Annotated in this window: 37 protein-coding genes; 7 read left to right on the top strand and 30 right to left on the bottom strand. The window is 73.8% G+C overall.

What is annotated here, in order from left to right; genetic code table 11:
• Positions 1-95 precede the first annotated feature (95 nt).
• The 19 genes from M8316_RS08820 to M8316_RS08730 form a co-directional block, all read right to left on the bottom strand.
• Complete coding sequence (locus M8316_RS08820; protein ID WP_250053820.1) at positions 96-860, bottom strand: DeoR/GlpR family DNA-binding transcription regulator; 765 nt, start codon at positions 858-860, stop codon at positions 96-98.
• 358 nt (positions 861-1,218) lie between these two features.
• On the bottom strand, positions 1,219-1,863 hold the full coding sequence (locus M8316_RS08815; RefSeq protein ID WP_250053818.1) for a LutC/YkgG family protein: 645 nt from the start codon (positions 1,861-1,863) through the stop codon (positions 1,219-1,221).
• A complete protein-coding gene (locus M8316_RS08810; protein ID WP_250053816.1) occupies positions 1,860-3,419 on the bottom strand; it encodes a lactate utilization protein B in 1,560 nt (519 codons plus the stop codon). The genes M8316_RS08815 and M8316_RS08810 overlap by 4 nt, the downstream gene beginning before the upstream one ends.
• Complete coding sequence (locus M8316_RS08805; RefSeq protein WP_372490572.1) at positions 3,416-4,186, bottom strand: (Fe-S)-binding protein; 771 nt, start codon at positions 4,184-4,186, stop codon at positions 3,416-3,418. Before M8316_RS08805 ends, M8316_RS08810 begins: the two co-directional genes overlap by 4 nt.
• A 108-nt stretch (positions 4,187-4,294) precedes the next feature.
• Positions 4,295-5,179: an amidohydrolase family protein gene (locus M8316_RS08800; protein ID WP_250053814.1), complete on the bottom strand. Its 885-nt coding sequence runs from the start codon at positions 5,177-5,179 to the stop codon at positions 4,295-4,297.
• A 28-nt stretch (positions 5,180-5,207) separates the two neighbouring features.
• A complete protein-coding gene (locus M8316_RS08795) occupies positions 5,208-6,527 on the bottom strand; it encodes an L-fuconate dehydratase (protein ID WP_250053812.1) in 1,320 nt (439 codons plus the stop codon).
• Positions 6,524-7,606, bottom strand: a complete 1,083-nt coding sequence (locus M8316_RS08790) for an aldo/keto reductase (RefSeq protein ID WP_250053810.1) — start codon at positions 7,604-7,606, stop codon at positions 6,524-6,526. Before M8316_RS08790 ends, M8316_RS08795 begins: the two co-directional genes overlap by 4 nt.
• The gene (locus M8316_RS08785) at positions 7,603-8,775 is read right to left on the bottom strand and encodes an ABC transporter substrate-binding protein (protein WP_250053808.1); all 1,173 of its coding nucleotides are present in this window, start codon (positions 8,773-8,775) and stop codon (positions 7,603-7,605) included. Before M8316_RS08785 ends, M8316_RS08790 begins: the two co-directional genes overlap by 4 nt.
• Complete coding sequence (locus M8316_RS08780; RefSeq protein ID WP_250053806.1) at positions 8,772-9,227, bottom strand: MaoC family dehydratase; 456 nt, start codon at positions 9,225-9,227, stop codon at positions 8,772-8,774. Before M8316_RS08780 ends, M8316_RS08785 begins: the two co-directional genes overlap by 4 nt.
• A complete protein-coding gene (locus M8316_RS08775; RefSeq protein ID WP_250053804.1) occupies positions 9,224-10,462 on the bottom strand; it encodes an extracellular solute-binding protein in 1,239 nt (412 codons plus the stop codon). The genes M8316_RS08780 and M8316_RS08775 overlap by 4 nt, the downstream gene beginning before the upstream one ends.
• Positions 10,459-11,670 carry a CaiB/BaiF CoA transferase family protein gene (locus M8316_RS08770; RefSeq protein ID WP_250053802.1) on the bottom strand — a complete coding sequence of 404 codons (1,212 nt, stop codon included), beginning with the start codon at positions 11,668-11,670 and terminating at the stop codon, positions 10,459-10,461. Before M8316_RS08770 ends, M8316_RS08775 begins: the two co-directional genes overlap by 4 nt.
• Positions 11,667-12,473, bottom strand: a complete 807-nt coding sequence (locus M8316_RS08765; RefSeq protein WP_250053800.1) for an SDR family NAD(P)-dependent oxidoreductase — start codon at positions 12,471-12,473, stop codon at positions 11,667-11,669. Before M8316_RS08765 ends, M8316_RS08770 begins: the two co-directional genes overlap by 4 nt.
• Positions 12,473-13,339 carry a fumarylacetoacetate hydrolase family protein gene (locus M8316_RS08760; RefSeq protein WP_250053798.1) on the bottom strand — a complete coding sequence of 289 codons (867 nt, stop codon included), beginning with the start codon at positions 13,337-13,339 and terminating at the stop codon, positions 12,473-12,475. Before M8316_RS08760 ends, M8316_RS08765 begins: the two co-directional genes overlap by 1 nt.
• Before the next feature lie 70 nt (positions 13,340-13,409).
• Positions 13,410-14,537, bottom strand: coding sequence for a Gfo/Idh/MocA family protein (locus tag M8316_RS08755; protein ID WP_250053797.1), 1,128 nt, complete (start codon positions 14,535-14,537; stop codon positions 13,410-13,412).
• Positions 14,534-15,502, bottom strand: a complete 969-nt coding sequence (locus M8316_RS08750) for a carbohydrate ABC transporter permease (RefSeq protein ID WP_250053795.1) — start codon at positions 15,500-15,502, stop codon at positions 14,534-14,536. The genes M8316_RS08755 and M8316_RS08750 overlap by 4 nt, the downstream gene beginning before the upstream one ends.
• The gene (locus tag M8316_RS08745; RefSeq protein ID WP_250053794.1) at positions 15,499-16,476 is read right to left on the bottom strand and encodes a carbohydrate ABC transporter permease; all 978 of its coding nucleotides are present in this window, start codon (positions 16,474-16,476) and stop codon (positions 15,499-15,501) included. The genes M8316_RS08750 and M8316_RS08745 overlap by 4 nt, the downstream gene beginning before the upstream one ends.
• Before the next feature lie 94 nt (positions 16,477-16,570).
• Positions 16,571-17,902, bottom strand: coding sequence for an ABC transporter substrate-binding protein (locus M8316_RS08740; protein WP_250053792.1), 1,332 nt, complete (start codon positions 17,900-17,902; stop codon positions 16,571-16,573).
• 215 nt (positions 17,903-18,117) lie between these two features.
• Positions 18,118-19,131 carry a LacI family DNA-binding transcriptional regulator gene (locus tag M8316_RS08735; protein WP_250053790.1) on the bottom strand — a complete coding sequence of 338 codons (1,014 nt, stop codon included), beginning with the start codon at positions 19,129-19,131 and terminating at the stop codon, positions 18,118-18,120.
• A gap of 65 nt (positions 19,132-19,196) precedes the next feature.
• Positions 19,197-20,456, bottom strand: a complete 1,260-nt coding sequence (locus M8316_RS08730; RefSeq protein WP_250053789.1) for a CaiB/BaiF CoA transferase family protein — start codon at positions 20,454-20,456, stop codon at positions 19,197-19,199.
• A gap of 172 nt (positions 20,457-20,628) precedes the next feature.
• On the opposite strand from M8316_RS08730, the gene M8316_RS08725 reads away from it, so the two are divergent.
• From M8316_RS08725 to M8316_RS08715, 3 genes are read left to right on the top strand one after another with little or no spacing between them, the layout of a single operon-like run.
• Positions 20,629-21,705 (top strand): zinc-dependent alcohol dehydrogenase, encoded by a 1,077-nt coding sequence (locus M8316_RS08725; RefSeq protein ID WP_250053788.1) that lies wholly within the window; start codon positions 20,629-20,631, stop codon positions 21,703-21,705.
• The gene (locus M8316_RS08720; protein WP_250053786.1) at positions 21,702-22,457 is read left to right on the top strand and encodes an SDR family oxidoreductase; all 756 of its coding nucleotides are present in this window, start codon (positions 21,702-21,704) and stop codon (positions 22,455-22,457) included. Before M8316_RS08725 ends, M8316_RS08720 begins: the two co-directional genes overlap by 4 nt.
• Positions 22,454-23,419, top strand: coding sequence for a sugar kinase (locus M8316_RS08715; RefSeq protein WP_250053783.1), 966 nt, complete (start codon positions 22,454-22,456; stop codon positions 23,417-23,419). Before M8316_RS08720 ends, M8316_RS08715 begins: the two co-directional genes overlap by 4 nt.
• A gap of 7 nt (positions 23,420-23,426) precedes the next feature.
• On the opposite strand, the gene M8316_RS21060 is transcribed toward M8316_RS08715, so the two are convergent.
• The 11 genes from M8316_RS21060 to M8316_RS08660 all read right to left on the bottom strand — a co-directional run bounded on the left by M8316_RS21060 (position 23,427) and on the right by M8316_RS08660 (position 38,680).
• On the bottom strand, positions 23,427-24,716 hold the full coding sequence (locus tag M8316_RS21060; RefSeq protein WP_250053781.1) for an FAD-binding protein: 1,290 nt from the start codon (positions 24,714-24,716) through the stop codon (positions 23,427-23,429).
• A gap of 64 nt (positions 24,717-24,780) precedes the next feature.
• Positions 24,781-27,825 carry a glycosyl hydrolase gene (locus tag M8316_RS08705; RefSeq protein WP_250053780.1) on the bottom strand — a complete coding sequence of 1,015 codons (3,045 nt, stop codon included), beginning with the start codon at positions 27,823-27,825 and terminating at the stop codon, positions 24,781-24,783.
• A 158-nt stretch (positions 27,826-27,983) separates the two neighbouring features.
• Entirely contained in the window at positions 27,984-28,241 is a 258-nt protein-coding gene (locus M8316_RS08700) for a helix-turn-helix domain-containing protein (protein ID WP_250053778.1), read from the bottom strand.
• A gap of 22 nt (positions 28,242-28,263) precedes the next feature.
• Positions 28,264-29,757 (bottom strand): rhamnulokinase, encoded by a 1,494-nt coding sequence (locus M8316_RS08695; RefSeq protein ID WP_250053776.1) that lies wholly within the window; start codon positions 29,755-29,757, stop codon positions 28,264-28,266.
• A 132-nt stretch (positions 29,758-29,889) separates the two neighbouring features.
• On the bottom strand, positions 29,890-31,926 hold the full coding sequence (locus tag M8316_RS08690; protein WP_250053774.1) for a bifunctional aldolase/short-chain dehydrogenase: 2,037 nt from the start codon (positions 31,924-31,926) through the stop codon (positions 29,890-29,892).
• Positions 31,927-31,983: 57 nt separating this feature from the next.
• Complete coding sequence (rhaI, locus tag M8316_RS08685; protein ID WP_250053772.1) at positions 31,984-33,162, bottom strand: L-rhamnose isomerase; 1,179 nt, start codon at positions 33,160-33,162, stop codon at positions 31,984-31,986.
• Positions 33,163-33,325: 163 nt separating this feature from the next.
• The gene (locus tag M8316_RS08680) at positions 33,326-33,661 is read right to left on the bottom strand and encodes an L-rhamnose mutarotase (RefSeq protein ID WP_250053771.1); all 336 of its coding nucleotides are present in this window, start codon (positions 33,659-33,661) and stop codon (positions 33,326-33,328) included.
• Between the two features lie 219 nt (positions 33,662-33,880).
• Entirely contained in the window at positions 33,881-34,924 is a 1,044-nt protein-coding gene (rhaS, locus tag M8316_RS08675; protein ID WP_250053770.1) for a rhamnose ABC transporter substrate-binding protein, read from the bottom strand.
• Positions 34,925-34,947: 23 nt separating this feature from the next.
• Positions 34,948-36,033 carry an ABC transporter permease gene (locus M8316_RS08670; protein ID WP_250053769.1) on the bottom strand — a complete coding sequence of 362 codons (1,086 nt, stop codon included), beginning with the start codon at positions 36,031-36,033 and terminating at the stop codon, positions 34,948-34,950.
• A complete protein-coding gene (locus tag M8316_RS08665) occupies positions 36,030-37,130 on the bottom strand; it encodes an ABC transporter permease (RefSeq protein WP_250053768.1) in 1,101 nt (366 codons plus the stop codon). The genes M8316_RS08670 and M8316_RS08665 overlap by 4 nt, the downstream gene beginning before the upstream one ends.
• Positions 37,127-38,680, bottom strand: a complete 1,554-nt coding sequence (locus M8316_RS08660; protein ID WP_250053767.1) for a sugar ABC transporter ATP-binding protein — start codon at positions 38,678-38,680, stop codon at positions 37,127-37,129. Before M8316_RS08660 ends, M8316_RS08665 begins: the two co-directional genes overlap by 4 nt.
• Positions 38,681-38,904: 224 nt before the next feature.
• On the opposite strand from M8316_RS08660, the gene M8316_RS08655 reads away from it, so the two are divergent.
• The 4 genes from M8316_RS08655 to M8316_RS08640 all read left to right on the top strand — a co-directional run bounded on the left by M8316_RS08655 (position 38,905) and on the right by M8316_RS08640 (position 43,485).
• Complete coding sequence (locus M8316_RS08655; RefSeq protein ID WP_250053766.1) at positions 38,905-39,930, top strand: LacI family DNA-binding transcriptional regulator; 1,026 nt, start codon at positions 38,905-38,907, stop codon at positions 39,928-39,930.
• Positions 39,931-40,176: 246 nt separating this feature from the next.
• Entirely contained in the window at positions 40,177-40,791 is a 615-nt protein-coding gene (locus M8316_RS08650) for a DUF4956 domain-containing protein (protein ID WP_250053765.1), read from the top strand.
• Positions 40,788-41,651, top strand: a complete 864-nt coding sequence (locus tag M8316_RS08645; protein WP_250053763.1) for a polyphosphate polymerase domain-containing protein — start codon at positions 40,788-40,790, stop codon at positions 41,649-41,651. Before M8316_RS08650 ends, M8316_RS08645 begins: the two co-directional genes overlap by 4 nt.
• A gap of 76 nt (positions 41,652-41,727) precedes the next feature.
• Positions 41,728-43,485: a carbohydrate-binding domain-containing protein gene (locus M8316_RS08640; protein ID WP_250053761.1), complete on the top strand. Its 1,758-nt coding sequence runs from the start codon at positions 41,728-41,730 to the stop codon at positions 43,483-43,485.
• Positions 43,486-43,569 lie beyond the last annotated feature (84 nt).

The following is a 43,569-nucleotide window of genomic DNA, read 5'->3' as shown; positions in this document are numbered from 1 at the left end:
CCCCCCCCCGCCCGGCCGGCCGTCGTGCCACGGCCGGACCAGGTGTTGCGATGGCTCCCCGTCGTGCCGGCGGGGAGGTGTGCGGTGCAGGGGCGCTAGACGCGCACCACCTGCGGCCCGAGCGCGGCGTACCTCTGCGTCTCGCTCGAGCTGAGGCCGGTGTCGGTCACCAGGGCCTCGAAATCCGTGATGCGGGCGAACCGGCAGAAGCTCGAGACGCCGAACTTCTTGCTGGTGCCGATGAAGACCCGGCGGCGCGAGCGCTGGACCACCAGGCTCTTGACGGCCGCGACGGCCGGGTCGGGCGTGGTCAGCCCGTGCTCGCGGCTGACCCCGTTGGCCCCCAGGAAGGCCAGGTCGATGACCAGGCCGTCGAGCATCTGGGTGGCCCAGTGGTCGACGGTCGCCATGGTGCGCGAGCGCACCCGACCGCCGAGAAGCAGCACGGTGACCTCGGCCTGCTTGGCGAGGGCGTGCGCGGTGAGCAGGGACGAGGTGACCACCGTGATCGGGGAGTCGGGCACGAGCGCCTCGGCGACGAACTGGGGCGTGACGCCCTCGTCGACGTAGACGGTCTCGGCGCCCTGGAGCCGCTCCGCCGCGGCCGCGGCGATCCGGCGCTTCTCGATCACCTGGGAGGTGGCCCGCTGGACGACGTCGGTCTCGTAGCCGGCGCTCTCCACGGGGTAGGCCCCACCGTGCACTCGCTGCACCACGCCGCGGTCGGCGAGGTGGCGCAGGTCGCGGCGGATGGTCTCCGGCGCGACGTCGAGCTCGGTGGCGAGGACGGCGACGTCGACGCGGCCCTCGGCACGGGCGCGGGCCAGGATCTCCCGCTGTCGTGTCACTGCCTCGTGCATGGTCACCTCCCCGGCTCGTCCGGTCCCCCCGGACCGCTCTGCGACCGATCACGCCCGGACGGTCATCCGGGCCTCGTGATCGGCGTCACTGCCCGAGAAGTATGCGCCGTGACCTGGGCCACAGACCAGTCCGAGAGCGGGGATGGGCGTGCCCGAGTGGTGCCTGGTTGAAACACACGCTGCCGCTGCTGAGCGTGAAGAGCCGGTACAGACCTCACCCGATTCTCAGGCTCGCGGGCCCGACGACGCCCGTTCGGTCATCTGCGCCGTGGCCGGGATCGGGCGCGACCGGGGGCCGGCACGCCCGGTCGGACCCCGATCGGGCACACCTGTCGGTCAACGTGACCGACGCCCAGGCTCAGGCCTCGCCGTCGACCAGCAGGACGTGCAGGGTGCGGGGGCCGTGGACGCCCTCGACGCGGTCGAGCTCGATGTCGCTGGTGGCGGACGGGCCGCTGATCCAGGTGAGCGGCTGCCCGGCGCCTACCGCCCCCGCGAGCCGGGCAACGGCCTCGGGGACGTCGGGCACGACCTGGTCGGTGCGCACGACGCACACGTGCCGGTCGGGCACGAGGCTGAGCGCCCGACGGCCCTGGCCGGCGGTGTGGTCGAGCACGATCGTGCCCGTCTCGGCGATGCCCACGGCCGAGAGCGTCACGACCGCGTCGCAGCCGTCCAGCTCGGCCGCGCCGAGCAGTCCCTCGTCCTCCGTGACCGGCACGGGCAGGGCGGCGGCCAGCTCGACCGGCAGCCCGGCGGGCACGAGCACCTTCTGGCCGGGTGCGAAGAGCCCCTCCAGGTGCGCGGGCAGGTCGGCAGCGGAGACCCGCTCGACGACGGCCTTGTAGTCCACGACCCGCTCGACGAACACGTCGAGCACGTGGGCCTCCTCGGCGCCGGTGAGCGCGGAGGTCACCGGCGGCACGACCGGCTCGGGCGTCGGGGTGACGTCGGCGAGCGCACTGCGCACGCGCCCCAGGATGGCCTCGCGGGCGGCGCTCATCGCCCCTCCCCCTTCGTCTCGGTGCCGGTCGAGGTGCCGGTCGAGGTGCCGGTCGTGGTGCCGCCGTCCGTGCGTGCCCACCACTCGCGGAAGGACTCGGCGGGCGGGGCGGGCAGGTCGCGGGCACCCGTCCAGGCGACAGCCGGGCCCGCGAGGCGGCCGGCGGTCGGGCGGCCGCCGGGGTAGGACGACTTCGAGAGCCGCGCGAGCACCCTGCCGGAAAGGCCGGAGGCCTTCTCCACCAGGCCCAGCCGCGAGGCGTCGCTGAACGCCCAGGCCGCACCCTTCATGGCGATGGCCTCGGCCTTGGGCGGGAAGTCCCCGCGGTGGCCGTCCACCACCTTGGTGCGCAGGTGGACGAGCACCTCGGGGATGTCGATGCGCACGGGGCATGCCTCGAAGCAGGCCCCGCACAGCGAGGACGCGTAGGGCAGCGAGTCGTTCTGCTCGTCTCCTTGCCCCTTGAGCAGCGGGTTGAGGATCGCGCCGATCGGGCCGGGGTAGACCGAGCCGTAGGCGTGGCCGCCGGCGCGCTCGTAGACCGGGCAGACGTTGAGGCACGCCGAGCAGCGGATGCAGCGCAGCGCCTGGCGGCCGACCTGGTCGGCCAGCGCGTTGGTGCGGCCGTTGTCGAGGAGCACGACGTGCACCTCCTGCGGGCCGTCACCAGGAGTGATGCCGGACCAGGTGGAGGTGTAGGGGTTCATCCGCTCGCCGGTCGAGGAGCGCGGCAGCAGCCGCAGCAGCGGGTCGAGCTCGGCGAAGGTGGGCACGACCTTCTCGATGCCGACGACGCTGACGAGGACGTCGGGCAGCGTGAGGCACATGCGACCGTTGCCCTCGGACTCGACGACGACCAGCGTGCCGGTGTCGGCGACGGCGAAGTTGGCGCCGGAGACGCCGACCTTGGCGCGCAGGAACTTCTCGCGCAGGTGCTCGCGGGCGGCACCGGCCAGCACGGCGGGCTCGTCGGTGAGGTCGGCCGGCGCGGGGCGTCCGACGTCCTTCATCCGGCGCAGGAAGATCTCGCGGACCTCCGCGCGGTTGCGGTGGATGGCGGGGACGAGGATGTGGCTGGGCAGGTCGTCGGCGAGCTGGACGATGAGCTCGGCGAGGTCGGTCTCCCAGGCGGCGATGCCCTCGGCCTCGAGCGCCTCGTTGAGGCCGATCTCCTGGGTGACCATCGACTTGACCTTCACGACCTCGTCGGCCGCGTGCTGCTTGGCCACGGCCGCCACGATCGCGTTCGCCTCGGCGGCGTCGCGGGCCCAGTGGACGGTCGCGCCCGCCCTCGTCAGCGACTCCTCGAGCTGCACCAGGTGGGTGCCCAGGTCGTCGAGCGCGCGCTGCTTGACGGCGGCGCCGGCCAGGCGCAGGTCCTCCCAGCCGCCGGGGGCGCCGGCGGCGTGACTGGCCTCGACCTCCTCGACGAGCCGGGCGCGCTTGCCGCGGATGACGCCGGTGGCGTGCGCCAGGTTGTGCCGCAGCTGGGTGTCGCCGAGCGCGGCGCGGGCCGCGGTCGGGAAGGCCGGCATGCCGACGAAGGTGCCGCTCATGCGCTCACCCCGTCCTCGCTCGGAACGCCTGCGGGGGCGTCCTCCGTGCTGGCCAGGATCTCCGCCAGGTGCATGACGCGGACGCCGGCCTGCTGGCGCGAGAGCGTGCCGCCGATGTGCATGAGGCAGGAGTTGTCGCCCGCGACCAGCACCTCGGCGCCGGTCTCGCGGACGTGACGTGCCTTGTCGGAGCCCATGGCCACCGAGGTGTCGCTGTTCTTCACCGCGAAGGTGCCGCCGAAGCCGCAGCACTCCTCGGCACCGGGCAGCTCGCGCAGGCGCAGCCCGCGCACGTTCTCCAGCAGCTGCTTCGGGCGGTCACCGACGCCCAGCATCCGCAGCGAGTGGCAGGTCGGGTGGTAGGTCACGGTGTGCGGGAAGTAGGCGCCCACGTCGGTGACGCCCAGGACGTCGACGAGGAACTCGGAGAGCTCGTACGTCTTGGGGGACGTCTCGGCTACCGCCGCCTGGAGCGCCGGGTCGCCCGAGCGCTCGGCGACCATCCCGTGCTGGTGCCGGGCGCAGCCGGCGCACGAGCCCGACGGCGTGATGATCGCGTCGTAGCCGGCGAAGGCCTCGGTGAACGTGCGGACCACCGGCACCGCCTCGTCCAGGTAGCCGGTGTTGACCATCGGCTGCGAGCAGCAGGTCTGCGAGGCCGGGAACTCCACGTCCACCCCCAGCCGGCGCAGGAGCCGGACGACGGCCTTCCCGGTGTCCGGGAACATCGCGTCGTTGATGCACGTGACCATGAGGGCGACCCGCACGGCACTCCTCTCCTCGGGGCCGCACCCGGGAGCCCCGGGGCGGCCGACGCGTCCACCGTACGCGCGTTGAAACGTTACAAGCCTGGCTGCGACCCTAGGTGAGCGCGGTCACACGGTCAAGTGGTCGTCCGCACCGCGCGCGGCCAGCAGGTCGGCGTCGAGCCGGTAGAAGTCGGCGGCCGTGCCGGCCAGCACCCGGGTCACCTCCGCGGGGTCGAGCAGCCGACCCAGCACCTCGACCAGCCCCTCCACCACGCGGTCGTAGCCGCCGGCGGCCACCGAGATGGGCCAGTCGCCCCCGTACATCAGCCGGGTGGGGCCGAAGACCTCCACCGCCCGCTCGACGAAGGGCAGCACCGAGTCCGGCGTCCACGAGGCCATGTCGGCGCCCGGGTACAGCCCGGAGACCTTCGCGTGCACCGTCGGGTGCGAGGCCACCTCGCCGATCAGCGACCACCACGGCTCGACCTCGCCCTGGCCGATCGGCGGCTTGGCCAGGTGGTCCACGACGATCCGCAGGTCCGGGTGGCGCTCGAGGACGCCGGCCACGTGCTCCAGGTGCTGGGGCAGCACGGCGACGAGGTCGAACGGCACCCCGGCCGCGGCCAGCACCCCCAGCCCCTCGTCGACGTCCGGGCGCAGCAGCCAGTCCGGGTCCGGCTGGTCGTGGATCAGGTTGCGCACCCCCACCACCCGGCGGTCGCGGCGCAGGCTCGCCAGCCTGGCCTCGGCCTCGGCGGGCCGCTCCAGCGGCACGTAGGCGACGATCCCCACGACCTCCGGGTGCCGGTCTGCCACCTCGAGCATGAGGTCGGTGTCGGCGTCGCTGTCGTCGGACTGCACCATCACCGTCGCGCCCACCCCGTGCCGGGCCAGCGCCGGCGCCAGCTCCTCGAAGGTGAAGGTGCGGTTCCACTGGGGCACGTGCGGGCCCAGCCAGGGGTAGGGCGCGCGGGTCAGGTCCCAGACGTGCTGGTGGGCGTCGATGATCACCGGGTGCTCCCTGCTGTCGGTGCGGGCCTCAGACGGCGGCGGGCCGCGGGTGCTGCGTGGCCCAGTAGCTGCCGTCGGGGTAGGAGTAGGCGGCCACGGACGCGGCGTGCATCTGTGCGCTGTAGCCCGGCTGCGAGGGCAGCACGTAGGCACCGTCGCGCACGACGCACGGGTCCGTGAAGTGCTCGTGCAGGTGGTCCACGAACTCGGTCACCCTGTCCTCCAGCGTGCCGGAGACCGCCACGTAGTCGAAGACCGAGAGGTGCTGCACCAGCTCGCACAGGCCCACGCCGCCGGCGTGCGGGCACACCGGCACGTCGAACTTCTTGGCCATCAGGTACACCGCGAGGATCTCGTTGATGCTGGCCAGGCGGGCCGAGTCGAGCTGGCAGAAGTCGAGCGCCCCGGCCTGGAACATCTGCTTGAACAGCACCCGGTTCATGCCGTGCTCGCCGGTGGCGACGCCGATCGGGGCGACCGCCCGGCGGATGGCGGCGTGCCCCAGCACGTCGTCGGGGCTGGTCGGCTCCTCGATCCACAGCGGGTCGAACTGCGCGAGCTCCTTGACCCAGTCGATCGCCTGCGGCACGTCCCAGACCTGGTTGGCGTCGATCATCAGGTGCACGTCGGGGCCGATCACCTCGCGGGCGATCGAGCAGCGGCGCACGTCGTCGGCGAGGTCGGCGCCGACCTTGAGCTTCACGTGGCTGTAGCCGGCGTCCACGGCCTCGCGGCACAGGCGGGCGAGCTTCTCGTCGGAGTAGCCGAGCCAGCCGGCGGAGGTGGTGTAGCAGGGGTAGCCGGAGGCCTCGAGGTCGGCGATCCGCTGCGCCCGGGTCGGCTCCATCTCGGCGAGCAGCGCGACCGCCTCGTCCTTGGTGAGGGCGTCGGAGAGGTAGCTCATGTCGGCGACCTCGACCAGCGCCTCGGGGCTCATGTCGGCCAGCAGCCGCCACAGCGGCTTGCCGGCGCGGCGGGCCGCGAGGTCCCACACGGCGTTCATCACCGCGGCCAGCGCGAGGTGCTCCACCCCCTTGTCGGGGCCGAGCCAGCGCATCTGACTGTCGGACTTCAGGTCGCGGTAGGTGCCGCCGAGGTCGTCGCAGACGGCGGCGACGTCGCGGCCCACCAGCGGCTCGGAGCGGCGGGCCGCGGCCAGCGTGCACACGTCGTTGCCGCGGCCGATGGTGAACGTGAAGCCGTAGCCCGCCAGGTCGGGGTCGTCGGTGCGGACGACGACGTAGGTGGCCGAGTAGTCGCCGTCCTTGTTCATCGCGTCCGAGCCGTCCAGGGACAGCGAGGTCGGGAACCGGACGTCGTGGGTCTCGACGGCGGTGATGCGGGTCATGGCTGCTCCTCGGGGGTCCCGGCGGTGGCCGGGGCGTGGGTGGGACGGTGCATGAGGTGGGGCAGGGGGTGGGTCGTGGGGTGGTTCGTGGAGTCGGGCGTGCGGTCCAGCAGGCCGGCGGCGACGAGGGCGTCCCACAGCGCGGCCGGCACGGGGGCGGTGGCGCGGCGGGCGGCCTCGCGCACCTGGTCGGGGCCGCCCGCGCCGAGCACCACGGACGCGACGGCCGGGTGGGCCGCGGCGAAGGCGATCGCGGCCTCGGGCAGCGTGGTGCCGTGGGCCTCGCAGACGTCGGCGAGGGTGTGCACCCGGGCCAGCAGCGCGGCGGGGGCGGGCAGGTAGTCGTAGGTCGCGTCCGGGGCGGGGCGGGGACGGGCCAGCAGGCCGGAGTTCCAGACGCCGGCGAGCACGACGCCGACCCCGCGGTCGGCCGCCGCGTCCAGGAGGTCCCAGGACTGCTCGAGCAGCGTGTGCCGGCCCGCGCACATGACGAGGTCGACGTCGTGGTCGGTGACCAGCGTGGTGAGCGGCTCGGCCAGGTTCATCCCGGCTCCCACGGCGCCGACGAGGCCGGCGTCCCGCAGCTCCAGCAGGGCGGGCAGGCCCTCGTCGCGGGCCTGCTCCCAGTGGTCCTCGGGGTCGTGCAGGTAGACGACGTCGACCCGGTCGAGGCCGAGCCGCTCGAGGCTCTGCTCCAGGCTCGCGCGGACGCCGGCGGCGCTGTAGTCGCGCACGCGCCGGTGGTCGGCGGGCACGTCGAAGCCCTCGTCGTCGCGGCGTGCGGCGCCGGCCGGGTCCGGCACGAGCAGCCGGCCGACCTTGGTCGAGACCACGACCTCGGAGCGCGGGTGCTGCGCCAGGAAGGCGCCGAGCCGGCGCTCGGAGAGGCCCAGGCCGTAGTGCGGGGCGGTGTCGAAGTAGCGGACGCCGGCGGCCCAGGCGGCCTCCAGCCCGGCCCGGGCCGTGTCGTCGTCGGTGGCCCGGTAGAGGTTGCCCAGCTGCGCCCCGCCCAGGCCCCACGGGCTCGTGACGAGCGGGGTCAGGCCACGCCAGCGGGGCGCGGTGCCGGCGGTCGTCACCGGGCACCGCCCGCGACCGTGGTGGCCGGCGCGTCCGCGGGGCGGTGGCCGGCCACGAGTGCCGCGACGGCCGTGTGCGCGGCCGCGAGGGCCGGCTCGACCGGCTCTCCGCGCCACACGACCGCGTCGACCAGGTCGCTGAGCACGTCGACGACCTGCGGCAGTGCCGCCAGCCGCGGCAGCGGCCGGGAGGTGGCGTGGGCGGCCTCGAAGAGCGCGTGCTCGGGGCGGGTCGCCAGCACGTCGGGGTGCGACCAGGTGCTGCGTCGGGCGCCGGAGGCCCCGGCCCGGGTGGTGGCCAGGTCCATCTCCGCGCTCGCGGCGTGCCGCACGTGGGCCCAGGCGCGGTCGGGGTCGGTGCAGGTGGTGGTGACGGCGGTGGCCCAGAACGCGTTGACGGTGGTGGTCGGGGTGCCGTCGTCCGCGGTGGGCGCGAGCCCCACCGAGAACGGCACGTCGCCGGCCAGGGCGGCGTAGCCGGCCCAGTTCACCGCCACGCCCACGCGGCCCTCGCCGAAGGCGGTGCCGCTGCCGTTGGAGTCCAGGTCGTGGGCGTCGGCGGGCACGAGCGTGGTCGCGACCTCGCGCAGGAAGCGGAGGGTGGCGCGGGTGGCCGCGGAGTCCAGCAGCACGCCGCCGTCCTCGTCGACGAGGTCGCCGCCGTGGCGCCACAGGTGGAGCACGAGGTCGTAGACGTTGTTGTGGCCGTCGGGCGCGCCGGCCAGCACCGTGCCGGCGGTGCCGGCCCCGTGCAGCCGGGCGGCGGTGGCGAGCAGCTCGCCCCAGGTGGCGGGCGGCTGCGCGAGGTCGGTGCGGGTGAAGGTCAGCTGCGGGCCGTCGTGGAACGGCACGCCCACCACGTCCGTGCCCCAGGTGACGCCGGCGTGGAAGGACGGCGACCAGGCCGTGGGCCAGCCCTCGGGCGGGGCCGTCTCGAGCCACGGCGTCAGCGGGCGCACGCGGCCGGCGGCGGCGAGCGCCGGCAGCCAGTCGGCGGGCACGACGAGCAGGTCGGCCTCCGGCGCCGCGGGCCCCAGGACGGCGGCCTGCAGCTCGGGCAGCCCGAGCCAGCGGGCCGTCACCGCACCGGCGGGGCTGTCGGCGGCGTGCGCGTCGACGGCGCGGCGGAAGCCGTCGAAGTCGCGGCCGAGCAGCCGCAGCGCGCTCACGCGGCCCCCCGCTTGTTCACCAGGTAGAGGTGGGTCAGCACCAGCACGGTCTCGCCGCGCTGGTTGGTGACGGTGACCTTCTCGTGCAGGTAGCCGTGGGTCTCGGGGCGCTTGCGGTGGTCGGCCTTGTCGACGATCTCGGCGCGCACGGTGATGGTGTCGCCGATGAAGACGGGTCCGATGAACCGGATGCCGTCGTAGCCGTAGGACATCGACTGCGGGTTGATGTCGCCGGCGGTCATCCCCACGGCGACCGAGAGGATCAGCGTGCCGTGGGCGATCCGCTGCCCGGCGGGCTGCGTGGCCATCCACGCGGCGTCCATGTGGTGCGGGAAGAAGTCGCCGGTCTGGCCGGCGTGCAGCACGATGTCGGCCTCGGTGATGGTGCGGCCCACCGAGGTGCGGCTCTCGCCGATCTCGTGGTCCTCGAACCAGCGGTCGCGGGTGATCACGTGGTCCCTCCCTCGGGGGTCTCGTCCGGCACCAGCAGCCGCGCCGCGGCCTCGCCGGCCCGGCGCAGCAGGGTGGCGTCGTCCAGCTCGCCGCGCAGGGTCGCGGTGACCCACGGCGAGACGGTGTCCTGGAGCTCGATGAAGCCCGCGGTGCGCGGGCGCACCCACGCCTGCTCGAGCGTGCGGCGGGTGCCGCGGAAGAAGTCCCAGGAGTCGGCGTTGAGCCGGTCGTCGTCCCAGGCCGGGGCGTAGCCGGGCTGCCCGCCGGCGTCGTAGTAGACGCCCGCCTGCACCTGCGGGGAGGCGACCCACAGGGCGTAGGCGCGGGCCGCGTCGGGGTCGCTCGCGCGGGCGGAGACGGCCACGCCGGCGCCGCCCAGCTGCGACCCGGCGACGCCGCGGGGGCCGGCCGGGATGTCCTCGTAGCGCAGCCGGTGCGGGCGGAAGCCGGGGCGGCCGTAGTTGGTGTAGCCGTAGGCCAGCGGCGCGTAGGCCCAGCGGGGGTCGGCGTCGGGGCGGCCGCCGGAGAGCGCCTCGGCGACCTCGATCGGGTTGGCCTCCAGGCACCACCCCGGCACCCGCTCGGCCAGCCGGTGCAGCAGGTCGAGCACGGGGGCCGCGTCCTCGTCGTCGAGGAAGGTGCCCGGGGTGGCCCCCACGGGCGTCCCCCGGTTGGCGGCCAGGGTGCACAGGCTCGACCAGGCGTCGATCGGCTTGGCCGGCCAGAGCACGCGGCCCTCGGCGGCGAGGTCGAGCACCTCGTCCCAGCCCTCGGGTCGGTCCGCGAGCAGGTCGGGGCGCCGCACCGCGACCTGCGCCGCGGAGTCGGTGGCCAGGCCGTACTGGTGCCCGCCGTGGGCGTAGGAGGCGTGCCCGGCGCCGACGGAGGTGCCGGCCAGCGCTGCCAGCGCCTCGTCGTGCCCGTGGCCGTCCAGCGGGGCGAGCAGCCCGTGCGCGGCCGCCAGCGGCACGTGCGGGTGGTCGATCACCAGCAGGTCGTAGCGGGCGGTGAGGTCGTCGAGCGGGGCGTCGGCGAACGCCTGGAGGGAGCGCTGCTCCCAGACCACGCGGACGCCGGTGAGCCGCTCGTACGCGGCGGCGGCCGCGACCTGGCAGTCGAAGCCGCGGGGGTGCTCCCAGGTGATGCCGCGCAGGGTGGTGGTGGCCGGGCGGGCGGAGGTGGCCTCGGCCCCGGCGGTGGTGCTGGTGGTGGTGCCGGTGGTGGACGTGGTCATCGCGCCACCGCCCCGTCCCCCGCGGTCCGCGCCACCGGGTCGAGGCCGGTGAGGAGCGCGTCGTGCTCACCCAGCCGCGGGGCGGGCCGGGGGTCGCGCAGCACGCGACCGTCGACCCGGATGGGGCTGCGCGTGGTGGTCAGCTCCAGGCCCTCCCGGGCGACCTGCTGGGTCATGGCGATGGCGGCGAAGCCGGGGTGCTCGACCAGCTCGTCGAGGGTGAGCACCGGGGCGCACCACACGTCCTCGGCGTCCAGGACGGCGAGCCAGTGGTCCCGGGTGCTCGTGCGCAGCCGCTCGGTGATGAGCTGCTCGATCTCCTCCTGGCGCTCCCACCAGGCGCTGGGGTCGCTCATCGAGACCAGCGCCGGGAGGTCGAGCAGGCGGCCGATCGTCGGCACCGGGTTCATCGCCAGCGCCAGCCAGCCGTCGCTGGTCGGGTAGATGCCGTAGGGCGCGGGCAGGAACGCGTGCGCGGAGCGCGGTCCCTTGCGCTCGACCGCGATGCTCGGGTCGTTGAGCCGGGTGGTGAGCAGCTCGAACTGGAGGTCGACCAGCGCCTCGAGCAGGCTCGTCTGCACCAGGCCGCCGCGGCCGGTGCGGAACCGACGCACCAGCAGCGCGGTGATGCCCTGGGCCAGGTGGCAGGAGGCCAGGTGGTCGGCGACCGCGAGGCCCACCGGCACCGGCGGGTCGCCGGCGGAGCCGTTGAGCCAGGGCAGGCCGGCGATGGACTGCGCCAGCAGGTCCTGCCCCGGCCGGGAGGCGAACGGGCCGGTGTCGCCGTAGCCCGAGACCGAGCCGTAGACGAGGCTCGGGTTGAGCGCGGCGACCGACGCCGGGTCCAGGCCGAGCCGCTCGACGACGCCGGGGCGGAAGTTCTGGATCAGCACGTCGGCCTCGGCCACCAGGGCGCGGACGCGGGCCAGGTCGGCCGGGTCCTTGAGGTCGGCGGTCACCGACTCCTTGCCGCGGTTCATCGCGTGGAACGACATCGAGTCGCCCTCGATCGTGCGGCCGGCGAAGGCCAGCGCGCGGCCGGCGTCCCCGACCCCGGGTCGCTCGACCTTGATCACCCGGGCCCCGAGGTCGGCCAGGCGCAGGGCGGCCACCGGCCCGGCGAGGAACTGGGACAGGTCGAGCACGGTGACGCCCTCGAGCGGGAGCGGCAGGGGCTCGCCGTGCGCGTCCACGTCCTGCGCGCTCACGAGCCCGCTCCCGTCCCCGAGGCCTGCACGGCCCGGGCCCGCAGGTGGGTGACGCCGCCGTCGACCTCGAGCGCGGTGCCGGTGGTGGAGCCCGCGCGCGGGCTGGCCAGGTAGACCACCGCGTGCGCGACCTCGGCCGGGGTGACCATGCGGCCGGTCGCCTGGCGGGCGTCGAGCGCGGCCTTCTCCTTCTCCGGGTCGGGGAAGCGGGAGAGCATCCGGTCCACGAAGCCGGTGTGCACCGTGCCCGGGGAGACGGCGTTGACGCGGACGCCCTCGTGGACGTGGTCGGTGGCCATCGCGTAGGTCAGGGAGAGCACCGCGCCCTTGGAGGCGTTGTAGAGCACCCGCTGCGGCAGGCCGTTCAGCGCGCCGATCGAGCAGAGGTTCACGATCGCCGGGCTGGCCGAGCGGCGCAGGTGGGGCAGGGCGGCGGCGCTGGCCCGGGCCATGCCCACGACGTTGACGTCGAGGACGCGGTGCCAGTCCTCGTCCTTCAGGTCCTCGACGGTGCCGACCGCCGAGATGCCCGCGTTGTTGACCAGCAGGTCGAGGCCGCCCATCTCCTCCGCGGCGGCGTCGACGGCGTCGGTGACCGAGGCGCGGTCGCGCACGTCGCAGGCCAGGGCACGGACGCCGTCCGGCGCGGCGCTGGGGTCGAGGTCGAGCGCGAGCACCGTGGCGCCCGCGGCCGCGAAGGCCTCGACGATCGCCAGGCCGATGCCGTTGCTGCCGCCGGTGACGACGGCGCGCAGGCCGGCCAGCTCGCCGGCGGTCCCGGGGGTGCTGTCGGGGGCGCTCATCACGCCTGCCCGAAGGTCTGGCGGGCCTGGCCGAGGCCGGTGATCTCCAGCTCGACGACGTCCCCGGCACGCAGGTACGGGTTGCCCTCGATGCCGAGCGCGACACCGGCCGGGGTGCCGGTGTTGATCACGTCCCCCGGCTCCAGGACCATGAACTGCGAGAGGTACCAGAGCACGTGGTCGACCGAGAAGATCATGTCCGCCGTCGTCCCGTCCTGCCGCTTCGCGCCGTTCACCGACAGGCTCAGCCGCAGGTCCTGCGGGTCCACCACCTCCTCCGCCGTCACCAGCCACGGCCCCAGCGGGTTGAACGTCTCGCACGACTTGCCCTTGTCCCACTGCCCACCACGCTCGAGCTGGAACTCCCGCTCGGAGACGTCGTGGGACAGCACGTAGCCGGCCACGCACGCGCGGGCGTCCGCGGGCGAGTCCAGGTAGCGGGCCGTGGCGCCGATGACGACGCCGAGCTCGACCTCCCAGTCGGTCTTCGTCGACCCCCGGGGCACCAGCACCTCGTCGAACGGGCCGACCACCGTCGAGGGGTCCTTCATGAACACCACCGGCTCCGCCGGGATCGCCATGCCGCCCTCGGCCGCGTGGTCGGCGTAGTTCAGGCCGATGCACACCACCTTGCCCGGACGGGCCAGCGGCGCCCCGACCCGCAGGTCCTCCGCGCCCTCCAGCGGGGTCAGTGTCCCGGCCGCCAGCGCGGCCGCGACACGCTCGACCCCGCCCGCGGCCAGGAAGGCCGGGCCGGTGTCGGCCACGCCGAGCTCCGCGAGCACGGGACGCAGGTCCAGGTGGGTGCCGTCGACGAGCACGGTCGGGATCTCGGCACCTCGGGTACCGAGGCGGGCGAGCTTCATGGTGGTTCCTTTCCGCGGTGCGGGATGGGTGGATCAGGGGGGTGCGGGTGCGGGCTTGTCGGAGGTGGTCTCAGGCGTCGTAGGACGGCGGGGTGCCGCCCGCGTCGATGCAGCGGTGGGCCGCGTCCACCACGGCCGAGGTGTGCCACACGTCCTCGACGGAGGTGGGGAGGGTCTCCAGGGAGCCCTCGAGGTGGCGCAGCAGCACGCCCATGGAGCCGGCGAAGGCGTCGGGGAACCACGAGCCGCTGAAGGGCACCGGGTGCCAGCCCTCGCGCTCGGTGCCGCGGTCGGCGTCGAGGGTGACCTCGAGCAGGTCGGGCCCGCCGCGCGGGTAGTCCAGGAGCAGGCCCATCTGGGCACGGACGGCACCGCCGGTGCCCTCCCACTTGATCCACGACTCCTCGTGGGCGGGGCCGAAGTCGTGGTCGTGGTTGGTGCCCACGACGGCCCGCACGGCCCGGTCGGCGTAGTGCAGGTTGATCGCCGAGCGGCAGTTGGCGTGCGACTTCTCCGGGTGGCGCACCGAGGTGGCGGTGACCCCGGTCGGGTCGCCCAGGAACGAGCGGACCAGGTCGAGGTAGTGGATCGAGTGCATGTTGATCTCGAGCCGCGGCAGGTCCAGGACGTAGGGGAACATCTCCCACGGCGTGCGGACGCCGACCCGGACCTCGAGGTCGTAGAGCTCGCCGATGGCGCCGGAGGCGATCAGCGCCCGGGCGGCCGCCACGTAGGGGGCGAACCGCAGCTGGGTGTTGACCGCCGCGACGAGGTGCTTGCGTCGGCAGACCTCGAGGATCTCCCGGCCCTGGGCCAGGTCGTTGCCCAGCGGCTTCTGGAGCAGCACGGCCGCGCCGTCGGGCAGCTGCTCGAGCACCCCGACGTGCGCCTCGGGCGGCAGCGCGACGTCGAAGACCGCGCCCGCGGGGGCCGCGGCCACCGCCTCGGCGGCGCTGCCGTGCACGTCGCGGATCCCGTGCTCGGCCGCCAGGGCACGGGCCCGGTCCAGGTCGAGGTCGGTGAGCGAGGCGACGGGGTAGCCGGCGGCGGTGTAGGCGGGCAGGTGGGCGTCGCGCACGATGCCGCCGGCGCCGATCACCACGATCGGGCGCGGGTCCTTGGGCGGCTCCAGCGTGTAGCCCGGGTGCGGGTGCAGCTCGGGCAGGTCGGGCCGGGTCGCCGGGTCGAGGGACGTCATCCCTTCACCGCGCCCACGGTCTCGCCGCGGATGAGGTACTTCTGCGCGCCCAGGAAGACGGCCAGCAGCGGCAGCATCGAGAGGAACGTGGCCAGCGCCAGCTGCGGCATGTAGAGCTTCACGTCGAGGCCCGCCGCCACGGTCGGGTTGAACAGCGGGCTGGCGCCGATGAGCTCCTGGAGGCCGATGGAGACGGTCTTGTTCTGCTGGTTGGAGGAGAGCAGCGCCAGCGGCAGGAAGAAGTTGGTCCAGTTGGCGACGAAGGCGAAGAAGCCCACGAGGACGACGGCCTGCTTGCTGATCGGCACCGCGATCCGGGTGAAGATCGCGATCTCGTGCAGCCCGTCGATGCGTGCGGCCTCGACCAGCTCGGGCGGCATCGTCGTCATGTAGTGGATGTAGGAGAGGTAGACGCCGAAGGGGAAGAAGCCCATCAGCACCAGCACCGGCCACAGCTGGCCGACGGCGCCGATGGCGCTGACCTCGAGGAAGATCGGGATGACCAGCACCGTGTTGGGCATGACCATCGCGACGAGGGTGATCAGCAGCAGCACCCGGCGGAACCGGAACCGCAGCCGGGCCATGGCGTAGCCCGCCGGCAGCGCCGCGAAGGCGGCCAGCAGGGCGCCGCCGCCGGCGACGATGAGGGAGTTGAGCATCCACCGGGTGAAGAGCCCGCCGTCGCCGGGGCCGAAGCCGTTGACCTGGCTCCAGCTGTAGACCGCGTTGTCCCACGAGACCCCGGCCAGGCCGAGGAAGCCGCCGGTGCCGGCCTCGACGCCCTCGGTGGAGCGGAAGGCCATCGCGACGAAGCCGACGATGGGGAAGACGAAGGCGCTGGCGACCAGCAGCATCGTGACGACGCGGGCGAGCCGACCCACCGACCAGCCGCTCGGGCGGGACGCGGCGGGCACGTCGGACCGGGACCCCTGCCCCGACGGGCGCTGGGCCTGCGTGGTGCTCATGCGTGCTCCTTCTCGCCGAACAGGCCGCTGCGGAACACGATGACCAGGCCGATCGCCATGGTGATGACCACCAGGATCAGGCTCATCGCGGCCGCGGCCGGGAAGTTGTAGTTGCTGAACGCGAACGCGTAGCCGAGCTGGGTCGGCGTCCACTGGTCGTCGATGGCGTTCGAGCTCACCTGGTCGAGCAGCTGGGGCTCGAGGAAGAGCTGGAAGCCGTAGGCGAGGTTCATCAGCGCGGCGTAGCCGATCCAGGGCCGGATGATCGGCAGCTTCACGTGCCAGGCCAGCTGCCAGGCGTTCGCGCCGTCGAGGGAGGCGGCCTCGAGGGTCTCCTCGGAGATGCCGTTGAGGCCGCCGTTGACCACGACGATCCAGGAGCCGACGCCCTGGAAGAACATCATCGCCGTGAGGATGAACGGCAGGTGCCCGGGCGAGGCGACGGCCTGCTTGATGGTCTCGATGCCGAGCGCGTGCCAGAAGCCCTCCACCGGCGACTGGCTGGGGTTGAGCAGGTAGACCCACAGCACGAAGTTCGCGACGCCGGCCAGGGCGCCGGGGATGAAGTAGAGGAACCGCATCGAGGCGCCGAACCGGCCCGGGCTGGCGTGGATCAGCAGCGCCAGGCCGACGATGCCGATCATCATGATCGGCAGCCACACGATCAGCACCGCGAAGATGTTGAGGAAGGTGTCGAGGAACCGGTAGTCGCTCACGACGGTCCGGAAGGAGTCCAGGCCACCGAAGCCGGTGTCCGGCTCCAGGGGCGTCGGCGCCTTCTGCAGCGAGGTCACCAGGGCGTAGCCGATGGGGACGAGGCCGGCCACCAGGAGCAGGACGAGGTAGGGAGCCAGCAGCGCCCAGGCACCGCGCGTCTCGGCGCCGTTGTATCGCCGGGCCCTCCCCCGGGTCGGGGGCGACGGGCTGTCGGCCACCTCGGCGGCGGGCCGTTCGGTGGTGAGGCCGGTGGTCATCACGTGCTCCTCTGCTGGCGGGCTGGTCCGGTGCGTCGGGGTCGGGCACCAGGGTGCTGCGGCCGGGGGCGGGAGCGCGGGGCGCCCCCGTGGGTCACTCGACCGTGTAGCCCATGGCGCCGGCCTGGTTCAGCAGCTCCTCGCCGAAGGAGGACCAGGCGGCGTCCACGCTCTGCCCGTCGACGAGGGCGGGGGTCATGGTCTCCGTCCACACGCCACCGGTGTTGTAGAGCATGTAGGCGTGGTCGGGCTGGACGTAGGAGATCGCGGCCTTCATGGCGTCGAAGGTGGTCTCGTTGTCGGCGAAGTAGCCGCTCTGGGACTGCTTGTCGGCCCAGGCGTCCTGCACGGGCCCGTAGGCGGGCAGGCCGGTGGAGAGCTCCACCTGCCAGGCCGGGTCGGTGGCCACGAACTCCGCGAACAGGAGCGTGTTCTCCAGCTGGGTGCCGGTGATGTGGCTGCTCACGCCCCACAGGCCGCCGCCCTCGTTGCCGGTGGCGGGGGTGGACTCGCCCTCCCAGGGCAGCGGCTCGACCGCGGTCATCTGGCCGGCCGGGATCTCCCAGGTCTGGTTGAACAGGTAGTCGCCCCACCAGGCCGCACCGGGGCTCATCACCAGGTCCTTGCCGACGCTGGCGGCGTCGGCGTCGAAGATGCCCAGGCTGGAGACGGCGTCGCCGTCGACCAGGGTGGTGAGGAGGTCCTTGGCCCGCTGGCAGGTCGGGTCGTCGAGGTCGATGTGAACGGTCGTCTCGTCCTGGCGATCGTTCGTGGGGCAGCCCGAGGCCCAGAGGTAGCGGTCGGGGGCGTAGGCGTCACCGAGGAAGCCGGAGATCTTGCCGGGGTGCTCCTCGGCGATCTGCACGGCGAGGTCGCCGTACTCCTCCCACGTGGTGGGCACCTCGTAGCCGTTGTTCTCGAAGAACGTGGCGTTGTACCAGAAGACGTCGGGGGCGGCGTCGTTGCGCAGGCAGCGGATCGCGTCGTCGATGTTGCAGGGCGCGATCACCGCCGGGTCGTAGCCGTCGATCACGTCGGGCAGCAGGTCGGTGAGGTCCGCGGCGTAGTCGATCTGGGCGCCGGTGGCCCAGGCGATGTCGTCGTTGGACGGGAAGAAGATCGCGTCCGGCCAGCCCTTGCCGGCCTGGTTGAACTGGGCGAACTGCTGCTGGAGCGTCTTGCCGCCGACGGTGCCGTCGATCTGGTTGATCGTCACGTCGATCTCGGGGTGGGCCTCCACGAAGGCCTCGGCTGCGGGGACCCGGGGCGGGTCGACCCAGACCGTGATGGGGCCGCCGGAGTCCGTCTGCTCGGAGTCGGCGCTGTCGGCGTCGGAGCCGCAGGCGGCGAGGGCCGTGGCCGCTGCCACGGCGAGCGCGGCGGCCGCGGCACGCCGCGTGGCACGGCGGGCGCTGGGTGAGTTCATTCCAGGTGCTCCTTCGATGGCCTTGTGGCGGCACACGTCTTCGGGTGGGCCGGCGTGATCAAACGTTAGACCCGTCACAGGGGTTGGTCAATCGTTTGACGTGACGGTTGCCACGCTGGACAAGACCGGCTGCCGCGGCGCCGACGACCGCCTCGCGCGAGCCCCCGCGGGCGCGCGAGGACACCCGCGCCGACGGCACGGGAGGGCGTGCCCGCTCAGGCGCGCGGCGGCGCCGTGGACTCACGGACGACCAGCTCGGGGGGCGGGTCGGTGATGGTCACGTCGGCCACCTCGCCGGTCTCGATCCGCCTGATCACCGAGCGCACGGCGGCGCGACCCATCGCGTAGAACTGCATCCGCACCGCGGTCAGCGGGGGCCAGGTGTTCTCCGCCGTCCAGGAGTCGTGCACGGTGACGACCGAGAGGTCGTCGGGCACCGCGACCCCGAGGGCGCGGGCCTCGGCCAGCAGCCCGACGGCCGCGTTCACGTTGGCCACGACGATGCCGGTGGGCGGCTCCTCGCGGGCCATGAGCCGCCGCAGGGCCTCGCGGCCGTTGTCGACGGTGTAGCCCAGCCGCGTCTCCATGCCGGGCTCGATCCGCAGGCCGGCGTCCTCGAGCGCGGCCTTGACCCCGAGCCGGCGGCGCTTGGCCGTGAACGAGCGGGGCAGGCCGTTGGCCAGGCCGATCCGGGTGTGGCCGAGGTCGAGCAGGTGCTGGGCGGCCAGGCGCGCGCCCGCCTCGTCGTTGAGCGCGACGGAGCCGACCGGCCCCGGCACCTGGGAGTTGATCAGCACGATGGCCGAGCCCGACTCGGCGAGGGCGGCGAGGTCCTGCGCGGGCACGCCGTCGCCGACCTGCACGACCATGCCGTCGACGCGACCCTCGCCCAGCAGCCGGCCGATCACGTCGCCGGTGGGCCGCACGTCGTGGGCGCGGCCCAGCAGCACGGTGTAGGAGTGGGCGGCGGCCTCGTCCTCGGCGCCGTGCATGAGCTCGGTGAACAGGGCGTTGGTGAGGTCGGGGATGACGAGGCCGATGACGTGCGTGCGCGCCGACTTCAACGCCCGGCCGGCGAAGTTCGGCCGGTAGTGCAGCTCGGTGGCGGCCTGCTGGATGCGCTCGCGCGTGGCCTCGCTGACCCGCGCGGCGGGGTGGTTGCTGAGCACCCGGGAGACCGCGGAGATGGACACGCCGGCGCGTGCCGCGACGTCTCCCAGGGTGGCCATGGGGCGCAGTCTAGGGTCGCCCGGCCGCGAGGCCGTCGTGGCCGGCGCGCCGTCGTCCGCGCCCCTCACGGCGACCCCGCGGCACGGTCGGGGCGGCCGGCCAGCAGCGCCGCCGCGTCCCGCACGTGGCCCTGCTCGCCCAGGCGCGGCGCCGCCCACGGGTCGCCGGGGCGCACCCCGTCGACGCGCAGCGGGCTGCGCACGGTGGCGACGGCGACGTCGGGCTCACCCGGCTCGCGGCCGGGGCGACGCACCTCCTGGGTCATCCCCAGCGCGGCGAAGGCGTCGTGGGCGAGCAGCTGCTCGAGGTCCAGCAGCGGGGCGCACCACACGTCGGCGGCGTCGAGCACGGTGAGCCAGTGGTCGGTGCCGGCGGTGGCGAGCACGTCGGCGATGCGCTTCTCCACCTCGGCGCGCCGCGACCACCACTCGTCGGGGTCGGTGAGGCCGGCCAGCACGGGCTCGTCGAGCAACCGGCCCAGGAGGTCGACCGGCGCCATGGCGATCGAGAGGTGCCCGTCGGCGGTCGGGTAGGTGCCGTACGGGGCGGGCAGCCAGCCGTGGGCCGAGTGCGGCCCGACCGACGGTGGCACCGGGCCGCCGTTGAGTCGCGCGGTGAGCAGCTCGGAGCCGAGGTCGAGCACGCCCTCGAGCAGGCTGCTCTCGACCAGGCCGCCGACACCGGTGCGCGCCGCGCGCACGAGCATGGCGCACACGCCCTGCGCGAGGTGGCAGCTGAGGAGGTGGTCGGCCAGGGCCAGCCCGACCGGCACCGGCCGCTCGCCGCTGCCACTGACGCCGCCGACGTTCACCCAGGGCAGGGCCGAGACCGACTGGGCCAGCAGGTCCTGCCCGGGCCTCGACGCCCACGGACCCTCGGCGCCGTAGCCACTGGCACTGGCGTAGACCAGCCGGGGGTTGAGCTCGCGCAGGGTCGCGAAGTCGAGGCCGAGCCGCTCCATGACCCCGGGACGGAAGTTCTGCACCACCACGTCGGCCCGCTCCACGAGCGCCCGCACGGCGGCCAGGTCCTCGGGGTCCTTGAGGTCGGCGACCACCGACTCCTTGCCGCGGTTCATGGCGTGGAAGGAGAGCGTGTCGCCGTCGCGCCAGCGGCCGGCGAAGGCGAGGGTGCGGCCGATCTCGCCGGTGCGCGGTCGCTCGACCTTGATCACCCGCGCACCCATGTCGGCCAGCCGCAGCGCCGCGACGGGGCCGGCCAGGAACTGGGACAGGTCGAGCACGAGGACGCCGGCCAGCGGCAGGTCGTCGGGGGCGCCCACGGCGGCTCCGTCGGAGGTCGTGCCGGGCTGCTCTGCGGCCACGGGGCTCGCCTCCTTCGCCACGCCGGGCGCGCCGGGGCGCCGGTTCGGACCGGCGCGGGGGTTCCCGGAGACGTCCTTGACGTTGGTCAATCGTTTGACCGACAGTAGGGCCCACCGCAGGCCCCGGGCAAGCCGGACGAGCCGCGGCCCGTACCAGCGAAGGAGCTGTGTGGTGTCCACTCCCGTCATGGCGGCGTCCTACCTCGGCGCCGGGACCATCGAGGTCTCACCCGTGTCCGTCCCCGACCCCGCGCCCGGGCAGGTGCAGGTGGAGGTCGCGTTCGTCGGGATCTGCGGCACCGACCTGCACCTGCTGCACGGCGCGATGGACAGCCGCGTCACCGTGCCCGCCGTCATCGGCCACGAGATGTCCGGGCGCGTCGCCGCCGTCGGCGCGGGCGTCACCGACCACCGCGTCGGCGATCCCGTCACCGTGATGCCGCTGGTCTGGGACGGCACCTGCCCGGCCTGCGCCGCCGGCCACCAGCACGTGTGCCAGCACCTCGACTTCGTCGGGATCGACTCCCCCGGCGCCCTCCAGGGCCGGTGGAACGTCCCCGCCTCCATCGTCGTGGGGCTGCCCGCGGGCACCGACCTGCGGCACGCCGCCCTCGTCGAGCCCGTCGCCGTGGCCGTCCACGACGTGCGCCGCGGCGAGGTCGCCCCGGGCGACCGCGTCGTGGTGCTGGGTGGCGGCCCGATCGGGCTGCTCGTCGCGGTCGTCGCCCGGCACGCCGGGGGCGAGGTGCTGCTGCTCGAGCCGGACGCCGGGCGCCGCGCGGTCGTCGAGGGCCTGGGCCTGCGCACCGCCGACCCGGTCGGGCAGGACGCGGACCTCCTCGTCCAGGAGTGGACCGGCGGCGCCGGCGCCGACGTGGTCTTCGAGGTCTCGGGGGCTGCCCCCGCGGTGCTCCAGGCGACCGCGCTGGCCAAGGTGCGCGGCACCCTGGTGGTCGTGGCCATCCACCCGCAGCCCGTGCCGGTGGACCTCAAGCAGGTCTTCTGGCGCGAGCTGCGGCTGCTCGGCGCCCGGGTCTACGAGCGCGCCGACTTCGAGGAGGCCGGCCGGCTGCTCGCCGACGGGGTCGTGCCCACCGACGTGATGATCACCGACGTCCTGCCGCTGGAGCGGGTCGCCGACGCCTTCACCACGCTCGAGGCCGGGGGTGCCATGAAGCTCCTGGTGGACGTCGGCGGGGCCCGGGTGCCCGCCGACGCCGCGAGCGGCTCCACCGGGGCGACCGCGTGAGCGCCCCGTTCGACCTCACCGGCCGCACCGCCGTCGTGACCGGTGCCCGGCGCGGGATCGGGATGGCCATGGCCGTCGGGCTGGCCGAGGCCGGCGCCGACGTCATCGGCGTCTCGGCCACGCTCGAGGACGACCCCGAGGTGGGCCGGCTCGTGCGTGCCGCGGGGCGCTCGTTCGAGGGGCGCCGCTGCGACTTCTCCGACCTCGCGGCCGTCGAGGACCTCGGTGCCGAGCTGGCCGAGCGGGCCCCCGACGTCCTGGTGAACAACGCCGGCACCATCCGCCGTGCGCCCGCCGTGGAGCACCCGCGCGCCTGGTGGGACGAGGTGCTGGCGGTCAACCTCGACGCCCAGTTCGTGCTCACCCAGGCGCTCGCCGCGCCGATGCTGGAGCGCGGCTCGGGCAAGGTCGTGTTCACGGCCTCCCTGCTCTCCTTCCAGGGCGGCATCACCGTGCCCGGCTACACCGCCTCCAAGCACGGCGTGCTCGGCCTGACCAAGGCGCTGGCCAACGAGTGGGCGCCGCGCGGGGTCAACGTCAACGCGATCGCCCCCGGCTACATCGCCACCGACAACACCCAGGCCCTCCAGGACGACCCCGACCGGTCGCGCTCGATCCTCGAGCGCATCCCTGCGGGCCGCTGGGGCGCCGCCTCCGACCTGGCCGGGGCCTGCGTCTTCCTGTGCTCCTCGGCCGCCGACTACGTCCACGGCGCCGTGCTGCCCGTCGACGGTGGTTGGCTGGGGCGGTGACCCCCACCCCCGGCCTCCTCACCCTCGGCGAGACCCTCGGCCTCGTCGCCACCGGCCCGCTGGCCCACGCGGGCACGGCGCGCGTCGGCATCGGCGGTGCCGAGTCGAACGTCGCCATCGGGGCCGCCCGGCTCGGCGTGCCGGCCACCTGGGTCGGCCGCGTCGGGGACGACGGCTGGGGCGAGCGGGTCGCCCGCGAGCTGCGTGCCGAGGGGGTCGCCGCGCACGTCGTGGTCGACCCGGCGGCCTCCACCGCGGTGATGACCAAGGAGCAGCGCGGCACCCGCACGCGGGTCACCTACCACCGCACCGGGTCGGCCGGCTCCCGTCTCGCCCCCGGCGACCTGCCCGAGCAGCTGCTCGCGGGGGCCGGCGTGCTGCACCTCACCGGCATCACGCCGGGGCTCTCCGCCACGGCGCTGGCCGCCACCCGGGAGGCCCTGGCGACGGCGCGGCGTGCCGGCGTGCCGGTCTCCTTCGACGTGAACCACCGGCACGGGGTCTGGCGCGAGCGGGACGCCGGCGCGGTCTACCGCGAGCTCGCCGCCGGCGCGGCCGTCGTGCTGGCCGGGCCCGAGGAGGCCGCCCTGCTGGTCGGCGCGGGCGCGCCGGCCGACGAGGCGGGGCTGCTGGCCGCCGTCCGCGACCTCACCGACGGCGACGTGGTGCTCAAGCTCGGCGAGCGGGGCTGCCTGGCGCACGTGGACGGCGGCACCCACGCCGTGCCCGCGCACCCGCTGGCACCTGGCGAGCTGGTGGACACCGTGGGTGCGGGCGACGCGTTCGTGGCGGGCTACCTCGCCGAGCTGCTGGCGGGCCGGCCGGCGGCCGAGCGGCTGCGCACCGGCACGCTGTGCGGCGCCCTCGCGTGCACCAGCCCCGGCGACTGGGAGGGGCTGCCCACCCGGGCCGAGGTCTCGGCCATCGCGGCCGGGGGCGACGCGGACCCCGTCCGCCGCTGACGCAGCCTCAGACGAGGCCGAGCCGCTCCAGGTAGGGGTTGGTGAAGCAGCCGTCGGGGTCGAGGGCGCGGCGCTGGGCGACCCAGGCGTCGGCGTGCTCCCACAGGCCGAGGTCGACGGGGCGGGTGAACGTCTTGCCCCAGTGCGGGCGCGGCGCGAACGGGGCGAGGGCCTCCTCGACGGCGGCGACCGCCGCCCAGCGCTCGGGCACGTCGCGCCAGGTGAAGTGCACCGCCAGCGAGGCCCGGCCGGCCGAGCCGCTCAACCACAGGTCGTCGGCGTCCACCGTGCGCAGCTCGGAGGTGGCGAGCACCGGGGCCAGGAGCGGCTCGAGCGCGCGGACGGCCGCGATCGCCCCGGCGGCGTCCTCGAGGGGGACGAACCACTCCGACTGGTCCTCGTGGCCGAAGCTCGGGTCGCCGTCGGGCGGGAAGTGCGGCAGCCGGGTGTACCAGGGGCCGACGCTGCCGCGCGGGGTCAGGTGCTCGTCGGCGCCCAGCAGCGCGGACGGCGCGCGGTCGGGCTGGGCGGGGCCGAGCAGCGCCTCGACCTCCTCGGGTGGCCGGCGGTCGTCCGTGCGGTGCTTGACGATGACGTCGCCCACGGCTCCCTCGCGCCCACCCGGCACGGGCTCGTCGCGCCACCGGGTGAAGACGCTGACGCTGTAGCCGGCGCCGAGCACCGCGAGCGGGTCGGCCAGCAGCGTCTCCCACGTGACGCCCGGGTGGATGTCCTGCACGACGTCGTAGGTCGGCTGGAGCGCGAGCTCGACCTCGGCGATGACGCCGGTCGCCCCGAGCCCCACGACCATGCCCCCGAACCCGGGCTCGCCCCGGCGCACGGTGTGCAGGTCGCCGTCCGGCAGCACCACGGTCAGCGCCGTGACGGACGAGGCCACCACCCGGTTGCCCACGCCCGAGCCGTGGGTGCCGGTGGAGACCGCGCCCGCCACGCTGATGTGCGGCAGCGAGCCCGTGTTCGGCAGCGCCCAGCCGGCCTCGTGCATCGCGGGCAGCGCGGTGACGTAGGCCGTGCCGCCCCCGACCGTGCACGTGCCGGCCTCGGCGTCGACCCGCACCTGGTCGAGCCGGGCGAGGGAGACCTGGGTGCCCGGGGTGTCCGGCCCCTCGTTGAAGGAGTGCGCCGTGCCGAGCACCCGCACGCGGGCCGAGCCCGCCACCACGCGGCGCAGCTCGTCGAGGTCGGCGGGCTCGACGAACGCGCCGCGGGTGTAGCGGTGGTTGCCCGACCAGTTGCGCTCGCGGCCACCGTCGGCCGCCGTCGTCCACCCGCTCACGGCTGCTCCTCTCGCGCCGCCCCCGTGGCGGCGGTCACAGGGTAGGGCGCGCGAGGGGCGGGGATCACCGCAGGGCCACCTCCGCGTAGGGGACGACGGAGACGGGGCCGAGCAGGCCGTAGTCCTGCCGCGTGCCCACGCCGTAGACCTCGGGCGTGACGGTCCGCAGCCGGTTGAACAGCGTGGTGGTCACCTCGACGACGACCTCGTTGTCGCCGGCCCGGAGTCGGCCCCCGAGGTCGACCACGGTGTCGAGCCGGTCGCAGGCGGGCAGCTGCTCGCCGTTGACCCACACCCGGAAGGTGTCGGTGACGGCCCCCAGGTCGAGACGGGCGCGGTCGGTGCCGCCCCAGTCCTCGGGCGTGGTCACGGTCGTCGTGTAGCGGCCGATGCCGCTGACGTCCTCGAGCCCGGCGATCCCGGTCCAGGGGGCCAGGGCGTCGAGCGAGACCTCGTGGGTGGTCACGGTCGTCTCGCTGGCGGTGGCGCCGGGCTGCCAGTCCTCGACCTCGAGCCGCCAGGACGCGGGGGTGAGCGGGGCGACGACGCGGTCGACGACGCCGCGGACGGTGCGGCCCGAGGCCAGGACGGCGGTGACCGGGCCGGCCTCCTCGACGACCGCCGACAGCCCTGCCGGGCGGGAACGCACGTCGCTGCCGGTGGTGGAGACGGCGTGCGCGCCCTGCGCGCGGGCGGGCACGAGGGCCACGACCGCGGACTGCCCCGGCTGGAGCGTCACGTGCACGCGGACCCGGCCGCCGTCGCGCTCCCACAGCGAGATCGGCGAGGTGGCGCCGCTCCAGGGGTCCAGCAGCACCGGCACGGCCGCCGCGTCGTCGGAGGTCAGCCAGACGTCCGCGTCCACGACCTGCAGGCGGCGGTTCTCCGCGTGCTTGGCGTTGGCCAGGTAGTACAGGTCCGCGCCGTCGACGTGCCGACGCAGGTGCATGAGCGTGGATGACTCGTGCACCACGTCGCGCTCGACCCCGAGGTCGGCCAGCGCACCCGGGATGTCGGCGGCGGCCGCCACGACCCGGGTCGTGGCCAACCCGGCAAGGCCCGTCATCGCCGTGCGGACGCGGGCGGTCTCGCCGGCCTGCGGGACGCCCTCGGGCTGCGCCTGGGTCCAGTCGCCGAGCATGACGACGCGCAGCCCGGCCCGGCCCAGGGCGAGCAGCCGCTCCGCGGCGTCGGGCTCGACGAGGAGGCCACCGCCCCGGAAGAAGTCGGGGGTCATGATCATCGCCTTCCACGCGGGCCCGTCGGGCGCGAGGCGGCCGTCCTCCACCCGGACCTCGGGCCGGTCGAGCACGTTGTCGGTGATGAAGGAGTGGCTCCAGCCGATCGGCACGCCGTCGTTGGTCGCCCAGGTGGCGCCGATGCCGGTGGAGGCGTAGCCCTTCTGCCGGAAGAACACCACGTCGTGGCGCGAGACCCCGGACTGGAGCACGAGCTGGGTGCGGGAGAGGTAGCCCGCCACGTCCGGCATGTGCTGCCACTGGGGCGTGCGCGGGCCCCAGGCCTCGCCGTAGCCGATCGCGCCGTTGTAGTAGGGCGAGAACGCGGCGAAGCCGGGCCACGTCGCGCCCGGGGCACTGGCGTAGGCGAAGCCGTGCAGCACCGACTGGTTCACGCCGGCGACCATGATGGAGTTGATGGTGGTGAGCGCCCGGTCCCACGTGGTGCTGTAGGCGGCGCCGTTGTAGCAGGCCGCCTCGCAGGACAGGATCGTGCCGCCCGCCAGGTCGCGGCCCGAGGCCTGCATCCGGTAGTCGTCGAGGTTCTTGAAGCCCAGCGACTCGGTCTCCGGCACGTCGAGCAGCGCCGAGTGCTCCAGGGCGTCGGTCTCCAGGCCGTACGGCTGGACCCGCAGGCCCATGCCCAGCGTGCGGGCGAAGGCCTGGAGCGGGAGCAGGTGGTGGTCGCGGTAGAGGTCGGAGATGACGCTGTTGAAGTCGTCGCGCACCGCACCCGTGACGTCGGTGTCGAAGGAGAAGGGGTACTTCTCGTCCAGCTCGACGACGGCGGGCAGCCAGGGCAGCAGGTCGTAGCCGATCCGGTCGGCGAACTCCGTGAGCATCCGCGGTGTCCACACGGTCGCGTCGGTCTCGATCTCGAGGGAGTCCTCGAACAGGTAGCCACCCGCCTTGCGCAGCAGGCGCGTGGTCTCGGCGTCGAGGACGCGGTCGCGCCACAGCGCCTTCACCGCGTCCGAGCCGGCGGTGCTGAAGTGGTCGACCACGTGGAAGACGGGACTGCCGTGCGGCCCGGCCTCCGGCTCCTGGCCGGAGCCGCGGCGCCAGTAGGAGAGGACGACCGCCTCGGCGTCGGCGGGTGCGGTGAAGGTGATCTCGTCGTTCTCCTCCGACGGCGTCAGGTCGACGAGGCTGCCGTCGAGCAGGATCGTGTCGCGGCGGCCGTAGCCGGCGATCGTGAACGCCTGCACGGCGACGAGCTCACGGGCCTGCGCGCCGGAGGCGGGCTCGACCTCGGGGTCGGGCGCGGTGCCCGTGAAGGTCTCGCCGGGCGCGAGCAGCACCTGGCCGTGCGCGAGCTCGGTGCAGGCGGCCTCGTCGTCGGGGGTGATCGGCGCGGAGGCCGGCCAGGACGGGCCGACGGTGACGTCGATCCGCACCCCGTGCCGGGCACCGGCGGTGAGCGCGGCGACCAGGCCCGCCTTCCACGTGGGCCCGCCCCAGCCGTGCTGGTCGAGGTCGACGTCGACGTCACGGGCGTTGAGGCTGTGGGTCACGTCCGCGATCTCGAGCACGCCGAAGCCGGCGGCCGCCACGCGCGAGACCTCCCGGCTGATCTCGTCGGCGTCGACGAGGCCGTGCGGCCACCACCAGCGGAAGCCGGCGGCGGTGGCGAGCCCCGGGGCGCGGAACTGCCGGGCGAGGCTGCCCGGCAGGCCGAGCGACGCACCCGCGGGGGCGGCACCGGCCGAGGCGTCGGTGGCGGCGGCCGGGCCGGAGACGGCGCCGACGGCACCCACGGCACCGGCCGTGACGGCGGCGGCGCCGAGCAGCGAGCGGCGGGTGAGGCCGGGGCGGCCGGCGGCGGGCCGGTCGGACGGCTGGGCGGGGGTGGGGTGGGACGGGGTGCTCATGAGGACTCCTGCCACGCTGGGGAGCGGTGAAACGATTCAGGCTGGGACGAGCGTCAACGTAACGACCGTCACACCGCAGGTCACCCCTCGACGTCAGGGTTGGCCGATGTCGGCCAGGTCACACCGCGGCGTCACACCCGCGACCGCCGGTGCGACGCTCAGATGAGCCCGGCGCGCACGGCCCACACGACCGACTCCATGGTCGTCTCGACCCCGAGGTGCTCCCCCACGGCACGGACGCGGCGGCGCACGGTGCGCACCGACATGCCCACCTCGCGGGCCACCGCCTCGATCGTCAGCCCCTGCGCCATCAGCGAGAGCAGCCGCAGGTCCTCGCGGTCCGGTCGCCACGGCTCGCGGCGCGCAGCGGCGCCCGAGCCGCAGTCGCTGCGCGGTGCGCAGGTGCCGACGCCCACCTCGTCCTCCGGCCGCCGCCCGTCAGCGGGCGAGCCGGGCCTCCGCGGCGTCCCAGTCCAGGCCGGGTGCCGGCTCGTAGCGACCCAGCTCGTGGGTGCGGCGCACCAGCGCGCGCATCGCGGCCAGGTCCGGCAGGTCCACGCCGAGCGCCCGGGCCTGCACGAGGACGTTGCCCAGCGCCGCGGCCTCACCGGGCCCGGCGAGCACCGGCACCCCACAGGCGTCCGCGGTGAGCTGGCACAGCAGCTGGTTGTGCGAGCCGCCACCGACGACGTGCACGACGGAGAAGCCGCGGCCGGCGATGCGGGCGGCGGTGCGCAGCTGCACCCGGTAGGCCAGGGCAAGGCTGTCCAGGATCGTCCGCGCGACCTCCACCGGCGTCTCGGGCACCGGCTCGCCGGCCTCGCGGGCCAGGTCCTGGATGCGGGTGGGCATGTCGCCGGGCGGCAGCAGGCGGGCGTCGTTGATGTCGACCACGGTCCGCAGGGGCTCGGCGTCCTCGACGGCGGCCAGCAGGCTGGGCAGGTCGGTGCCCGGCACGCCGCGCTCGGCCCACCGCTTCATCGACTCCGAGAGCACCCACAGGCCCATGACGTTCTTGAGGAACCGGATCGTGCCGTCCACGCCGCCCTCGTTGGTGAAGTCGGCCAGCCGCGCCTCCTCGGTGAGCACCGGCTCGTCCAGCTCCAGGCCGACCAGCGACCAGGTGCCCGAGGAGACGTAGGCGAAGTCCTCGGCGGCGGCCGGCACTCCCACCACGGCGGAGGCGGTGTCGTGGCTGCCCACGGCCACGACCGGCACCTGCGCGCCCTCGGGCAGGCCGATCGCGTCGGCGATGCCGGGGAGCAGGTGGCCGACGACCGAGCCCGGGTCCCGCAGCGGGGGCAGGACGCCGGGGCGCAGCCCGACCTTCTCGACCAGGTCGGCCGCCCACGAGCCGGTGGTGGCGTCGTAGAGCTGGGTGGTCGAGGCGTTGGTGCGCTCGGCGCCCTGTGCGCCGGTCAGCCAGTAGCCGAGCAGGTCGGGCAGCATCAGCAGGGTCTCGGCCTGCTCGAGCGCCGCGGTGCCGCGGGCGGCGGCAACCTGCCACAGCGTGTTGAACGGCAGCTGCTGCAGGCCCGTCGTGGCGTAGAGCTCGGCCGCGTCGAAGCCGGAGCCCGGGTCGGCGAGCAGCTGCTCGGCCAGCCCGTCGGTGCGGCTGTCGCGGTAGGTGTAGGGGTTGCCCAGCAGGCGACCGTCGCGGTCCAGGAGGCCGTAGTCGACGGCCCAGGAGTCGATGCCGATCGCGTCGAGGCGTCCGGTGGCGACGATCCTGGAGAGGCCCACGAGGATCTCGCGGTGGATGCCCAGCACGTCCCAGAACAGGCCGTCGTGGGCGCGCACGCCCCCGTTGGGGAAGCGGTGGACCTCCTCCAGGTGCAGCGACGTCGGCGAGACCGTCGCGACCATGATCCGGCCGCTCGTGGCGCCGAGGTCGACGGCCGCGACACGCATCGCGGTGCTGGGGCTGCTCATGGTGCTCGGTCCTCGCAGTTCTTCGGTGGGCGGTGCGCCGCACCCGCCGGCCGGCCCGGGTGAGGGGGCCGGCTCGGCGGGTGCGGGTCGTGCGGTCCTCCCCCGGCCGTCGCCGGGCGGGAGCGGGGTGGGTCAGCGCAGGAACGCGGCCGCCACGCCGGCGTCCACGGGGATGTGGAGGCCGGTGGTGTGGGACATCTCCGCGGAGCACAGGACGAACACGGCGTTGGCGATGTTCTCGGGCAGGACCTCGCGCTTGAGGATGGTGCGCTGGGCGTAGAACTTGCCCAGGTCCTGCTCCTCGACGCCGTAGACCGCGGCGCGATTGGCGCCCCAGCCGCCGGCGAAGATGCCGGAGCCCTGGACGACGCCGTCGGGGTTCACGCCGTTGACCTTGATCTGGTGGGCGCCGAGCTCGGCGGCCAGCAGGCGCACCTGGTGGGCCTGGTCGGCCTTCGCGGCGCCGTAGGCGACGTTGTTCGGGCCGGCGAAGATCGAGTTCTTCGAGGAGATGTAGACGATGTCGCCGCCCATCTCCTGCTCGATCATGACCTTGGCGGTGGCCTGGGCGACGAGGAAGGAGCCCTTGGCCATGACGTCGTGCTGGAGGTCCCAGTCCTTCTCGGTGGTCTCCAGCAGCGAGCGCGAGAGGGAGAGGCCGGCGTTGTTGACGACGAGGTCGACACCGCCGAACGCCAGCACCGCCGCGTCCACCATGGCCTTGACGGCCTCGGCGGAGGAGACGTCGACCTGGACGCCGACGGCGACGTCGGTGCTGCCGATCTCGGCGGCGGACTCGATGGCCTTGTCGAGGTTCAGGTCGGCGATGACGACGCAGGCGCCCTCGGCGGCGAGCTTCTTGGCGGTGGCCAGGCCGATGCCGGAGGCGGCGCCGGTGACGAGCGCGACGCGGGTGGCCAGCGGCTTCGGCTTCGGCATCCGCTGGAGCTTGGCCTCCTCCAGCGCCCAGTACTCGATGCGGAACTTCTCCGACTCGTCGATGGGCGCGTAGGTCGAGAGGCCCTCGGCGCCGCGCATCACGTTGATGGCGTTGACGTAGAACTCGCCGGCCACGCGGGCGGTCTGCTTGTTCTTGCCGAAGGAGAACATGCCGACGCCGGGCACGAGGACGATGAGCGGGTCCTTGCCGCGGATCGCCGGGGAGTCCGGCGTCGCGTTGCGCTCGTAGTAGCCGGCGTAGTCCTCGCGGTAGGCCACCGCGAGCTCCTTGAGGCGGGCGATGGAGTCCTCGACGCTCGCGTCGGCGGGCAGGTCGAGCACCATCGGCTTGACCTTGGTCCGCAGGAAGTGGTCGGGGCACGAGGTGCCCAGCTCGGCCAGGCGGGGGTGGTTCTCGGCCTCGAGGAAGTCGAGCACGACCTGCGCGTCGGTGAAGTGGCCGACCATCGGGGCGTCCGCGGAGGCGATGCCACGGATGGTGGGGGCCAGCGCGGCCGCCTTGGCCCGGCGCTCGGCCTCCGGCAGGGCGCCGTACCCGGCGATCGCGGGGCCGAAGGGCTCGGCCTTCGAGTGCTCGGCGATGTAGGCGGCAGCGGTGTCGATGATCCAGAGGCTGTTGGTCTCGGCCTCCTGCGAGGTCTCGCCCCAGGCCGTGATGCCGTGGCCGCCGAGGATGCAGCCGATCGCCTGCGGGTTCTTCTCCTTGATCTCGGCGATGTCGAGACCGAGCTGGAAGCCGGGGCGGCGCCACGGCACCCAGACGACCTTGTCGCCGAAGATCGTGGTGGTCAGCTCCTGGCCGTCGGCCGAGGTGGCGATCGCGATGCCGGAGTCGGGGTGCAGGTGGTCCACGTGGGCCGCGTCGACCAGGCCGTGCATGGCGGTGTCGATGGACGGGGCGGCGCCACCCTTGCCGTGCAGGCAGAAGTCGAACGCCGCGACCATCTCGTCCTCGCGGTCGATGCCCGGGTAGACGTCGACCAGCGAGCGCATCCGGTCGAGGCGGAGGACGGCCAGGCCGGACTCCTTCAGCGTGCCCAGGTCACCGCCCGAGCCCTTCACCCAGACCAGCTCGATCTGCTCACCGGTGACCGGGTCGGTCTCGGTGCCCTTGGCGGAGGTGTTGCCCCCGGCGTAGTTGGTGTTCTTCGGGTCCGCGCCCAGGCGGTTCGAGCGCGCGATCAGGTCGGCGGCTGCGGGGTTCGTCATGTCTCGTTTCCCTCGTCGGAGTGGACGTGTCGGTGGTGACGGTGTGGACGGACCGGCTCAGGTCCAGGACATCTGCGTGCCGCCGACGCGGGCGGCCTCGATCTCGGCCTGGTAGCCCGACGCGGCGTAGGCCTTCATCGGGTCGGCCGGCAGGCCGCGCTCCTCGCGCCAGGCGGCGAGGTCGGCGCGGACGTCGGTGTAGAAGGCGTCCATGAACACCTGGTGGGCGCCCAGGACGTCGCCGGCCGCCTGCGCGGCGCTCAGCGCGTCGCGGTCGACGAGCAGCGCGCGCGCCGTCATCTCCTGGACGTTGAGCACCGAGCGCATCTGGCCGGGGATCTTGTCCTCGACGTTGTGGCACTGGTCGAGCATGAACGCGACCGGGCTGGTGCCGTCGGGGTTGGCCGGGCCGTACCCGCCGCCGCGGACCACCTCGAAGATGATGCGGAACAGCTGGAACGGGTCGGCCGAGCCGACGATCAGGTCGTCGTCGGCGTAGAAGCGGCTGTTGAAGTCGAAGGAGCCGAGCTTCCCCAGGCGCAGCAGCTGCATCACGATGAACTCGATGTTGGTGCCCGGCGCGTGGTGGCCGGTGTCCAGGCAGACCATCGCCTTGTCGCCCAGGGCGCTGACCTGGGCGTACGAGGTGCCCCAGTCCGGCACGTCGGTGTGGTAGAACGCCGGTTCGAAGAACTTGTACTCGAGCACGAGGCGCTGGTCGTCGCCGATCCGGTCGTAGATCTTGGCCAGCGAGTCGGCGAGGCGGTCCTGACGGCCGCGGATGTCGGCCTGGCCCGGGTAGTTCGAGCCGTCCGCGAGCCAGATCTTGAGGTCCTGGCTGCCGGTGGCGTCCATGACGTCGATGCACTCGAAGTGGTGGTCGATCGCCTTCTGGCGGATCTTCTCGTCGACGTGGGTCAGGGCACCGAACTTGTAGTCGTCGTCCTGGAAGGTGTTGGAGTTGACCGTGCCCAGCGAGACGCCCTTCTCGGCGGCGTACTCGCGCAGCTTCGCGTAGTCGTCCACGAGGTCCCACGGGATGTGCAGGGCGACCGACGGTGCCAGCCCGGTGTACTGGTGCACCTGGGCGGCGTCCGCGATCTTCTCCTCCACGCTGCGCGGGGTGCCCGGGGTGCCGAACACCTTGAAGCGGGTGCCCGAGTTGCCGAACGCCCACGAGGGCAGCTCGATGGCCTGCCCCTCCAGGAGCGGAGCGATGGCGGCGAAGTCAGTCATGGTCTCTCCATTCTGAAACGTTTCACTACGAAGGATGACCCGTCCCGGCTCGGTTGTCGAGCCGGGCCGCACGTGGTGCGGACGGGGCGCGCTCCCGCGTCCTGCGCGGGCTCGCCCCCGTCCGCACCGTGGCGGGTCACGCGGGGGATGGTGTGGCTGCTGCTCAGCCGCGGGGCAGCTGGTCGGCGAGGTGGAAGACCTCCCGGACGAACCGGAACCCCTCGTCGGGCGGGGTGTCGCCGTCGGAGAAGAGCCGGCTCATCTCGGCCTGCCAGCGGGCGTTGACCTCGGTCTCGCCCATCGCGGCCAGGGAGGCCTCGATGTCGTCGGACTCGACGTAGCCGATCAGGAGCCCGTCCTCGCGCAGGAAGAGCGAGTAGTTGCGCCAGCCGGTCGCGTCCAGCGCCTCGCACATCTCGGGCCACACGTGGGCGTGCGCCTCGGCGTACGCCTCGAGGTGGGCCGGGTCCACCTGGGAGGTGAAGCAGTAGCGGGGCACGGTGGGCGTCCTTCTCGGGTGTCGGTGTCCGGCGGGTAGTGCGTGACGTTCTGCAGGCGTTCGTCGGCGTGTCGCCTGCAGGGCGTCACGCACTATCGGGAGGGCGCCGGCGGGGGGGCCCCCCCCCCCCCCGGGGCCCCCCCCCCCCCGGGGGCGGGCGGGGGGGGGGGCCCCCGCCGGCGCCCGGGGGGGGGGGCCCCCCGGGACGAGGAGTCCGACTCAGAAGTCGAAGTCGTCGATGTTGTCGGCGTTGAAGCGGAACGGCTGGCCCAGCAGGACGGTGCCGTCGGCGCCGACCTCGTAGTCGCCCAGGTCGCCGGCCGAGAAGGAGTCGCCCTCGGCACCGGTGATCTCGCCGTCGACGAGCGCCTTGGCGGCGTAGGCGGCCAGGTAGCCGAGGTCCTCGGGGTTCCAGAGGGCGAACTCGGTGACGGTGCCGTCCTTGACGTACTCGCGCATCTGGTTCGGGGTGCCGAGACCGGTGATCGCGACCTTGCCCTTGTAGTTGGAGGTCGAGACGTAGCGGGCGGCCGCGGCGATGCCGACCGTGGTCGGGCTGATGATGCCCTTGAGGTTCGGGTAGGTCTGCAGCAGCGCGGCGGTCTTGTCGAACGAGGTCTGGTCGTCGTCGTCGCCGTAGACGACGTCGACGAGCTCGATGTTCGGGTGGTTGTCCGCCAGGTCCTGCTTCATGATGTCGATCCAGGCGTTCTGGTTGGTCGCGTTCGCGGACGCGGAGAGGATCGCGATCTGGCCCTCGTCACCGATCTGCTCGGCGATCATGTCGACCTCGACGGTCGCGATGCCCTCGGAGTCGGCCTGGGAGACGTAGAGGTCGCGGCAGTCGGCGTTGACGTCGGAGTCGAAGGTGACGACCTTGACGTCGGCGGTGTCGCGGGCCTGGTTGAGGCTGTCGCACAGGGCGGCGGGGTCGTTGGCCGAGAGCACCAGCGCGGAGACGCCCTGCTGGGCGGCGGTCTGGATGAAGGAGACCTGCCCGTCGGGGGTGGCCGTGTCGGGGCCGACCTCGGTGAACTCGCCGCCGAACTCCTCGACGGCCTTCTGGCCGCCGGCATCCGAGGTCTCGAAGTAGGGGTTGCCCAGGTTCTTGGGCAGGAAGGTGACGGAGACGTCGCCGCCGTCGGAGGACGAGGAGCCCGAGCCCGAGCTGGCGTCGGTGGTGCTGCCGCAAGCGGTCAGACCCAGGGTGGCGCTGAGCACGACGGCCGCGACGGCCGACGTACGCCGGTTGAGGAACTTCATCGTTCTTCCCTTTCAGTGGGGTGTCAGTTCGACAGTGACCGCTTGCCGGCAGCTGTCGTCGGGCCGCTGCGCGACCCGCTGGCTCGCCTCGCCCGCACCGTGGCGAACCAGGCGAGGAGGCTGGTGGAGATGACCGACGCCACGAGCAGCGCGCCGATCACGATGTTGGTGACGTTGACCGTCAGGCCCTCGAGCGTCATCGCGGAGCGGATGACGCCGATGAGCAGGACGCCGGCCAGGACGCCGTGCAGCGCGCCCCGACCGCCGAAGATGGAGACGCCGCCCAGGAGCACGGCCGCGATGACCTGGAGCTCCATGCCGGTGGCGTTGTCGCCGCGGGCACTGCCGTAGCGCAGCGTGTAGTACACGCCGGCCAGGGCGCTCACGACGCCGGAGAGGACGAACAGGGTCAGCTTGGTGCGGGCCACGTTCACGCCGGTGAAGTGGGCCGCCTCGTCGTTCAGGCCGATCTCGAAGATGCCGCGGCCGAACGAGGAGAAGTGGAGCATCCAGGCGAACAGCACCGCGAGCACCGCGACGAGCAGCAGCACGACGGGGTAGGGCGAGGCGTTGCCGAGCTGGGCGGTCGCCAGGTCCTTCCACTCCTGCGGGAAGTCGGTCTTGGCCTGGGTGCCGAGCAGGCCCTCCGCGATGCCGCGGTAGAGGGCCAGCGTGCCGATGGTGACCGCCAGCGACGGCAGCCCGACGTAGGCGACGAGGAAGCCGTTGAAGGCGCCCGCCACGACACCGGCCAGCAGGGCCAGCCCGATCGCGGCGCCCATCGAGAGGCCGGCGTCCACGTGCAGGAGGCCGACCAGGCACGAGGAGAGCCCCACGATGCTGGCCACCGAGAGGTCGATCTCGCCGGTGACGATCACGGCCGCCATCGGCAGCGCGATCAGCAGGATCGGGATGTTGTCGAGGAAGAGGTAGTACAGCGTCAGCGGGCTGGAGAAGTTGTCGATGGTCGCGGTCGAGAAGACGTAGACCAGGACGAACAGGCCGATGACGGCGAACTCGCGGGTGGCCAGCACGCGGCGGGCCAGGGACCGGGAGTAGGACGGGTAGGTGCGGCCCTCGGTCGTCGGGGCCTGCGTCAGCGTGCTCATGCGGTCACCTGCGGGCTGGTCGGGGCGGACGGAGCGGAGGAGCCGGGGTCGCCGGGCGACCCGCCGCCGCCGGACGGCGGGGCCTGGTCGCGGGCGGCCACCAGGGCGGCGTCCTGCCGCAGCGAGAGGAAGCGGTCCAGGGCGATGGCGCCGAGGATCAGCGCGCCGACCACGGCCTGCTGCCAGAAGTCGGAGATGCCCAGGATCGGCAGCACCGAGTTGATCGTCACCAGCAGGTAGGCGCCGACGGCCGCGCCGAGCGCCGAGCCGCTGCCGCCGAAGATCGCGACGCCGCCGATGACGGCCGCGCCGACGGCCTGGAGCTCGATGCCCTGGCCGGCCTGCGAGGAGACCGTGCCGTAGCGGGCCAGGAACATGACGCCCGCCAGGCCGGCCAGCGCGCCGGAGGCCACGAAGGCCAGCAGGACGCGGCGCAGCACCGGGAGCCCGTAGAGGTCGGCCGCGTCCGGGTCGGAGCCGATGGCGTACAGCTCGCGGCCCGGGCGGGTGGAGGAGAGGAAGTAGGCGGCCACGCCCAGCACGGCCAGCGCCACGATCGTGAGCACCGGGATGGTGACGATCTGCTGGGTGCCGAGCTGGGAGAACGACCGCGGGATCTGGTCGGCGGTGATCCGGCTGGAGCCCGCCCACGTGAGGAAGATGCCGCGGTAGATGTACATCGTGCCGAGGGTGATCACGAGCGCCGGCACCTTGGCGAAGGAGACCAGCACGCCGTTGACCAGGCCCAGCAGCGCACCGAGCAGCACGGCGAGCAGGACGACCACGACGATCGGCAGGCTCGGGAAGTCGATGAACAGCCGGCCGGCGAAGTAGGCGGTCAGGCCCAGGGTCGAGCCCACGGAGAGGTCGACCGAGCGGGTGATGATCACGCAGGCCTGGCCGATGGCCAGCACCACGAGCATCGCCGGGTTCAGCAGGACGTTGCGCCAGCCGTCCGCGCTGAACAGGAACGACTCCGTCTTGGCGGTCGCCACCAGCACGAGGGCGACGAGCACGACGGCGATCGCCAGCTCGCGCGAGCGCAGGATCGTGGAGAGCAGCCCGGCCTTGCTGGGCTGGACGAGGGTGGCGCTCACGCCGTGACCTCCTGGGAGTCGGCGCTGCCGGCGGCGGCGCTGTGGGTCGCGCCGGCCACGTGGCCGTCGCGGTGGGTGGCGGCGTGCATGACGTTCTCGGGCGTCGCCTCGTCGCGGGCGATGTCGGCGGTGATCCGGCCCTCGCAGACGACGAGGACGCGGTCGGCCATGCCGAGCACCTCGGGCAGCTCGGAGCTGATCATCAGGATCGCCATGCCCTGGCCGGCGAGGTCGGAGAGCAGGCGGTGCACCTCGGACTTGGTGCCGACGTCGATGCCGCGGGTGGGCTCGTCGATGATCAGCAGCTTCGGCTGGGTGGCCAGCCACTTGGCGATGACGACCTTCTGCTGGTTGCCGCCGGACATCGTGGCCGCGCGCATGTCGAGCGCGGAGGTCTTCACCTCGAGCTTGGCGGCCCAGGGGCCGGCGGCGCGGTTCTCGGCGCGAGAGGTGAGCACGCCGAGGCGCGAGAGGCCGGTGCGGATGACGCCGGCGACGTTGCGGGCCACCGAGCCCTCCGTGACCAGGCCCTGCTTGCGGCGGTCCTCGGGGATGAAGGCGATGCCGGCGCTGATCGCGGAGCGCGGGTTCTGCTTGGCCACCGCGGCGCCGTTCAGCGAGACGCGACCGGCGGAGTAGCCGTCGACGCCGAAGACGGCGCGGGCGATCTCGGAGCGTCCGGCGCCCACGAGGCCGGCCAGGCCGACGATCTCGCCGGCGCGGACCTGGAAGGTGACGTCGCGGAACTGGCCGGGCGAGGTGAGGCCCTGCACGTCGAGGACGACGTCGCCGATCTCGGCGGGGGTCTTGGGGAACAGCTCGGCGACCTCGCGGCCGACCATCTTGGCCACGATCGCCTCGACGCTGGTCTCGGCGATCGTCTCGGTGGAGACGTACTCGCCGTCGCGCATCACCGAGACGGTGTCGCAGAGGTCGAAGACCTCCTCGAAGCGGTGGGAGATGAACACGATGCCGCGGCCCTCGTCGCGCAGCTGGCGGGCCACGGTGAACAGCCGCTCGACCTCGACGCCCGAGAGGGCGGCGGTCGGCTCGTCCATGATCAGCAGCGAGGCGTCCAGCGAGATCGCCTTGGCGATCTCCAGGATCTGCTGGTCGGCGATGGAGAGGCCCTTGGCCGGACGCCGGGGGTCGATCGCGACGCCGAGGCGCTCGAACAGCGCGGCGGCCTCGGCGTACATCCGCTGCTTGTCGATGCGCAGCGTGCTGCCGGGCTGGCGGCCCATGAAGATGTTCTCGGAGACGTCGAGGTCCGGGAACAGCGTCGGCTCCTGGTAGATCACCGCGACGCCGGCCGCCTTGGACTCCGCCGTGGAGGAGAAGTCGGCAGCCTCGCCGTTGAGCTCGAAGACGCCGCCGTCGCGGCGGTGGACGCCGGCGACGATCTTGATCAGCGTCGACTTGCCCGCGCCGTTCTCACCGACCAGCGCGTGGATGGAACCGGGCTGGACGGTGAGGCTGGCGGAGCGCAGCGCGCGGACGGCACCGAAGGACTTGCTGACGTCCTCGAGCACCAGGGTGGCGGCAGCCATCGGGCTCCTCCGTTCAAGAGTTGAAACGTTTTAACGGCGAACGCAGGGAACCGTAGGTGAGGGCGGTCACACACGTCAAGCAGTGATCGAAGTCTCGATGTGAAGAGACCGGGTCGCGAAGGCGGTGACTCGGGCCACACTCTCGTAAGATGCCGCTTGATCGTTTCAAGACCAGGCCCGCGCATCGGTCTGGACCACCCGTCCCGCTCGTCCAGGAGGCGCACGTGCCATCCACTCCGGGTCGTTCCGTGTCCGTCAAGGACGTGGCCGCCGCGGCCGGGGTCTCGCTCGGCACCGTCTCCAACGTGCTCAACCGCCCCGACCGGGTCAGCGAGGCCACGCGCGCCCGGGTGCAGCGAGCGATGGCCGACCTCGGCTTCGTGCGCAACGAGTCCGCCCGGCAGCTGCGCTCCGGGGTCAGCCGCACCCTCGCCTACGTCATGCTCGACGCCGGCAACCCGTTCTTCACCGACGTCGCGGCCGGCATCGAGACCGCCGCCGAGGCCCACGGCCTCACCGTCGTGCTGGGCAACTCCGGCAGCCGCCGCGAGCGCGAGCAGGCACACCTGGACCAGTTCGAGCAGCAGCGCGTGCAGGGCCTGCTCGTCACGCCCGTCGACCCCGACTCCCCGCTGCTGGACCAGATCGCCCGCCGCGGCACCCCCGTCGTGATCGTCGACCGCACCCGCGAGGGGGACGACTTCTGCTCCGTGGCCGTCGACGACGTCCTCGGCGGCCGGGTCGCGATGGAGCACCTCCTGGACCGCGGCCACCGCCGGGTCGCCTTCATCGGCGGCCCCGCCGACCTCGGCCAGGTGCGCGACCGTCTCGCCGGCGCCCGCACCGCCTGGGCCGAGGCCGGGCTGAATCCCGAGGACCTCGTGCTGCTCAGCACGGCCGACCTCACCGTCGCCGACGGTCGCGAGGCCGGTCAGCGACTGGCGGGGATGTCCTCCTCGCGCCGCCCCACCGCCGCGTTCTGCGTCAACGACCTCATCGCCCTCGGCCTGCTCCAGCAGGTCATCGCCTCGGGGCTGCGCTGCCCCGCCGACCTGGCGATCCTCGGCTACGACGACGTCGAGTACGCGGCGGCCGCCGCCGTCCCGCTGTCGTCGGTCCGTCAGCCGCGCCAGCAGCTGGGCCGCACCGCCGCGGAGCTCGTGCTCGAGGAGGCCGCCGGCGGCGAGCACACCCACCAGCGGGTGCTGTTCACCCCCGAGCTGGTGGCGCGGGCGTCCACGCTCGGCTGACGGCTCCCCGGTGACGAGACCGGGGTGACGACACCGGGGTGACGACGGGGTGACGGCACCGGGGTGACTGCACTGGGCCGGCACTACTCCCCTGACCTGGGACGAACGTCCCGACTTCCCTGAGGGAACACCCCTCACAGGAACCGCACAGCGCCCCATCACGGCCGTCGCAGCCCCGCCCGGCTTCCTGGTGGACGTCCGGGTGACGCCTCCGCGTCACCGCACGTTCATCCACCGGAGTCCGTCATGACCCAGCTGCCGATGCTCGCCATCGACCTCGTCGCCGTCCTCGCCCTCGTGGGCCTGTTCCTGCTGCGCCACCGGCGCCCGGAGCTGGCGGGCGCCTACCTGGCGGTCAACGTCGGCGTCCTGGCCGTCACCGCCGTGCTGGCCGACAGCACCGTCGGCGCCGGCCTCGGCCTCGGTCTGTTCGGCGTGCTCTCGATCATCCGCCTGCGCTCCACCGAGCTGGCCCACCACGAGATCGCCTACTACTTCGCGGCCCTCACGCTCGGCCTCGTCGCCGGGGTCGCGGGGACGCCGTCGGCGCTGGTGGTCGGGCTGATGGCCGCCGTCCTCGTGGCCCTGTGGGTCGGCGACCACCCGCGGCTCGCGCCCGAGGCCCGCACCCAGGAGATGGTGCTCGACCGGGCCTGGACCGACATCGCCGGCCTCACCGCCCACCTCGAGGGCCTGCTCGGCGCCGAGGTGCTCGACGCCCGCGTGACCAGCACGAACCTCGTCAACGACACCACCACCGTCACCGTGCGGCACCGCCCCGCCGGGCCGCGGCACACCGGCGGCGCCTCCGCCGCCCCGGGCCTCGCGCAGGGGGCGGGGCTGCGCGAGGTCGGCCGATGACGGCCCTCTCCGACCGGCCCGGCGGCCCCGGCGTCGACGGCCGCGCCACGCACGCCACCCGGCACCACAGCGGGCACCGCGCCCAGGGCTGGACGGCGCACCTGGCACCCATCGGGCTCGAGGAGCTCGTCGAGACCGCGGCGCTGCTGACCCGCGTCGACCGCAAGTACGTCGTGCCCGAGCAGGAGCTTCCCGCGCTGCTCGCCGCGGTGCCCGACCGCACCCGCGTGCTCGAGATCGAGGGCAGCCGCGCGTTCGGCTACCGCTCGGACTACCTCGACACCCCGGCGCTCGACGCGTTCTGGCTCGCCGGCCAGGGCCGCCGGCGGCGGTTCAAGGTGCGCGAGCGCACCTACCTCGACACCGGCACCACGTACCTGGAGGTCAAGGTCCCCGGCCCGCGCGGCACCAACCTCAAGGAGCGGGTGCTCCGCGCCCACCGCGGGCCGCTGGACGACGGCGAGCGGCAGTTCCTCGACGAGCGACTGCGCGCCGCACGGGTGCCCGACCACGTCCGCGTCGAGGGCCTCGCCCCCGCCCTGGTCAGCAGCTACCGGCGCACCACGCTGCTGCTCGCGGGCGACGAGCCCGGCACCGACAGCCGCGCCACCCTCGACACCGACCTGGTCTGGGCCCTGCCGGGCGCCCACGCGCCCCGCCTCCCGGTCACCGACCGCGTGGTGGTGGAGACGAAGACCGGCTCCACCCCCTCCGCGCTCGACCGGCTGCTGTGGGCGCGCGGGCACCGCCCCGTCCGCATCTCGAAGTTCGGCACCGGCCTCGCCGCCCTCGACCCCGCCCTGCCCCGCCTGCGGTGGCACCGGGTGCTCGAGCGCGACCTCGGCCTGCCGCGGCGCTGAGCCGCCGCCACCATCCCCCTCCGACCGACCTGACCCACCCGCCTGACCCGATCACCGACGATCCCCAGGAGCATCCGTGACCTCTCACCGCACCCCCGCCCGCCGCCTGCGCGGCCGTCTGGCCGCCGCCGTCGTCTCCGCGACCGCCGTGCTGGCCCTCGCCGCCTGCTCGGCCGGCGACGCGAGCACCGCCACCAGCGCCGACACCGCCGCCGTGACCGCCGGCGAGGCCGGCATCACCGCGAGCGAGACGCTCGCCGAGAACGCCGAGGTCGAGACCGGCGACGCCGACTACGACGACTCCGAGGCCGTCACCGTCACCCTCGCCGACGGCGCGAGCAGCGCCTCCGACGACAGCGCCGTGACCGTCGACGGCGACGTCGTCACGATCAGCGCCGCCGGCACCTACGTGCTCTCCGGCAGCCTGACCGACGGCCAGGTCGTCGTGGACGCGGGCGACGACGACACCGTGCGCCTGGTGCTCGACGGGGTCGACCTCACCTCCTCCGACGACTCCCCGCTCGTGGTCGAGAACGCCGACGCCGCGGTCGTCGTGCTGGCCGAGGGCAGCGAGAACACCCTGGCCGACGGCGCGGGCTCCACCGCGGACGACGAGGAGACCGACGCCGTCAACGCGACCCTCTTCTCCACCGCCGACCTCACCATCACCGGCACCGGGTCGCTCACCGTCTCCTCGCACGCCGACGGCATCACCAGCAAGGACGGCCTCACCATCACCGGCGGCACCCTCACCGTCGACGCCGACGACGACGGCATCCGCGGCAAGGACTGGCTCGAGATCAGCGGCGGCACGATCAGCGTCGACGCCGGCGGCGACGGGCTGAAGTCCGACGGCGACGCCGACGCGACCGTCGGCTTCATCGCCCTGCTCGGCGGCAGCACCGCGGTCGTCTCCGGCGACGACGGCGCCACCGCCACCACCGACGTGGTCGTGGACGGCGGCACCCTCACCGTGACCGCCGGCGGGGGCGCGTCCGCGGGCGGCGAGGACTCCGGTGCCAAGGGCCTGGTCGGCGACGTCAGCGTCGTCATCTCCTCCGGCACCGTGGACGTCGACGCCGCCGACGACGCGATCCACTCCGACTCGGTCGTCTCCGTCTCCGGGGGCGAGGTCACGCTCGCCACCGGCGACGACGGCATCCACGCCGAGGGCGACCTGACCATCTCCGACGGCACCGTGGTGGTCACCGAGTCCTACGAGGGCCTCGAGGCCGGCACCATGGAGCTGACCGGCGGCTCCATGGACGTCACCTCCTCCGACGACGGGGTGAACGTGGTCGGCAGCGACACCGCCGACGCCATGCTCACGATCAGCGGCGGCGCGCTCACCATCGACGCCGAGGGCGACGGCCTGGACGCCAACGGCAGCGCCACCATGACCGGCGGGTCCGTCGTCGTCCAGGGTCCGCAGAGCGACGGCAACGGCGCCGTCGACGTCGACCAGACGCTCGACGTCTCCGGCGGCACCCTGTCGGCGGTCGGCTCCAGCGGCATGGCGCAGTCGCCCTCGGCCGACTCCTCGCAGTCGTTCGTGTCGGTGACCTTCTCGACGGTCCCGGCCGGCACCACCCTCCAGCTCGAGGACGCCGACGGCGACGTCGTGGCCGAGGTGACCACCGCCAAGCAGGCGTCCAGCTGGGTCTTCTCCTCCAGCGACATCACCGACGGCGAGACCTACACCGTGGTCTCCGGCGGTGACGACCTCGGCACCGGCACGGCCGGCGAGGCCACCGGTGGCATGGGTGGCGGGATGGGTGGCGGCCCGGGCGGCTCCGGCGGCGGTCCCGGCGGCTCCGGTGGCCCCGGCCACTGATCCTCACACCCCCCACCCGCCGCGGGGGGCGGCCCCCTCAGCCCAACCCACCCCCCCCCGGCCCCCCCCAGGAGGCACTATTGT

Origin of the sequence: Nocardioides bruguierae, from assembly GCF_023554635.1 — a bacterium.
Classification (GTDB): Bacteria; Actinomycetota; Actinomycetes; order Propionibacteriales; family Nocardioidaceae; genus Nocardioides; species Nocardioides bruguierae.
This window is presented reverse-complemented; position numbering and strand designations above follow the sequence as displayed.

Coding starts and splice junctions, on each gene's coding strand:
- M8316_RS08820 (WP_250053820.1), bottom strand. CDS start 860: ATGCACGAGGCAGTGACACGACAGCGGGAGATCCTGGCCCGCGCCCGT.
- M8316_RS08815 (WP_250053818.1), bottom strand. CDS start 1,863: ATGAGCGCCGCCCGCGAGGCCATCCTGGGGCGCGTGCGCAGTGCGCTC.
- M8316_RS08810 (WP_250053816.1), bottom strand. CDS start 3,419: ATGAGCGGCACCTTCGTCGGCATGCCGGCCTTCCCGACCGCGGCCCGC.
- M8316_RS08795 (WP_250053812.1), bottom strand. CDS start 6,527: ATGACCCGCATCACCGCCGTCGAGACCCACGACGTCCGGTTCCCGACC.
- M8316_RS08775 (WP_250053804.1), bottom strand. CDS start 10,462: ATGACCACGTCCACCACCGGCACCACCACCAGCACCACCGCCGGGGCC.
- M8316_RS08765 (WP_250053800.1), bottom strand. CDS start 12,473: ATGAGCGCCCCCGACAGCACCCCCGGGACCGCCGGCGAGCTGGCCGGC.
- M8316_RS08760 (WP_250053798.1), bottom strand. CDS start 13,339: ATGAAGCTCGCCCGCCTCGGTACCCGAGGTGCCGAGATCCCGACCGTG.
- M8316_RS08755 (WP_250053797.1), bottom strand. CDS start 14,537: ATGACGTCCCTCGACCCGGCGACCCGGCCCGACCTGCCCGAGCTGCAC.
- M8316_RS08750 (WP_250053795.1), bottom strand. CDS start 15,502: ATGAGCACCACGCAGGCCCAGCGCCCGTCGGGGCAGGGGTCCCGGTCC.
- M8316_RS08745 (WP_250053794.1), bottom strand. CDS start 16,476: ATGACCACCGGCCTCACCACCGAACGGCCCGCCGCCGAGGTGGCCGAC.
- M8316_RS08740 (WP_250053792.1), bottom strand. CDS start 17,902: ATGAACTCACCCAGCGCCCGCCGTGCCACGCGGCGTGCCGCGGCCGCC.
- M8316_RS08735 (WP_250053790.1), bottom strand. CDS start 19,131: ATGGCCACCCTGGGAGACGTCGCGGCACGCGCCGGCGTGTCCATCTCC.
- M8316_RS08705 (WP_250053780.1), bottom strand. CDS start 27,825: ATGAGCACCCCGTCCCACCCCACCCCCGCCCAGCCGTCCGACCGGCCC.
- M8316_RS08695 (WP_250053776.1), bottom strand. CDS start 29,757: ATGAGCAGCCCCAGCACCGCGATGCGTGTCGCGGCCGTCGACCTCGGC.
- M8316_RS08690 (WP_250053774.1), bottom strand. CDS start 31,926: ATGACGAACCCCGCAGCCGCCGACCTGATCGCGCGCTCGAACCGCCTG.
- rhaI (WP_250053772.1), bottom strand. CDS start 33,162: ATGACTGACTTCGCCGCCATCGCTCCGCTCCTGGAGGGGCAGGCCATC.
- rhaS (WP_250053770.1), bottom strand. CDS start 34,924: ATGAAGTTCCTCAACCGGCGTACGTCGGCCGTCGCGGCCGTCGTGCTC.
- M8316_RS08670 (WP_250053769.1), bottom strand. CDS start 36,033: ATGAGCACGCTGACGCAGGCCCCGACGACCGAGGGCCGCACCTACCCG.
- M8316_RS08660 (WP_250053767.1), bottom strand. CDS start 38,680: ATGGCTGCCGCCACCCTGGTGCTCGAGGACGTCAGCAAGTCCTTCGGT.
- M8316_RS08650 (WP_250053765.1), top strand. CDS start 40,177: ATGACCCAGCTGCCGATGCTCGCCATCGACCTCGTCGCCGTCCTCGCC.
- M8316_RS08645 (WP_250053763.1), top strand. CDS start 40,788: ATGACGGCCCTCTCCGACCGGCCCGGCGGCCCCGGCGTCGACGGCCGC.